The 55612-nt window shown below is 68.2% G+C and carries 58 protein-coding genes; 27 read left to right on the top strand and 31 right to left on the bottom strand.

All coding sequences use genetic code 11. From position 1 onward, the window contains the following. Positions 1-41: 41 nt before the first annotated feature. Positions 42-602: a type 1 glutamine amidotransferase domain-containing protein gene (locus ACODRV_RS16655; RefSeq protein WP_141627895.1), complete on the bottom strand. Its 561-nt coding sequence runs from the start codon at positions 600-602 to the stop codon at positions 42-44. A gap of 190 nt (positions 603-792) precedes the next feature. On the opposite strand from ACODRV_RS16655, the gene ACODRV_RS16650 reads away from it, so the two are divergent. Together ACODRV_RS16650 and ACODRV_RS16645 are read left to right on the top strand one after the other, a co-directional pair. Further along, a complete protein-coding gene (locus ACODRV_RS16650) occupies positions 793-1062 on the top strand; it encodes a hypothetical protein (RefSeq protein WP_205750790.1) in 270 nt (89 codons plus the stop codon). Positions 1063-1145: 83 nt separating this feature from the next. Further along, on the top strand, positions 1146-1931 hold the full coding sequence (locus ACODRV_RS16645; protein ID WP_488909079.1) for a MipA/OmpV family protein: 786 nt from the start codon (positions 1146-1148) through the stop codon (positions 1929-1931). Between the two features lie 32 nt (positions 1932-1963). Here ACODRV_RS16645 and ACODRV_RS16640 read toward each other — a convergent pair whose 3' ends face one another. Next, positions 1964-2632 (bottom strand): class I SAM-dependent methyltransferase, encoded by a 669-nt coding sequence (locus ACODRV_RS16640; protein WP_488909078.1) that lies wholly within the window; start codon positions 2630-2632, stop codon positions 1964-1966. Continuing rightward, positions 2629-3534 carry an NAD(P)/FAD-dependent oxidoreductase gene (locus ACODRV_RS16635; RefSeq protein ID WP_488909077.1) on the bottom strand — a complete coding sequence of 302 codons (906 nt, stop codon included), beginning with the start codon at positions 3532-3534 and terminating at the stop codon, positions 2629-2631. Before ACODRV_RS16635 ends, ACODRV_RS16640 begins: the two co-directional genes overlap by 4 nt. 99 nt (positions 3535-3633) lie before the next feature. On the opposite strand from ACODRV_RS16635, the gene ACODRV_RS16630 reads away from it, so the two are divergent. Together ACODRV_RS16630 and ACODRV_RS16625 are read left to right on the top strand one after the other, a co-directional pair. Continuing rightward, positions 3634-4068: an RrF2 family transcriptional regulator gene (locus ACODRV_RS16630; protein ID WP_141627900.1), complete on the top strand. Its 435-nt coding sequence runs from the start codon at positions 3634-3636 to the stop codon at positions 4066-4068. A gap of 138 nt (positions 4069-4206) precedes the next feature. After that, a complete protein-coding gene (locus ACODRV_RS16625) occupies positions 4207-4416 on the top strand; it encodes a hypothetical protein (protein WP_141627901.1) in 210 nt (69 codons plus the stop codon). Between the two features lie 192 nt (positions 4417-4608). Here ACODRV_RS16625 and ACODRV_RS16620 read toward each other — a convergent pair whose 3' ends face one another. Then, complete coding sequence (locus ACODRV_RS16620) at positions 4609-5505, bottom strand: LysR family transcriptional regulator (protein WP_488909076.1); 897 nt, start codon at positions 5503-5505, stop codon at positions 4609-4611. 118 nt (positions 5506-5623) lie between these two features. Here ACODRV_RS16620 and ACODRV_RS16615 point away from each other — a divergent pair, with 118 nt between their 5' ends. Next, positions 5624-6685 (top strand): NAD(P)-dependent alcohol dehydrogenase, encoded by a 1062-nt coding sequence (locus ACODRV_RS16615; protein ID WP_488909075.1) that lies wholly within the window; start codon positions 5624-5626, stop codon positions 6683-6685. Between the two features lie 96 nt (positions 6686-6781). Then, complete coding sequence (locus tag ACODRV_RS16610; protein ID WP_141627904.1) at positions 6782-7090, top strand: hypothetical protein; 309 nt, start codon at positions 6782-6784, stop codon at positions 7088-7090. Between the two features lie 7 nt (positions 7091-7097). On the opposite strand, the gene ACODRV_RS16605 is transcribed toward ACODRV_RS16610, so the two are convergent. Further along, positions 7098-7724 carry a TlpA family protein disulfide reductase gene (locus ACODRV_RS16605; protein ID WP_488909074.1) on the bottom strand — a complete coding sequence of 209 codons (627 nt, stop codon included), beginning with the start codon at positions 7722-7724 and terminating at the stop codon, positions 7098-7100. On the opposite strand from ACODRV_RS16605, the gene argH reads away from it, so the two are divergent. From argH to lysA, 3 genes are read left to right on the top strand one after another with little or no spacing between them, the layout of a single operon-like run. Continuing rightward, the gene (argH, locus tag ACODRV_RS16600) at positions 7723-9153 is read left to right on the top strand and encodes an argininosuccinate lyase (RefSeq protein WP_488909073.1); all 1431 of its coding nucleotides are present in this window, start codon (positions 7723-7725) and stop codon (positions 9151-9153) included. The two genes, ACODRV_RS16605 and argH, sit on opposite strands and share 2 nt — an antisense overlap. A gap of 10 nt (positions 9154-9163) precedes the next feature. Further along, positions 9164-9400, top strand: coding sequence for a hypothetical protein (locus ACODRV_RS16595; protein WP_141627906.1), 237 nt, complete (start codon positions 9164-9166; stop codon positions 9398-9400). Between the two features lie 21 nt (positions 9401-9421). Further along, the gene (lysA, locus tag ACODRV_RS16590; protein ID WP_488909072.1) at positions 9422-10723 is read left to right on the top strand and encodes a diaminopimelate decarboxylase; all 1302 of its coding nucleotides are present in this window, start codon (positions 9422-9424) and stop codon (positions 10721-10723) included. A 94-nt stretch (positions 10724-10817) separates the two neighbouring features. On the opposite strand, the gene ACODRV_RS16585 is transcribed toward lysA, so the two are convergent. Both ACODRV_RS16585 and ACODRV_RS16580 read right to left on the bottom strand, forming a co-directional pair. Further along, on the bottom strand, positions 10818-11351 hold the full coding sequence (locus ACODRV_RS16585) for a phosphoribosyltransferase (protein WP_141627908.1): 534 nt from the start codon (positions 11349-11351) through the stop codon (positions 10818-10820). Then, a complete protein-coding gene (locus ACODRV_RS16580; protein ID WP_488909071.1) occupies positions 11344-12360 on the bottom strand; it encodes an MJ0042-type zinc finger domain-containing protein in 1017 nt (338 codons plus the stop codon). The genes ACODRV_RS16585 and ACODRV_RS16580 overlap by 8 nt, the downstream gene beginning before the upstream one ends. 68 nt (positions 12361-12428) lie before the next feature. On the opposite strand from ACODRV_RS16580, the gene ACODRV_RS16575 reads away from it, so the two are divergent. The 6 genes from ACODRV_RS16575 (at position 12429) to ACODRV_RS16550 (ending at position 16749) form a co-directional block, all read left to right on the top strand. Further along, positions 12429-13139 carry a cell division ATP-binding protein FtsE gene (locus tag ACODRV_RS16575; RefSeq protein WP_488909070.1) on the top strand — a complete coding sequence of 237 codons (711 nt, stop codon included), beginning with the start codon at positions 12429-12431 and terminating at the stop codon, positions 13137-13139. After that, positions 13136-14017, top strand: a complete 882-nt coding sequence (locus ACODRV_RS16570) for a cell division protein FtsX (protein ID WP_488909069.1) — start codon at positions 13136-13138, stop codon at positions 14015-14017. Before ACODRV_RS16575 ends, ACODRV_RS16570 begins: the two co-directional genes overlap by 4 nt. A 9-nt stretch (positions 14018-14026) precedes the next feature. Beyond that, positions 14027-14656 (top strand): YdcF family protein, encoded by a 630-nt coding sequence (locus ACODRV_RS16565; protein WP_141627912.1) that lies wholly within the window; start codon positions 14027-14029, stop codon positions 14654-14656. A gap of 2 nt (positions 14657-14658) precedes the next feature. Then, entirely contained in the window at positions 14659-15372 is a 714-nt protein-coding gene (locus ACODRV_RS16560) for a lysophospholipid acyltransferase family protein (protein WP_141627913.1), read from the top strand. 173 nt (positions 15373-15545) lie between these two features. After that, entirely contained in the window at positions 15546-15842 is a 297-nt protein-coding gene (locus tag ACODRV_RS16555) for a hypothetical protein (RefSeq protein WP_488909068.1), read from the top strand. 118 nt (positions 15843-15960) lie between these two features. Continuing rightward, entirely contained in the window at positions 15961-16749 is a 789-nt protein-coding gene (locus ACODRV_RS16550; RefSeq protein WP_141627915.1) for a MipA/OmpV family protein, read from the top strand. Here ACODRV_RS16550 and pdeM read toward each other — a convergent pair. Continuing rightward, positions 16746-17477 (bottom strand): ligase-associated DNA damage response endonuclease PdeM, encoded by a 732-nt coding sequence (pdeM, locus tag ACODRV_RS16545; RefSeq protein WP_488909067.1) that lies wholly within the window; start codon positions 17475-17477, stop codon positions 16746-16748. The two genes, ACODRV_RS16550 and pdeM, sit on opposite strands and share 4 nt — an antisense overlap. Beyond that, on the bottom strand, positions 17474-20140 hold the full coding sequence (locus ACODRV_RS16540; RefSeq protein WP_488909066.1) for a ligase-associated DNA damage response DEXH box helicase: 2667 nt from the start codon (positions 20138-20140) through the stop codon (positions 17474-17476). Before ACODRV_RS16540 ends, pdeM begins: the two co-directional genes overlap by 4 nt. A gap of 58 nt (positions 20141-20198) precedes the next feature. On the opposite strand from ACODRV_RS16540, the gene ACODRV_RS16535 reads away from it, so the two are divergent. After that, positions 20199-23066, top strand: coding sequence for an ATP-dependent DNA helicase (locus tag ACODRV_RS16535; RefSeq protein ID WP_488909065.1), 2868 nt, complete (start codon positions 20199-20201; stop codon positions 23064-23066). A gap of 6 nt (positions 23067-23072) precedes the next feature. Here ACODRV_RS16535 and ACODRV_RS16530 read toward each other — a convergent pair whose 3' ends face one another. Continuing rightward, the gene (locus tag ACODRV_RS16530; RefSeq protein WP_488909064.1) at positions 23073-23507 is read right to left on the bottom strand and encodes a VOC family protein; all 435 of its coding nucleotides are present in this window, start codon (positions 23505-23507) and stop codon (positions 23073-23075) included. Positions 23508-23664: 157 nt separating this feature from the next. Between ACODRV_RS16530 and ACODRV_RS16525 the strand changes: the two genes are divergently transcribed. Genes ACODRV_RS16525 through hisC form a run of 3 tightly spaced genes read left to right on the top strand, consistent with a single transcriptional unit; the run spans position 23665 to position 26494 of the window. Beyond that, the gene (locus ACODRV_RS16525) at positions 23665-24714 is read left to right on the top strand and encodes a DUF2125 domain-containing protein (RefSeq protein ID WP_488909063.1); all 1050 of its coding nucleotides are present in this window, start codon (positions 23665-23667) and stop codon (positions 24712-24714) included. Continuing rightward, positions 24714-25397: a hypothetical protein gene (locus ACODRV_RS16520; protein WP_488909062.1), complete on the top strand. Its 684-nt coding sequence runs from the start codon at positions 24714-24716 to the stop codon at positions 25395-25397. Before ACODRV_RS16525 ends, ACODRV_RS16520 begins: the two co-directional genes overlap by 1 nt. Positions 25398-25405: 8 nt before the next feature. Next, positions 25406-26494 carry a histidinol-phosphate transaminase gene (gene hisC / locus ACODRV_RS16515; RefSeq protein ID WP_488909061.1) on the top strand — a complete coding sequence of 363 codons (1089 nt, stop codon included), beginning with the start codon at positions 25406-25408 and terminating at the stop codon, positions 26492-26494. 208 nt (positions 26495-26702) lie between these two features. On the opposite strand, the gene ACODRV_RS16510 is transcribed toward hisC, so the two are convergent. The 3 genes from ACODRV_RS16510 to ACODRV_RS16500 all read right to left on the bottom strand — a co-directional run bounded on the left by ACODRV_RS16510 (position 26703) and on the right by ACODRV_RS16500 (position 31392). After that, the gene (locus tag ACODRV_RS16510; RefSeq protein ID WP_488909060.1) at positions 26703-27509 is read right to left on the bottom strand and encodes a TIGR02186 family protein; all 807 of its coding nucleotides are present in this window, start codon (positions 27507-27509) and stop codon (positions 26703-26705) included. After that, on the bottom strand, positions 27506-28429 hold the full coding sequence (locus ACODRV_RS16505; protein ID WP_141627924.1) for a sulfite exporter TauE/SafE family protein: 924 nt from the start codon (positions 28427-28429) through the stop codon (positions 27506-27508). The genes ACODRV_RS16510 and ACODRV_RS16505 overlap by 4 nt, the downstream gene beginning before the upstream one ends. Before the next feature lie 116 nt (positions 28430-28545). Continuing rightward, a complete protein-coding gene (locus ACODRV_RS16500) occupies positions 28546-31392 on the bottom strand; it encodes an SEL1-like repeat protein (protein WP_240811669.1) in 2847 nt (948 codons plus the stop codon). Between the two features lie 227 nt (positions 31393-31619). Here ACODRV_RS16500 and ACODRV_RS16495 point away from each other — a divergent pair, with 227 nt between their 5' ends. Both ACODRV_RS16495 and ACODRV_RS16490 read left to right on the top strand, forming a co-directional pair. After that, positions 31620-31820: a hypothetical protein gene (locus ACODRV_RS16495; RefSeq protein ID WP_240811670.1), complete on the top strand. Its 201-nt coding sequence runs from the start codon at positions 31620-31622 to the stop codon at positions 31818-31820. A 30-nt stretch (positions 31821-31850) separates the two neighbouring features. After that, entirely contained in the window at positions 31851-32390 is a 540-nt protein-coding gene (locus tag ACODRV_RS16490; protein WP_488909059.1) for a pyridoxamine 5'-phosphate oxidase family protein, read from the top strand. Positions 32391-32461: 71 nt separating this feature from the next. On the opposite strand, the gene argF is transcribed toward ACODRV_RS16490, so the two are convergent. The 4 genes from argF to ACODRV_RS16470 all read right to left on the bottom strand — a co-directional run bounded on the left by argF (position 32462) and on the right by ACODRV_RS16470 (position 36522). Continuing rightward, entirely contained in the window at positions 32462-33376 is a 915-nt protein-coding gene (gene argF, locus ACODRV_RS16485) for an ornithine carbamoyltransferase (protein ID WP_488909058.1), read from the bottom strand. A 24-nt stretch (positions 33377-33400) separates the two neighbouring features. Further along, positions 33401-34573 carry an aspartate aminotransferase family protein gene (locus ACODRV_RS16480; protein WP_488909081.1) on the bottom strand — a complete coding sequence of 391 codons (1173 nt, stop codon included), beginning with the start codon at positions 34571-34573 and terminating at the stop codon, positions 33401-33403. 130 nt (positions 34574-34703) lie between these two features. Beyond that, a complete protein-coding gene (locus ACODRV_RS16475) occupies positions 34704-35609 on the bottom strand; it encodes a M28 family metallopeptidase (protein ID WP_488909057.1) in 906 nt (301 codons plus the stop codon). Positions 35610-35700: 91 nt separating this feature from the next. After that, positions 35701-36522: an ABC transporter permease gene (locus ACODRV_RS16470; RefSeq protein WP_141627928.1), complete on the bottom strand. Its 822-nt coding sequence runs from the start codon at positions 36520-36522 to the stop codon at positions 35701-35703. Between the two features lie 311 nt (positions 36523-36833). Between ACODRV_RS16470 and gcrA the strand changes: the two genes are divergently transcribed. After that, a complete protein-coding gene (gene gcrA / locus ACODRV_RS16465; protein ID WP_141627929.1) occupies positions 36834-37358 on the top strand; it encodes a cell cycle sigma 70 cofactor GcrA in 525 nt (174 codons plus the stop codon). Between the two features lie 374 nt (positions 37359-37732). Here gcrA and apaG read toward each other — a convergent pair whose 3' ends face one another. Beyond that, a complete protein-coding gene (gene apaG, locus ACODRV_RS16460; RefSeq protein ID WP_141627930.1) occupies positions 37733-38140 on the bottom strand; it encodes a Co2+/Mg2+ efflux protein ApaG in 408 nt (135 codons plus the stop codon). A 102-nt stretch (positions 38141-38242) separates the two neighbouring features. Between apaG and ACODRV_RS16455 the strand changes: the two genes are divergently transcribed. Beyond that, positions 38243-39265, top strand: a complete 1023-nt coding sequence (locus ACODRV_RS16455) for a 2'-deoxycytidine 5'-triphosphate deaminase (RefSeq protein WP_141627931.1) — start codon at positions 38243-38245, stop codon at positions 39263-39265. Positions 39266-39340: 75 nt separating this feature from the next. Here ACODRV_RS16455 and ACODRV_RS16450 read toward each other — a convergent pair whose 3' ends face one another. Both ACODRV_RS16450 and ACODRV_RS16445 read right to left on the bottom strand, forming a co-directional pair. Then, positions 39341-40633 (bottom strand): MFS transporter, encoded by a 1293-nt coding sequence (locus ACODRV_RS16450; protein ID WP_488909056.1) that lies wholly within the window; start codon positions 40631-40633, stop codon positions 39341-39343. Next, positions 40630-41106: a cupin domain-containing protein gene (locus tag ACODRV_RS16445; RefSeq protein ID WP_141627932.1), complete on the bottom strand. Its 477-nt coding sequence runs from the start codon at positions 41104-41106 to the stop codon at positions 40630-40632. Before ACODRV_RS16445 ends, ACODRV_RS16450 begins: the two co-directional genes overlap by 4 nt. 47 nt (positions 41107-41153) lie before the next feature. Between ACODRV_RS16445 and dapE the strand changes: the two genes are divergently transcribed. Continuing rightward, positions 41154-42344, top strand: a complete 1191-nt coding sequence (gene dapE, locus ACODRV_RS16440; protein ID WP_488909055.1) for a succinyl-diaminopimelate desuccinylase — start codon at positions 41154-41156, stop codon at positions 42342-42344. Here the strand turns inward: dapE and ACODRV_RS16435 are convergent. Continuing rightward, positions 42341-42478 carry a hypothetical protein gene (locus ACODRV_RS16435; protein ID WP_168196878.1) on the bottom strand — a complete coding sequence of 46 codons (138 nt, stop codon included), beginning with the start codon at positions 42476-42478 and terminating at the stop codon, positions 42341-42343. The two genes, dapE and ACODRV_RS16435, sit on opposite strands and share 4 nt — an antisense overlap. A gap of 64 nt (positions 42479-42542) precedes the next feature. After that, positions 42543-43862, bottom strand: a complete 1320-nt coding sequence (locus tag ACODRV_RS16430) for an amidohydrolase (protein ID WP_488909054.1) — start codon at positions 43860-43862, stop codon at positions 42543-42545. 79 nt (positions 43863-43941) lie between these two features. On the opposite strand from ACODRV_RS16430, the gene ACODRV_RS16425 reads away from it, so the two are divergent. Genes ACODRV_RS16425 through ACODRV_RS16415 form a run of 3 tightly spaced genes read left to right on the top strand, consistent with a single transcriptional unit; the run spans position 43942 to position 46104 of the window. Beyond that, positions 43942-44292, top strand: a complete 351-nt coding sequence (locus ACODRV_RS16425; RefSeq protein WP_488909053.1) for a hypothetical protein — start codon at positions 43942-43944, stop codon at positions 44290-44292. Positions 44293-44324: 32 nt separating this feature from the next. After that, a complete protein-coding gene (locus ACODRV_RS16420) occupies positions 44325-45623 on the top strand; it encodes an MFS transporter (protein WP_488909052.1) in 1299 nt (432 codons plus the stop codon). Between the two features lie 4 nt (positions 45624-45627). Then, entirely contained in the window at positions 45628-46104 is a 477-nt protein-coding gene (locus tag ACODRV_RS16415) for an SRPBCC domain-containing protein (protein ID WP_488909051.1), read from the top strand. A gap of 63 nt (positions 46105-46167) precedes the next feature. On the opposite strand, the gene ACODRV_RS16410 is transcribed toward ACODRV_RS16415, so the two are convergent. The 9 genes from ACODRV_RS16410 to ACODRV_RS16370 form a co-directional block, all read right to left on the bottom strand. Beyond that, on the bottom strand, positions 46168-47151 hold the full coding sequence (locus tag ACODRV_RS16410) for a type II secretion system F family protein (RefSeq protein WP_141627937.1): 984 nt from the start codon (positions 47149-47151) through the stop codon (positions 46168-46170). A gap of 9 nt (positions 47152-47160) precedes the next feature. After that, positions 47161-48135 carry a type II secretion system F family protein gene (locus tag ACODRV_RS16405; protein WP_488909050.1) on the bottom strand — a complete coding sequence of 325 codons (975 nt, stop codon included), beginning with the start codon at positions 48133-48135 and terminating at the stop codon, positions 47161-47163. A 5-nt stretch (positions 48136-48140) separates the two neighbouring features. Beyond that, positions 48141-49604 (bottom strand): TadA family conjugal transfer-associated ATPase, encoded by a 1464-nt coding sequence (locus ACODRV_RS16400; protein WP_488909080.1) that lies wholly within the window; start codon positions 49602-49604, stop codon positions 48141-48143. Between the two features lie 159 nt (positions 49605-49763). Continuing rightward, entirely contained in the window at positions 49764-51320 is a 1557-nt protein-coding gene (locus tag ACODRV_RS16395; RefSeq protein WP_141627940.1) for a CpaE/TadZ family protein, read from the bottom strand. A gap of 6 nt (positions 51321-51326) precedes the next feature. Next, positions 51327-51986, bottom strand: a complete 660-nt coding sequence (locus ACODRV_RS16390; RefSeq protein ID WP_488909049.1) for a CpaD family pilus assembly lipoprotein — start codon at positions 51984-51986, stop codon at positions 51327-51329. Between the two features lie 11 nt (positions 51987-51997). Next, positions 51998-53422, bottom strand: coding sequence for a type II and III secretion system protein family protein (locus ACODRV_RS16385; protein ID WP_488909048.1), 1425 nt, complete (start codon positions 53420-53422; stop codon positions 51998-52000). Continuing rightward, positions 53419-54339 carry a Flp pilus assembly protein CpaB gene (cpaB, locus tag ACODRV_RS16380; RefSeq protein WP_141627943.1) on the bottom strand — a complete coding sequence of 307 codons (921 nt, stop codon included), beginning with the start codon at positions 54337-54339 and terminating at the stop codon, positions 53419-53421. The genes ACODRV_RS16385 and cpaB overlap by 4 nt, the downstream gene beginning before the upstream one ends. Positions 54340-54463: 124 nt before the next feature. Next, entirely contained in the window at positions 54464-54976 is a 513-nt protein-coding gene (locus ACODRV_RS16375) for an A24 family peptidase (RefSeq protein ID WP_488909047.1), read from the bottom strand. Positions 54977-55077: 101 nt separating this feature from the next. Next, a complete protein-coding gene (locus ACODRV_RS16370) occupies positions 55078-55263 on the bottom strand; it encodes a Flp family type IVb pilin (RefSeq protein ID WP_141627944.1) in 186 nt (61 codons plus the stop codon). Positions 55264-55612 lie beyond the last annotated feature (349 nt).

The following is a 55612-nucleotide window of genomic DNA, read 5'->3' as shown; positions in this document are numbered from 1 at the left end:
CGGAGCCGCCGCCGACGTGTGCCTCGGGCCCCATTTCCCGGTCAGGCCGCGTCGTGTCGGCCTTCGGCGAATTCCTCGACCATTTTGGCGCAGAAGGCCGGAAGGTCGTCGGGATTGCGGGACGTGACGAGGCCGTTATCCACGACCACCTCCTGATCGACCCATTCGGCGCCGGCGTTTTCGAGATCGGCCTGAAGCGAGGGCCAGGACGTCATCTTGCGCCCGCTGACGGCCCCGGCGTTGATGAGCGTCCACGGGCCGTGACAGATGGCGGCGACCGGCTTGCCCGCATCGGTGAAGGCCTTGATGAAGCGGATCGCGCTGTCTTCCAGACGCAGCGCGTCGGGATTGATGACGCCGCCCGGCAGGACCAGACCGGCGTAGTCGCCCGCGCTGGCGTTTTCGAGGGTGCGATCCACCGAAACCGTGTCGCCCTTGTCATGATGCTCGAAGCCCTGGATTTCGCCGGCCTTGGGCGAAACGATCTCGACCGTGGCGCCGGCCGCCTTCAGGGCCTCCACCGGTTTGGTCAGTTCGACCTGTTCGAAGCCGTCGGTGGCGAGGACGGCGATGGTCTTTCCGGCGAGAGTGTTCGAAGCCATGAGGCGTCTCCTGTAATCGGGAACAGGTGCGCCAACCGCGCCCGCCGCAGCCGGTTCCGTATCCTGACCGGATTGGCGGCCATCGGGCTCGAGCGGACGTGAGATGCTACTCCCCCTTGACCCCCGCGGCGTCGCTCCCAAATCGCTCGCCCGAAGGACGAGGGGTCCTTCGAAACGCGAGAGGGAGATCATGCAGAAGGTCATCGTTGAACCCGTGGACGGGGGTTGGACGGTGAATGTCGAGGACATCGACAACCCCATGATGTTCGCCAGCGGGCGGGCGGCGGAGGACGCCGCGCGGGAACTGGCCCTGAAGCTGGCCAAGGGCGGGATTGATGTGGAGCTTGAGTTGCGGCTGCGCGGCGGCGAGCGGGCGGCCCGGTTCGTGGTTCTGGCGCCCGTGGAGCACGAGGATCGGCCGCTGATGCTGAATACCGGTCGGCAAGCGGCGATGGCGTGATGCCGCATCGGCAACCGGCGAGCATCCAGGCGTTGTTTCCGGACGTATTCCTGTGTCTCCGACATGATCGAAGGACCGCCGCGATGCTCCGCCCTCTCAGCCTGACGGTCGCCGCATTGGCGCTGACCGCCCTCGCGACCGAAGCCGCCGCGCAGTCCCAGCCCTTTGAACGGGCGGGGCCTCGCCAAGACTGGACCGTGGATGTCGGTGTCGGTGCGATCTACAGCCGGGACGCCGGGGGCGACACGGGCGGTCAGGGGAACGTCATCCCCTACATCGCCGCGAACTGGCGCGACCGGCTGTATTTCAGCCCGTTCGAGGGGCTGGGCTGGAACGTCGTCTATACGGAGACCTTCCGCGCCGGTGTTCAGCTGCGCCCTCGTTTCAGCCCGGAGGATATCGAGGGATTGACGCTGGACCGGCCGGACTTCGGCGCCGACGCCGCCGTCTACGCCTACCAGCGCCTGCCGGGGAATATTGTGGTGGGCGGGCGCATCAGCCGGGATGTGAGCAGGGTCAGCGACGGGACCGAGTATCAGGCCTCGATCGCGCATCAACGCCGGACGCCGGTGGGGGTCCTGAACGCCAGCGCCTATGTGCAGGGCGGCGATCAGAAGCTGGCGGACGCCTATTACGGCGTTTCGTCCGCCGAGGCCCTGACCAACGCCATTTCCGCCTACCGGCCTGACGGAGGCCTTCAGGCCGCCGGGACGACCCTGCTGCTGGTCTCGCCCGTGAGCCGGGACTGGGCCGTCGGGGGTCTGGTGAACTATGAGCGCCGACTGGGCGACATCGCCGACAGTCCGCTGTCGCGAAACGACGACTCCTGGCGGGTGGGGATGTTCGTGTCCCGAAGGTTCGGCGGATAGCAGGCCCGGGGAGACCGGAGCCCCGCCCCCTTTTATCCCCGCGCCACCCACCCCCTGAAGGTGAAGGCGGCGTAGAACAGCTGCACGTCCGTGAACCCCGCCGCCCTCAGATGGGCGACTTCCGTGTCAGGGGTCTGAAGCGGCAGGGCCTCGCCGATGGCGTGGGCGTTCGCATGAGCGCGGTCCGGGTCCAGGCCATTGTCGGTCGCGAAGGCGGCGAAGCGATTGAGCCAGACGGCGCGTGCGGGGCCGTCGGGCATGCTGTGGTGGGCGAGAATCAGGGCGGCGCCCGGTTTCAGGCGGCGGCGGATCTCCGACAGGGTGGCGATGCGCTCGGGCTCCGGCACGAAATGCAGGGTCAACAGGCAGGCTGCGCCGTCGAACGGGCCGTCCGGCGCGTCGGCGACATAGCCCTCGCGCAGGTCCGCGCGGTCGGCCATAGGGCCGAGAGTGCGGGCGGCGAGCTTCAACATCCCGGCCGACGGATCGACCCCGGTGAAGCGCCAGCCGGCGCGGGCCTCGGCGAAGGCGCGCAGTTCCATCCCGCCGCCCGCGCCGACAACCAGCACATGGCCGTCGGGCGGAACGGTCTCGTCCAGCAACAGGCGGGCCATGCGGTGCAGATCGTCCAGACCGGGGACCAGACGACGCGGCCCCTCGGCATAGCGGGCGACGGCCTCCGGATCGTCGAAGCCGCTCATGCGGCCGCGTCCTGAACCAGAGCGCGATGGGCGGCGACGCCCGCCATGACGCCCGCGGCCGAAGCCATGGTGGCGTTGAACATCTGTGTAGCGGCGTCACCGGCGGCGAAGACGCCGGACACGCTGGTCTGCTGCATGGGATCGACGCGGATGTAGGCGCCGGTCATGCCGTCCTCGAAGGCGCAGCCCAGCTGTTCGGCGAGAGGACTGGTCACATGGGTGCGCGGGGCGGTGAAGACGGCCTCCGCCGGGACATCGCGGCCGTCGGCGAGACGCAGAGCGGAGATCGCCGTTCCCTCCCCCAGCAGCTCGACCACCGGGGTGCGCTCGATGATGACGCCGCGCGCGGCCAGGTGGGCGCCTTCTTCCTCGGTCGGCTCGAACTGCCCCTGGGTGAAGAAGGTGGTCGGGCCCCAGTCGGGCAGCATCAGGGCCTGATGCACGGCGCCCGGTACCGTGGCGATCGCGGCCAGACGACGGTCGCGGACCTCGTAGCCGTGGCAATAGGGGCAGTGCAGGACGCTGACGCCCCAGCGCGGGATCATGGACTCCAGCGGCAGGGTGTCGGTGACGCCGGTGGCGAGGACCAGCTTGCGGGCGAAGACCTCGGTGCCGTCGGACAGGGTCAGGGTGAAGCCGTCGGCTTCGGCGCGGGCGGTCAGGGCCTCGGCATGGGCGAAGTCGACCGTGGGATAACGAGCCAGCTGGGTCAGGCCCTGGCGCATGATGTCGACGGGCGGGACGCCGTCCTGACCGAGGAAACCGTGGGAGGCGGCGGCGAAGCGGTTGCGGGGTCGGCCCGCGTCAATGACCAGCAGGGGGCGCCGCGCCCGCGCCAGCTGCATCGCCGCCGACAGGCCGGCGAAACTGCCTCCGACCACGATGACGTCGTACCGATCCATGGGAGCCTCTCGTAACTCATGATGTTGCGAGAGATATAAAGCGACCCGCCAGTCACGCAACTTCTTTTGTTACGTGTCGCGAGGCGATAGGGTGACTTCATGCCCGCCGACACCCGCCTGTCCCGCATGCTGCACGTGCTGATCCACATGGATCACATCGGCGCCCCCGTGACCTCCGAGGCGATCAGCAAGATGATCTCGACCAACCCGGTGGTCGTGCGCCGGACCATGGCCGGGCTGAAGGCAGCCGGGTACGTGACCTCGGACAAGGGGCACGGCGGGGGCTGGGCGCTGGCGCGATCGCTGGATGAGGTGACGCTGCGCGACATCCACGACGCCCTGGGCAGCCCCAAGCTGTTCGCCATCGGACTGGCGGACGACAATCCGCGCTGCTTGGTCGAAAAGGCGGTGAACGCGGCGATGGACGAAGCGATGTTCGAGGCCGAGCGACGGCTGCTGGACCGGTTCGGCGAGGTGACCATCGGCAGTCTGGCCCGCGAAGTGGCGGTCGCGCGAACTGCTGAAGGCATGTGATCCGATCCTTGGTATCGGCAGGCGGCTGTTCCGGCGGTCCGTTCCCAACTCCAGAGCTCCGGGTCGGGCCGTCGTCGCGGGCGGGCATGTCCGGTGTCCGACTTAGGAACGCCGCCCCCGGCATGGCGTTCGGCATGCATGACACAGTTCAGACTTCACCCCGTAGAGCAGGCCTTCGCCCTGGCGAAAACCGGCCAATACCGGAGCCGCAGCGAGATCGCGCGGGCCATGGAAAAGAGCGGCTACACCATGGCCGACGTCAACCAGCTGGAGGGCACGTCGTTGACACGGCAGCTGAATGGCCTGTGTCGCGCGGCGCAGGCGGACATGGCGAAGACGGCGGCGTGAGGCGTATCCCGGCATTGCTTGCGGTGACCTTCGGCCTGTCCGGCGGGCTGGTCGCCTGTGGGGAAAACAGTCCCTCGGCGCCCGCGGAGCATTCGCCGGCGGTGTCCGAGCCGGTGGACGGCGTGCCGCCACAGGCGGCGGATGAGACCGCGCCGATGGCGCCGACGGCCGAACCGACGACGCCTTCTCGCGTCAGCCCCCCCGATACCGCAACGCCTCCACCAGCAGAGTGAAGGCCGGCGTCGGCTGGCGGCGGCTGGGATAGTAGAGGTGATAGCCCGGGAAGGGCGGTCGCCAGTCCTCAAGCACCGGGACCAGACGCCCCTCGGCAATGGCCGGGGCGACGACATCGGCCATCAGGAAGCCCAGCCCCATCCCCGCCTCGGCCGCCTTCTGGATCAGGGCCATGTCGTTGAAAATCATTTGGCCCTCGACGCGGACATTGAGCTGGCGCCCGTCCTTCTCGAACTCCCAGACATAGAGGCCGCCGCGCGTCGGAAGGCGCAGGTTCACGCAGACGTGGTCATTCAGATCATGGGGTGTGACCGGCTTCGGATGCGCCGCGAACCACGAGGGCGAGCCGACCACCACCATGTTCACATCCGGGCCGATGGGGACGGCGATCATGTCCCGCTCGACCTGTTCGCCCAGACGGACGCCCGCGTCGAAGCGGCGCTCGACGATATCCGCGTAGCCCAGCTCGGTGGTGATCTCGACCTTCACGTCCGGATACATGGGCAGGAACCGCTCCAGCACAGGCCAGAGCAGGGTGTGGGCGGCGTGTTCGCCGGAGTTGATGCGGATGGTGCCGGACGGGCGGTCGCGCAGTTCGCCCAGCGCCTCGATGCGGGTCTCGATATCGGCGAAGGCCGGACGCAGGGTCTCCAGCAGACGCTCGCCCGCCTCGGTGACCGAGACCTTACGCGTGGTGCGCAGCAGCAGGCGCAAGCCCAGCCGGGCCTCCAGCCGACGGATCGTATGGCTGAGCGCCGACGGCGACAGGCCCAGCCGGAAGGCGGCCTTTGTAAACCCCCGCTCTTCGGCCACAACCATGAAGACCGCCAGGTCACCGAGCTCGTCACGCTTCATTGCTGAATCCAATTCATAGGTTCATGCGGACCATTACATCTAATCGCGCGACCCGGCGCGGCGTATCTTTCGCTCATCAGGGCCGTCCACACGCGCCCTTCGACTTGCTGGAGCCCCCATGAAAACCTTCGGATACGCCGCCCCCGCCGGCGACAAACCCCTCGCGCCGTTCAGCTTCGAGCGCCGTGATCCGCTGGCGACGGACGTGGCCATCGACATCCTGTACTGCGGCGTCTGCCATTCGGACCTGCACACCGTCCGCGCCGAATGGGGCGGCACCCTTTATCCCTGCTGCCCGGGCCACGAGATCGTGGGGCGCGTAAGCGCCGTCGGCGGTCAGGTGACCCGCTTCAAGGAAGGCGATCTGGTCGGTGTCGGCTGCATGGTCGACAGCTGCCGCACCTGTCCGTCGTGCGTCGCGGGCGAGGAGCAATACTGCACCGGCACGGGCGCGGTCATGACCTACAACGGGCCGGACAAGGTTCTGGGCGGCCACACCTTCGGCGGCTACTCCAGGCACATCGTGGTGGATCAGGACTTCGTGCTGAGCATCGGCCATGATGAGAGCCAGCTGGCCGCCGTCGCGCCCCTGTTGTGCGCCGGAATCACGACCTACTCGCCCCTGCGCCACTGGAAGGTCGGCCGGGGCCAGAAGGTCGGGGTGGTCGGTCTGGGCGGTCTGGGCCACATGGGCGTGAAGCTGGCGGCGGCCATGGGCGCGGAAGTCTGGGTCTTCACGACCTCGCCGGGCAAGGCGGAAGACGCGGCGCGTCTGGGCGCCAAGGGCGTGGTCCTGTCGAAAGACAAGGCCGACATGCAGGCGCACATGGGCACCTTCGACTTCATCCTGAACACGGTGGCGGCGTCCATCAATCTGGACCCCTATGTCAGCGCCCTGAAGCGCGACGGGACGATGGTGCTGGTGGGCGTGCCCGCCGAGCCGCACCCGTCGCCCTCGGTCGGCAACCTGATCTTCGGCCGCCGCTCGATCGCCGGCTCGCTGATCGGCGGCATCGCCGAGACGCAGGAAATGCTGGACTTCTGCCGCGACAACAACATCGTCTCGGACGTCGAGATTATCCCGATGGATCAGATCGAGACCGCCTATGAGCGGATGATCAAGGGCGATGTGAAGTATCGCTTCTCCATCGACATGGCCTCGCTGACCGAAGCGGCCTGATCACGGGACCCGCGGCGGCGTCGACACTGACGTCGCCGCAACCCGGCGGGGCGAAGCGGCGTTAACCGCCCAGGTTCAACCCCGAAGGATAACGCCATGCGTGTTCGTATCGCTGCCCTGACCGCCATCGCCGCCCTGTCGCTGGGCGCCGCCGCCTGCACCCAGTCCGAACAGGAGCAGGCCGAAGCTGACGCCGCCGTCGCCGCCGACAAGGCCGGGGACATCGCCGCCCAAACGGGCGAGGTGCTCGAGGCCGGCGCGATGAAGGCCGCGCAGGCGACGGAAGAGGTCGCGGGCAAGGCCGCCGACAAGCTGGAAGACAATCAGGCCGAAGCCGCCGCCGAAGGTCGCCCCGGCGCGGTCAATCCGGCGACGGACGAGCGCGTCCCGGCCCCCGCAAACTAAGGAAAACTCAGGCCGGCTCCGCGAGCAGGGCGTCGATCAGCGCCTTCGCCTCGGGGCTGGCCCAGTCCGCCTCGCCCGAGAAATACGCGCGGATACGCCCCTGACGGTCCAGCAGCACCGTCTGGGGCATCTTGCCCTTGCCCGGCAGTTCGAACGGCAGCTGGAATTTGGGATCGCTGTACATCGGCAGCGGCTCATGGACGTCGATGAAGCTGCGCGCGTCAGCGATGGCGTCGGGCGTGGCGTCGACATTGATCGGCAGGACCACGACATCCCGCCCGGCGTAGTGTTGCGACAGTGTCGCGAGCGTCGGCATCTCGGTGCGGCAAGGCGCGCACCACATGGCCCACAGGTTCACCACGACCACCTTGCCGCGGAAATCCGACAGGCGCGTATCGCCGCCCTCGCGGGTCTTGAAGACATAGGCCGGGGCCTGTTCGAGGGCCGCCGGGGTCTCCAGACGGGTGATCGTGCCCGTCGCGAAACGGGCCAGTTCGCTTTTCGCGGGCGGTTCCGGCGTTGCGGCTTTGTTGATCACCCCCGGATTGGCGTATAGCAGCGCCGCGCCGCCGCCGATCACACCGACCAGCAGCACGCCCACGACCGCGCCGATTATCGCTTTCGAGATAGCCATGTCCGACCAGACGCCCTCCGATCCCGCGACCAAAGCCCCCGGGGGCGCCAAAGGTCAAGACATGTGGGGCGGTCGGTTCTCGGCCAAACCGGCCGAAATCATGCAGGCGATCAACGTCTCCATCGGCGTGGATCAACGACTTTGGGCCCAGGACCTGGCCGGATCGCGGGCGCATTGTCGCATGCTGGCCGCGCAGGGGATCATCCAGCAGGCCGACGCCGACGCCATTCTGGGCGGGCTGGACGCCATCGAGGACGAGATCCGCAACGGCAGCTTCGCGTTCCGCGACCAGTTCGAGGACATCCACATGAATGTGGAGGCCCGCCTGAACGAGCTGATCGGCGCCCCCTCGGGCCGTCTGCACACCGCGCGCAGCCGCAACGATCAGGTGGCCACCGACTTCCGCCTGTGGGTGCGCGACGCCTGCGACCGGCAGGTGGTGCAGCTGAAGGGGCTGCAGAAGGCCCTGCTGGCGCGCGCCGAACAGCATGCGGGCGACCTGATGCCGGGCTTCACCCATCTGCAGACCGCGCAGCCGGTGACTTTGGGCCACCACCTGATGGCCTATGTTGAGATGTTCGGTCGCGACGCCTGGCGTTTCGCCGACGCCCGCACGCGGATGAATGAGAACCCGCTGGGCGCCGCGGCGCTGGCCGGTTCGCCCTTCCCCATCGACCGGCACATGACCGCCTCGACCCTGGGCTTCGACCGTCCGATGGCGAACAGCCTGGACGCCGTGTCGGACCGCGACTTCGCGCTGGAGAGTCTGGCCGCCGCCTCGATCTGCGCCGGGCACCTGTCGCGTCTGGCCGAAGAGATCGTGGTGTGGATGACGCCGATGTTCGGCTTCGTCACCCTGCCGGACGACCTGACCACCGGCTCGTCGATCATGCCGCAGAAGCGCAACCCCGACGCCGCCGAACTGGTGCGGGCCAAGACGGGCCGGATCATGGGCTCGCTGGTCGCCCTGTCTACGGTGATGAAAGGCCTGCCGCTGGCCTATTCAAAGGACATGCAGGAAGACAAGCCGCCGGTGTTCGAGGCGTTCGACGCCCTCGATCTGGCGCTGGGCGCCATGACCGCCATGGTCGCGGCCCTGATCCCGAACACCGAAAAGATGGCCGCCGCCGCCGGCGCGGGCTTCTCGACCGCGACCGATCTGGCCGACTGGCTGGTGCGTGAACTGAACCTGCCGTTCCGTCAGGCGCACCATGTGACGGGCGCGGCGGTGAAGCGGGCCGAGACGCTGGGCGTGGACCTGTCGCAACTGCCGCTGGAAGAATTGCAGAAGCTGCATCCCGGCGTGACCGAAGGGGTGTACAAGGTGCTGACGGCTGAGGCTTCCTGCGCCAGCCGCCAGAGCTTCGGCGGTACGGCTCCGGATCAGGTTCGGGCGCGTGTGGCCGAATGGAAGATGCGGCTCGCTTAGGGGATTTGAGATGAAAAAGCTTGTCATCGCGGGCGTCGCCGCCCTGATCGCGGTCTCGGCCGCCGCCTGTGGCCGCATGGCCGATCTGGACGCTCCGCCCGCCAAACGCACCGAGCGCGGCATGCGCGACGAGCGCGCGCCGGGCCTGCCCGAGCCCGCCACCGTCAATCGCCCGAACCGCGAGCAGCCCATCGACGGCGGCCCGAGCTCCAGTCCTTTCGGCGGATCGGGCAACAGCCCGCGCTGATCCTCTCCCCGGGATCCTGACTTGAACCATTTCGAACTGATCGACGGCGTTCTCCACGCTGAGGCCGTGCCCCTGCCCGTCATCGCCGAGGCCGTCGGCACACCGGTCTATGTCTATTCGACCGCGACCCTGACCCGGCACTACGGCCTGTTGCGCAGCGCGCTGGACGACCACAAGGGCGCGCTGGGCGACAGCCTGATCGCCTTCGCGGTCAAGGCCAACTCCAACCTGTCGGTGCTGGCGACGCTGGCGAATCTGGGCTGCGGCGCGGACACGGTGTCGGAAGGCGAAATCCGCCGGGCGCTGGCGGCGGGCGTGCCGGCCAACAGGATCATCTTCTCGGGCGTGGGCAAGACCGACGCCGAACTGGCCTTCGCCATCGACGCCGGGGTGCGCCAGATCAACGTCGAGAGCGGCGCCGAGCTGGATCGGCTGATCCAGGTCTCATCGTCGCTCAAGCAGCGAGCGACCGCGTCGCGAGCGGTAGCGACCCCTTCGATTGCCGTGCGGGTCAATCCGAACATCGGCGCGGGCGGTCACGCCAAGATCACCACGGGCGGGGCGACCGACAAGTTCGGCGTGCCGATCGAGGAAGCCATCGACCTGTATGTCCGCGCCACCGCCTCCGCGCATGTGACGCCCGTGGGACTGGCCTGTCACATCGGCAGCCAGATCGTCGATCTGGCCCCCATGGAAGCGGCCTTCCGCACCCTCCGGGGCGTGGTGGAGACCCTGCGTGCCAAGGGCTGCGAGATCACCCGGCTGGACCTCGGCGGCGGACTGGGCGTGCCCTATCACGGCCAGACGGACCTGCCCTCCATCGCCGATTACGCCGCAATGTGCGCACGGGTGCTGGACGGTCTGGGCGTCGAGGCGGCGTTCGAGCCGGGCCGCCTGCTGGCCGCCAATGCGGGCGTTCTGGTCAGCCGCGTCATTCAGGTGAACCAGCGCGCGGACGGACGACGGTTCCTCGTTCTCGACGCAGGCATGAACGACCTGATGCGTCCGGCCCTGTACGACGCCTTCCACGATCTGGTTCCGGTGCAGCCTCGCGAGGGCGAACGGGCCGCCTATGACCCGGTCGGGCCGATCTGCGAGTCGACGGACATCTTCGCCCGGGACCGCATGCTGGCGCCGCTGGAGGCCCGTGATCTGGTGGCCTTCCTGAGCGCGGGCGCCTACGGCGCCGTGCTGTCGAGCGAGTACAACTCGCGGCCGTTGGTGGCCGAGGTGCTGGTGGACGGCGACCGCTGGGCGGTGGTGCGGCCGAGGCCGAGCTACGAAGAGATGTGGGCGCGGGAGCCGAAGGCGGAGTGGCTTTGAAGAAGGCAGTAGGCAGATAGGCAATAGGCAGTAGGGGATCGCCCACACCTACGCCTTTGTGCCTACTGCCTAACTGCCTATTGCCTATCTGCCTTCAATCCAGAGCACAAACATCCGGCAGGCCGCGCAGGGCGCCCGCGTGGTCCAGTCCGTAGCCGACGAGGAACCGGTTGGGGGCGTCCCAGCCGACGAAGTCGGGTTCGGGCGCGCGGGGGAGCGGCCAGGGCTTTTTGGCGAAGACCACGGTCAGGACTTCCGACGCGCCCTTTTCCTTCGCGATACGCACGGCCTCGGCCAGCGACAGGCCCGTGTCGAAGACGTCGTCGATGATCAGGACCCGCCGGCCCTCGATGGAGCGCTGAAAGTCGGCGTAGACGTCGATCTTGCCCCGGCTGGATTGTTCATCGCCGTAGGAGGCGAGCCAGAGGGCGTCGAAGCGGACGTTGCGTCCGATGCGCGACAGGGCGCGGGTCAGGTCGGCGGCGAACCACAGGCCGCCGGTCAGAAGGACCGCGGCGACGGTCTCGTCGTCGATGACAGGGGCGATCTGCGCGGCGAGGTCGGCGACGATGCGTTGCACCTCCGCCTCGGGGAGCAGCACGGTGGGCGTCGGGGAGGTGTCAGCCATGATCCCGCGATACCGCCCGAGGGGCGTGCGAGTCGAGAGCCCTTTCAGCCGGAGCCGGCACGGCGTCGATCGGCTGCATCTCCGGGGGCACAGGCACGCCGGGGTTCAGGGCGCGCCGAAGGGCGCCGGGGCGCGACCCTGACGCGGGGCGAAGGCTTGAGGCGTGATCCACCGCCGGTGTCGGCGCATGGGCCGGATCAGCGGGCGCGGCATGGTCCGGCGCGGGCTCATGCGAGGGCGTCGGGGCATCGGTAGGGGTCGGGGCGTGTCCGCCTGCATGAGCCGGTGCATGGGCGGCAGGCGCCGGGCGGGATGCGGGAGCGTCGAGCACGAAGGCCAGATCGACCCCCTGACCGCGCGCGCCGGGATCGGGAATGATGACGGCGAAGCCCTGCACCTTGCCGGGCAGGACCGGGGCGGCGTCGATGTTGACCACGGCATGGCCGATCTCGGCGCCGTGCGCATCCAGCAAGGCCACGCGGACCGGCGGAGCGACCCGCTCGTTGTCCCGCACATTGCGCAGGGCGCCCGAGACGATGACCTTGCCCGGATCATTCGGAAGGGGACGGGCGCTGACAGCCTCGAAATCCAGACCGGTCGGGTTCACCGTCAGACCGACGGCGGCATAGGCGGCGGCGGTGCGCGGCGCCATCTCGACCACCTCGACCCGGAACAGCCATGCGGCGCCCAGCAGGGCCGCGAAGCCGGAGGCCACGCCCGCCCAGAGCACGCCATGGGTGGCGGCGCGACGCAGACGACGCTGCTGCTCGGCTCGGGCGCGGAAGGCGCGCGGCAGTTCGGGAGCCGGGGTCTCGGCCAGGGTTTCGGGCGCGGGCTCCTCGCGACGGAGGGTGACGACCTCGTCGGCGGTGGACAGGTCCAGCGGTTCATCGAGGGTCGCGCGCCAGGTGTGCTTGCACGTCTTGCAACGCACGGTCCGGCCGTTCGCCCCGATCGCTTCGTCCGGGGTGAAATAGCTGGTGGCGCAGGACGGGCAGGTCAGTATCATAGGCGCCGACTGCGAGGCTCTTCGCCCCTCCCCCGTTCGCGGCACGCCGCGTACTGATCCAAGAATTGATGTCCGTCCAACCCCGTCGCGCCGCCGATGCCGCCTCGTCGCCCGCCACCGCCCGCCTTCGCGGCGTGGGGTTCGGCTATGAGGAGACGCCCGACGTGCTGCGGGACGTTAACCTGATTTTGCCCGCGGGCTCTTTCCACTTCCTTACCGGGCCGTCGGGCGCCGGAAAGTCGACGCTGCTGAAACTGCTGACGCTGGACGTCCGCCCCCGGGAAGGGACGCTGGAGCTGTTCGGCGAGGAGGCCGGAGCGGCCCCGCGCTCGGCGCTGCCGGACTTCCGCCGCCGGATGGGGGTGGTGTTCCAGGACTTCCGCCTGCTGGACCACCTCAGCGCCTGGGAGAACGTCGCCCTGCCGCTGCGTCTGGCGGGAGTGAAGATCGCCGACTACGCCGACGACGTGCATGAGATGCTGGACTGGGTCGGACTGGGGGAGAAGATCGACTCCCGTCCCGCGGCCCTGTCGGGCGGCGAGAAGCAGCGGCTGGCCATCGCACGGGCCGTGGTGACCGGACCGGACCTGATCATCGCCGACGAGCCGACCGGCAATGTCGATGCGGCCATGGCCGGGCGGCTGCTAAAGCTGTTTCAGTCGATGAACCGGTTGGGGACGACGGTGCTAATCGCCAGCCATGATGCGGACCTGGCGGCGCGCTCGGGCGCGACGGTGCTGACGCTGGCGAACGGGCGACTGACGGGAGGACAGGCATGATCGGTCGCTTCTTCCCGCAACGGGCGCCCATCCTGCCGCGCGATACGGGCGGCGAGCCCTGGCTGGCGACGGTGATCGCCGTGCTGTGCTTCCTGGCCTGCGTGTCGGCGGTCGGGGCCCTGGCGGCGGACCGCGCGGCGCATGGCTGGGCCCGTGCGCTGGGCTCGGAAGCGACCGTGCAGGTGCGTCCCCGCGTTGGCGAAACCGGAGACGCCGCCGCCGCCCGCGCCGCCGAGACGCTGGCCAGCGTGACCGGCGTGGACGAGGCCGAGGCCATGGATCGCAAGGCCGCCGAGGATCTGCTGCGCCCTTGGGTCGGCGATGCGGTCCTGCCGGACCTGCCCCTGCCCCATCTGGTGACGGTGCGACTGAACAGGGAGGCGCCGGCCAGCGCGGTGACGCTGAGCCGGGCGCTGGCGCAGGCCGGTGTGGACGCCAGCGTGGACGACCACAGCCTGTGGCGCGGCGAGGCCGAGCGGTCGGCGGGGTTGATCACCCTTCTGGCGGCGCTGGCCTTCCTGCTGACGGCGGGCGCGGCGGGCGCGGCGGTGGCCTATGCGACCCGCGCCGGGATGGCGGCGCAGGCCTCCGTCATCCAGACCCTGAGCCTGAACGGCGCCTCGGACGGACGCATCGCCGGACTGTTCCAGCGGCGCTACGGCCTGCTGGCGGCGGGCGCCGGTGCGGCGGGCGCGTTGGCGGCCATGGGAGCGGCCGGCCTGATGCGGCTGGTCGGCGGCAGCGACGGCCTGTCGCCCGCCCTGCCGATCGCCTGGAGCGATGTTCTGATCCTCTCGCCATGTCCGCTGCTGGCGGCTACGGTAGCGGTTGTCGCCGCGCGCTTCACCGCGCTGGCGCGGCTGAGGGGGCACAGGTAATCTAACGGCATGAAGTTTCTGACTTTCATAGCCATTCTGGTGCTGATCTGGTTGATCGGCCTGTTCGTGTTCGCCGACCGGGTGCGCGGCTACACGCCCGCGCCCGAGCCGGAACGCGCCGACGCCATCGTCGCCCTGACCGGTCCGTCCGCTGAACGTGTGAACGCCGCGATCCGCCTGCTGGAGCAGGACAAGGGCGACCGGGTGCTGATCTCAGGGGTGAACCGCGAGGTCCGTCGTCAGGAACTGCGCGCCCTGACGCCGGGTTCGAACCGTCTGTTCAACTGCTGCGTCGATCTGGGCTTCGAGGCCGAGGACACCGTCGGCAACGCGCAGGAGATCGCCGCCTGGGCCGAGGCCAAGGGCTACAGGAGCCTGATCGTGGTCACCTCGGATTACCACATGCCGCGCGCCCTGACCGAAATCCGCGCCGCCGCACCGGGCGTAGAACTGACAGCCTATGCCGTAGAGACCCCGTCGCTGGATAACTCCGGCTGGTGGCGGGCTGCGGTGACCGCCCGGCGCATGACGCTGGAATATCTGAAATACCTCGCCGCCCTCGGCCGCTTCGCCGTGGGCAAGCTGACCGGCGAGGGCCGCACGGCGACGGATGCCGCGCCGGAAGAAAAGGCCGCCTGACCTTGCTGATCCTGCGTTCGCTGCTGTTTACGGCCTGGCTTTACCTGTCGATGCCGATCTTCGCGATCGGCCTGTCGCCCGCGCTGCTGGCCCCGCATCGGTACGCCATGGCTGTCATCAGGATCTGGGCGCATTTCGTGCTGTTCGGCCTGCGCTGGATCGCCGGGATCAAGGTCGAGGTGCGCGGGCTGGAGCATCGCCCGACCGGCCCGGCCCTGCTGGCGCCCAAGCATCAGGGGATGCTGGACGTGGTCGCGCCCTTCACCTTCATGAACGACCCCTGCTTCGTTCTGAAGAAGGAGTTGATGGTCCTGCCCTTCTTCGGCTGGTTCGCCTGGAAGACCGCGATGATCCCGGTCGACCGCTCGGCCGGTTCGACCGCGCTGAAAAACATGGTCAAACAGTCGCGCGCCCGGCTGGCGGATAACCGCCAGATCGTCATCTTCCCGGAAGGCACCCGCAGCGCGCCGGGCGCTCCGGCCGACTACAAGCCGGGCGTGGCCGCCATCTATCGCGATCTCGACGTCGCCTGCTGGCCCGTCGCCACCAACTCCGGCTGTCACTGGCCCGCCCACGGCTTCATCTATCGCCCCGGCACGGTGGTGTTCGAATTCCTCGAGCCGATCCCCGCGGGCCTGAAGCGCGCCGAGTTCATGAAGCGGCTGGAAGACAGCGTGGAAACGGCGTCGACGGCGTTGCTCGGCAAGAGCGAATAGTGATGCGGAAGGGGCGAGCCTCAGCGGCCTGCCTCGGGTTCGCGACCCTGCTCGTCGCCGCGGCGCAAGCGCAGGCCTGCGAGATTATCGTCTCTGCCCAACCGCGGCGCGGAAGCGCTCCGCCGTCGGCGCCCGCGCCCTTGCCGCCGCAGCCGCTTCCGGCAGGATCAACGATGGTTCTGGGACATGTTTCGGACGCCGTCCCCTACCGGATCGACGGTTCTCTCGATGATCAGGCCCGGGTGTGGGACGTTCGGATGACGCTTGCGGCGCTGGACATCGGAGCGCTGCCGCAGCCTGAGACCGTGTTCTGGCACACCGGCAGTTGCGGCGTATCGCTGCCTCAGCCGGTTGTGGGACGCACCTATCGGCTGGTCCTGACGCAAGGCAGGAACGGACGTTGGATCGTCCAGGATGTGGTGACGCCAGAGTTGCTAGATGCCTATCGCGCGGGTCTTCGGGCCCGCTAGGCCGCCCGACCGCAACGTTGCCGGAAAGCCGCAGCCCCGCGGTGATCTCGGGCATTGCGGGAGCTGCCGCGCTCGTGGTGCATTCGGATCATCTCCCCGATCGCTTCCAGAGCCCCTCATGTCCCTTCGGTTCGCCCTCCCGGCCCTCGCCGCCGGCCTGCTTTTCGCCGGCTCCGCCGCCGCCCAGTCGCAGCCCTACGAACAGGTCGAGGCGCCGAGCCGCTGGCGTGTGGAGGTCGGTGGCGGGGTCACCCACGGGTTCAGCGCGACCGGGAACACGGGCGACGATATCAACTACACGGCCTGGGGCTCGGCCTCCTACCGCGACATCGTCTACGCCAACGGGCTGGACGGTCTGGGCTGGAATGCGATCAAGACCGACGATTTCCACGCGGGCGTTCAACTGCGCCCCCGCTTCTCGGCCGGCGAGATCGAGGGCTCGACGCTGGATCGTCCGGGCTTCGGCGCGGATGCGGCCCTGTACGCTTTCAAGCGACTGCCCGGAAACATCGTCGTCGGCGGGCGTGTGCAGCACGACGCGACGGGCGACGACGCCGGGACGCAGTACTACGCCTCGGTCGGGCACCGGCGCGTGACGCCGGTCGGCCTGCTGTCGACCACCGCCTATGTCACCGGCGGGGATAGTGATCGGCTGCAACGTTACTACGGCGTGACGCCGGCCGAGGCTCCGGGCAGCGGTTACACCGCCTATGAGCCGTCGGGCGGTCTGTCGGGCGCGGGCGTGGCCGTCTTCCTGGCCGTGCCGATCGGCGACCGCTTCGGCGTCGGCGGCTTCGTCAACTATGAGCAGCGACTGGGCGATACGCGCGACAGCCCGCTGATCGAGGACGAGGGCGTCTGGCGCGCGGGTCTGATCGGCGTCATCCGCTTCCGCAGCAGCAACTAGCCCAGGCTATCCCAGGCGAAGGCGTGGACCTTGTCCCGTCCGAGCGCGGCGACCATCGGCGGCGCCGCGAAGAGCCCCGCCACCGCGACGTCCCGAACATCCAGCCCGCCGGTGAAGGCCCCGAAGGCGGGCATGATGAGACGCACGCCATCGGTCACGAAACAAGGGCGACGCACGCCCCGCCCATAGGCGGCGACGCGAGCGGCGGGGTGGAGGTGGCCGGAGATCTCGCCGACAGCCTCGCCCGGTTGCGGCTCGTGGATCAGGCTGAGGGCGCCGAGCATCAGGGTGGTCACCACCCGGCCCGGCAGAGCGTCGAGCGCGCTTTCCAGCGCCACCAGATCGTGGTTGCCCTCGAGCCAGACCCAGTCCCGGCCGGCGGCCAAACGCCCGAGGCGCTCGCGATCCTCCGTGGACAGACGGTTGACGGCTTTCGAGTCGTGGAAGCTGTCTCCCAGCAGGACGACGTGGGCGGGATTGAGAGCTTCGATCTCCGCCTCCAGCTTCGCCAGCGTGGACGGGCTGTCGTAGGGCGGCAGCATCTGGCCGCGAACGGCGAAGGCCGAGCCCTTCTCGAGGTGCAGGTCCGAAGCGATCAGTGTCCGATGATCGGGCAGCCACAGGGCGCCGGAGCAACGCAGCACGCAGGCTTCGCCCGCAACACGCACCTTCAGCCCGCCGCAGGGATGGCGGAAGGGAGACAGGGTCTGGCGCAGTGTGGTGTTCACGCCGCCCCCTCCAGTTCCGACGGCGCCTCGGCCATGATCTCGGCGATCAGGGTCTCCTCGGCGAAGTCCAGGGAGGTCTCGGACAGGATCATCTCGGCCGCGCCGCCGCCGACCCGCTCACGACCGATCTGGACCAGCACCGGCACGCAGAAGGGCGAGGGTCGATCCAGCGACTGATGCACGACCTGCCCCTGAATGCGCGTCAGAAGCTGACCGAGGCGGGCCACATCCAGCAGGCCGGACGCAGCATCGGCGCGGGCCGTGCGCAACAGCAGGTGATCGGGCTGGTGACGGCGCAGAACGTCGTAGATCAGGTCGGTCGAGAAGGTGACCTGCCGCCCGGTCTTTTCGGCGCCCGGCTGGCGTTGCTCGATCAGGCCGGAAATCAGGGCGCAGTTGCGGAAGGTGCGCTTCATCATGAAGCTCTCCTCCAGCCAGCTTTCAAGATCGTCGCCCAGCATGTCCGGCTCGAACAGGGCGTCGAGATCGACCCTGTCCATCGGCCGGATTGACCAGATGGCCAGCGAATAGTCGGTGACGACAAAGCCCAGCGGGCCGATCTCCAGCCGGTCCAGCCGTTTGGTCAGCAGCATGGCGAGCGTCGTGTGCGCCAGCCGTCCCTCGAACGGATAGCAGACCATGAAATGCCGGGTTCCGCGCGGGAAGGTCTCGACCAGCATCTCACCCGCGCGGGGGATGCGGGAAACGACCTCCTGCAACTCCAGCCACTCCTGCACGTCGGGTGGCAGAACGCGCCAGTGGTCGCGGTCCTGAACCATGGCCCGCACCCGTTCGGCCAGAGATGTGCCCAGCGGAAATTTGGAGCCGCCGTAGGACGGGATCTTGGGGTCCTTGCCTGTCGCGGCGCTGACCAGCGCATCCGTGCCGGAGATGCCCTGGAAGGCCCAGACCTGACCGGCGAAGATGAAGGTGTCGCCGGGCTCCATCTGCTCGAAATACCACTCCTCGGCCTCGCCGATCTTGCGGCCGCCGATGAGGTGCTTCCCGCCCGCCCGGCGCGAGGCGACCTTCACATTGAGGTTGGCGGCCGAGACGATGGCGCCGACATTCATCCGGTGGCTCTGGGCCAGTTGGGCGTTGCGGACCTTCCACCTGCCGTCAGGTGTTCGCACGATGCGGGCGAAGCGGTCGTAGGTGCGCAGGGCGTAGCCGCCGGTGGCGACCAGATCGACCACTTCCTCGAACTGCTCGTAGGTCAGCGCCCGATAGGGACCACATGCGGAAACCTCCGCATACAGATCATCCAGATCGAACGGCTCTGAACAGGCGCAGCCCATGACATGCTGGGCGAGGGTATCAAGCGTGCCGACGTGCACCGGCTCCCAGTCAAAGGCGTTCTCGGCCACCGCCTCGCGGGCGGCCTGACACTCCAGCATTTCGAACCGGCTGGCGGGGACCATCAAGGCGCGGGAGGGTTCGTCCAGCCGGTGATTGGCGCGACCGATGCGCTGGACCAGACGACTGGCTCCCTTGGGCGCGGCCAGCTGGATGACCAGATCGACGTCGCCCCAGTCGATGCCGAGATCCAGCGTCGAGGTGCAGACCACCGCGCGCAAATCGCCCCGCGCCATCGCCGCCTCGACCTTGCGCCTTTGCTCGGCGGCGAGGGAACCGTGGTGCAGGGCGATAGGCAGGCTGTCGTCATTGATCGCCCACAGCTGCTGGAAGACGAACTCGGCCTGCCAGCGGGTGTTGACGAAGATCAGGGTCATCCCCGCCTGACGGATGGCCTCATAGACCTCGGGCACCGCGTGGACGCCGGTGTGACCCGCCCAGGGGACGCGGCCTTCGGAGACCAGAACGTCGATGACCGGCGGGGCGCCGGGGTCGCCGCGCACAATCACTACTCCCTTGCCCCTCGAGGGGGGAAGGGGCAGGGATTGGGGTGGTGGCGGACTGCCGCCGGAGGTGGCGCTTGAGGCCTCGTCCGCGCCTTCCGCTCCAGCTTCCGCAATGACGGCGACCGCACCCCCACCCAACCCTCCCCCCTTGAGGGGGAGGGCTTCAGGTGACAGCCAATCCGCGATCATCTGAGGATCATCCACGGTCGCCGACAGGGCCACCCGCCGCATCTCCGGCGCGAACTTCTGCAACCGGCCCAGACCGAGACTGAGCAGGTCGCCGCGCTTGCCGCTCCAGATGGCGTGGACCTCGTCGAGGATGACGCATTTCACATCGGCGAAATACGCCCTCGCCCCCTCCCACGCACAGAAGAGGGCCAGCTGTTCCGGCGTGGTCAGAAGGATGTCCGGCGGGAAGTCGCGCTGGCGCTGGCGCTTGGACTGTTTGGTGTCGCCGGTGCGGCTCTCGACATGGATGTTCAGCCCGATCTCGCGGATAGGCGTCATCAGGTTGCGCTCGACATCCGTGGTCAGGGCCTTCAGCGGCGAGAGGTAGAGGGTGTGCACCCCGCTGCCGGGGCCATGCGCCGGACGCGGACCGCGCTCGGCCAGATCAATCAGGGAGGGCAGGAAGCCGGCCAGCGTCTTGCCGCCGCCAGTCGGGGCGACCAGCAGGGCATGCGACCCCGCCTGTCCGGCCTCGACCATTTCCAGCTGATGCCGACGCGGCGCCCAGCCGCGCGAGGCGAACCAGTCGGCGAAAAGCGGCGGAAGCGTTACGGGAGCGGCGGCGGACGTCACGGAGAGGATATAGCATGTTCCCGTTCCGTTTCACGGGCGGAATTGCTATCTGGAGACGGTGACGATCGACTCCTTCACCTCCTCCACCGCCCTGACCGGCGCCGAGCCGTGGCTGGCCCTTCCCGTCGCGCTGGCCGTGCCGCCGGGTGCGGGGGCGGTTTGCGATGAGGACGGGACGCGCAAGATCGGGCGGGGCGCCGCGGAGGGTCTGTTCACCGGGGCGCCGGTGCTGGTCGCCCACGCCAGCCTGACCGCCCGACGGCTGGGCATCGCGCCGCCGCCCCGCTCAAGCGATCTGCTGGATGTGCTGGAACTGTTCGCCTTCGTGCGCCCCGCGAGGTTCTGCGCGCCCTCTCCCACAGGACTGGCTCTGGCCATGGGACAGGCGGAGCCGAAGGTGCCGGAGGCGCAGGCCGAGGCCCTGCGCGCCGCCGCCGACGGCCTGCTGCGGGAACTGGCTGATCCGGCCTATCCCCAGCGCGAGGACGCCTTCACCCTGAACGAGACCCTGTCGCGGGCCGGCTGGGGGTGGTCCTGGCGGGTGGCGGGCGCCTTGCAACATCACCCCCTGCGCGCGCGCCAGCATCGCGGCAGCGGTCTGGATGTCTGGTCACGGCTGAGCGAATGGGAGGACGAGGCGCCACGAGGCGAGGCGGGATCGGCCCCGGTCGACAGCGAGAGCGCGCGCATCCGGCTGGAGAAGCTGTTGCAGGCCTCCGGACTGGATGAGACCCGCCCGGCCCAGTCCGACTATGCCGCCGAGGCCGCCTACGCCTTCTCGCCCCGCAATGAGGAGGGCCGCCCGCGGGTGCTGCTGGCCGAGGCCGGGACCGGAACAGGCAAGACCCTGGGCTATCTGGCGCCCGCCAGCGTCTGGGCCGAGCGCAACCAAGGGGCTGTCTGGGTCTCGACCTATACCCGCGCCCTGCAACGCCAGATCGACCGAGAGAGCGCCAGCCTCTGGCCTGATGCGGCCGAACGAAAGAAGAAGGCCGTCGTCCGCAAGGGGCGGGAGAACTACCTGTGCCTGCTGAACCTGCAGGAGATGGTGCAGGCGGCGCAGCTGGGAAGCGGCGATCCGATCGCCATGGCGCTGGCGGGCCGCTGGGCCCTGTATTCGCGCGACGGCGACATGACCGGCGGCGACTATCCCGGCTGGCTGCCCGGCCTGTTCGCGACGCCCACGGCGCAGCAGGCCAGCCCGGCCAATCTGGTCGACCGGCGCGGCGAGTGCGTGCACGCCGCCTGCCCCCACTACCGCCTGTGCTTTGTCGAAAAGACCATCCGGGCCAGCCGCCGGGCCGATCTGGTGGTGGCCAACCATGCGCTGGTCATGACCCAGGCCGCGTTCGACGGCGCGCGCTCGGCCCGCGGGTTGAAGCAGGATGGGGAGACGGCGGCGTTGAAGCGGATCGTCTTCGACGAAGGCCACCATCTGTTCGACGCCGCCGACAGCGCCTTCTCGGCCTGCCTGTCCGGACAGGAGGCCGCCGAACTGCGTCGGTGGATCCGGGGCCCGGAAGGACGCGGTCGGCGCGGGCGTGGGCTGGAACAGCGGCTGGGCGATCTGTGCGCTGACAACGAGGCGGCGACCAAGGCCCTGCAGGACGCCATCCATGCGGCGGCCCAACTGCCGGGCGAAGGGGCGTCCGGGCGGATCGCCCCGGCCTCGGGCGAGGTCAATCCGATCGGTCCGATCGAGCGCTTTCTGGTCGCCGCGCTGGAACAGCTCCGCGCCCGGACGAGGGAGGGCGGCGGCCCCGGCGGGGTCGAATTCGGACTGGAATGCTCCCTGCGTCCGGTGACCGATCCGGTGCTGGACGCGGCGCGGGAGGCCGCCCGCGCGCTGGCGGCGGTCGAAGCTCCCTTGCTGGCCCTGTCGCGGCATCTGGAAGACATTCTGGATGACGAGTCCGTCGAGCTGGACGGCGCGTCGCGGGCGCGGATCGAAGGGGCGCTGCGCGGGCTGGATCGGCGCGGCCGGATGACCCTGCCCGGTTGGCGCTCCATGCTGGCGGCGCTGGACAATGACACCGGCGAGCCGGACCCGGACTTCGTCGACTGGCTGAGCGCGGAGGCCGCCTTCGGGCGGATCGCCGACGTCGCCCTGCGTCGACACTGGATCGACCCGACCGTGCCGCTGGAGGCGGCGGTGATCATGCCCTCGCACGGAGTGTTGGTGACCAGCGCGACCTTGTCTGATCCGGGGGCGGACGATCCGTTCGATCTGGCGCGGATGCGAACCGGCTCCGCGCGACTGATCGAGCCCGCCCGGACGCTGAAAGTCGAAAGTCCGTTCAATTATGCGGAGAACAGCCGGGTCATCGTCGTCAACGACCTGATCAAGGACGACACGCGCCAGACGGCGGCGGCGATGCGCGAACTGTTCCTAGCTGCAGGAGGCGGCGGCGTGGGCCTGTTCACCGCCATCCGGCGACTGAAGGCGGTCTATGAGCGGCTGGGGCCGGACCTCGCCAAGGCGGGCCTGCCGCTCTACGCCCAGCACGTCGATCCGCTGGAAGTCGGCGCATTGGTGGATGTGTTCCGGGCCGAGCAGGACAGCTGCCTGCTGGGCACCGACGCTGTGCGGGACGGCGTGGACGTGCCGGGGCGCAGCCTCCGCATCCTCGCCTTCGACCGCGTGCCCTGGCCGCGACCTGACCTGCTGCACAAGGCCCGGCGCGAGAAGTTCGGCGGCTCCTCCGCGCAGGGCCGCGCCTATGACGACGCCCTGGCCCGCGCCCGGATGTCACAGGCCTTCGGGCGACTGATCCGCCGGGCGGACGACAAGGGCGTGTTCGTCATGCTGGACGCCGCCTGCCCGACCCGCCTGTTCGCCAGCCTGCCGCCGGGCACGGAGGTGCTGCGCATGGGGCTGGCCGAGGCGGTGGAACTGGTCGGCGGCTTCCTGAAGCCCTCGACCTGATCGGCGTCACGCCTCGAAGGTGATCTCGACGCTGTCGGCCGACCGCCGGGCCTCACCGTGGAAGACCGCCTCGATGTTGTTGCCGTCCGGGTCCAGCAGGAAGGCGGCGTAGTAGCCCGGATGATAGGGCCGCTCGCCCGGCGCGCCGTTGTCGGCGCCCCCAGCCGCGAGACCCGCCTTGTAGAAGGCCTCGACCATGGCCCGGTCCTTCGCCTGAAAGGCCAGATGGTGTCGCCCCGTCAGATGGCCGGTGGCCGCCGCGCTGTCGGCGGAGGAGACGAACAGCTCATCCGCCCAGAAATAGCTCTCGGCCTCCCCGCCCAGCGGAATGTCCAATGCCCCCAGAACCGCGTCATAGAAACGGCGGGACGCCGGAAGGTCGGCCACCACCAGCTGGATATGATCGATCAGACGGCCGCGGTGCAGGGACTGGGTTTCCATGGCGCTCATCTCCTTGATGACGACAGTCGAACGGACGGTCGTTTACGCCGTTCCGTAAGGCAGGCGCTTGTCAGGGTGTGGCAGCATCCGCATACAGCCCCTTCCTTCGCCCCAGACGTTCCCGACCTTCGGACCCCCGTTTTCCGCCGGACCCTGAATGAGCAACGCCCCCGACAAGCCCTATCGCCATCCCCGCCGCGGGATCGTCGGCCCCTTCCTGCTGGTCGGCGTCCTGCTGGCCGCATGGACCGGCTGGTGGTTCTACCTGACGCAACAGGTCGAGACGCGGCTGGCGGCGCAGGTCGCGAGCCTGAATGAGGACGGCTGGACGATCCGGCACGGCGAGGTCAGCACGACGGGATGGCCGTTCCGGGTGCGGGTGTCCCTGCCGCAGGCAGACGTGCTGGCCCCGTCCGGACATGGCGTGGCCGCGCCGGAACTGCTGGCGGAAGCCAATGCCTGGAACCCCGATCACTGGGTGCTCATCGCACCGAACGGCCTGACCCTGACCCGTGCGGAAAAGGGCAAGGTCAACGTCACCGGCGACGCCCTGCGGATGAGCGTCAGCCATCTGCGCAGCCGTTTCCCCGACCTGCGGCTGGAGTTCGTGCGCAGCACCTTCACGCCCCAGCCGGGCGCGGATCCCTTCCCCATCGCTTCGGCGGAGCACATCCAGATGGAGACCCGCCCGCACCTGACCGACGGACAGGCCACGACCGACGCCCTCGATGTGCTGTTCAATCTGGTCGATGCGCGGGGCCGTCAGGGCGGCCCGGTCGAAAGCGCCGCGCAGAACGGAAAGCTGTCGTTGGCGCTGGAGGGCACCATCCAGCAGGCCAGCCGCCTGAAGGGCCCGAACGCCGCCGGCATCTTCTCGAACTGGACGCGGGCGGGCGGCCGTTTCACCGGCGTGCGCGGTGAGCTGACTGCCGGCAAGAGCCGCGCGCTGCTGACCAGCGACGCCCTGTCGGCGGATGCCGCTGGACGACTGCGCGGACAGGTCGCCGTGACCGCCGAGCAGCCGGGACCGGTCGTTGAGGGCATGGCCCGCGCGCCGTCGGGCGAGGTCAATCGCGCCGGAGCCGTCGGCGCCGCCGCCGCGACCGCCGCCAGCGGTGACCGCCCGGTCGAGCTGACGCTGGAATTCCGGGAAGGCCGGACCTGGCTGGGCCTGTTCCCGCTGGCCCCCGCGCCCAAGCTGTTCTGATGCTGACCGAGCCCCCCGAGGACTCCACGCGGCTGGCGCTGGATCATGCGCTGGCGCAGGCCGTGCGGGCGCGGCTGGCCGCCGGACAACGGCCCACCGTGGACGCCGACGCCATTGCGCTGAGGGAAGCGCTGAAGGGGCTGAAGCCCGCCGAGGTCGCCGCCGCCCGGTCGGTTCTGGGCCGCCTGGACGCGGCCAGCGGACCGCGCCTGATTGTCTGGGGGCCCGCCTCGCAGGTGCTGGCGGCGGATCGCTATGGCCTGTCGGCAAGGATGGCGGCCAAGCCCGAGGCGGCGTTGAAAGCCGTGCGTGAAGGCGGGCGGGCCCTGATGGACCTGACGCCGTCGAACGCCTGGTTCGGCCGCCTGCTGGCCGAGCCGGACCTGCGCGTGGTCGCGGCCTTGCCGGATCACGGCGCGGGCCTGCCACGATCCCTGATGGTGCAGCAGACCCAGCCCGGCCCGACCGGCGATGACCGCACCTTCTGGGCCACCGACAGCGCCGCGCCGAACAGCCGGATCATCGAGGCCCTGTCCGACGCGGGACTGGCCGCGACGCCCCTGATCGAATCGGGCGGGTTGAAGCTGTTCGTGCTGGCGGGCTATGTGCAGGCCGAAGACGGTCGGCTCGCGAACGCGCCCGGCAAACTGTCCGGCGTCATCGGCGCCGCCCCCCTGTTCTGAGAGCTTTCATGACCGCAGCCCCCACGCCCAAGCCCGGCATCCTCGACATCGCGCCCTACGTCGGCGGCAAGTCGAAGATCGACGGCGTCGCCGAGCCGATGAAGCTGTCGTCCAACGAGAACGCCCTGGGTGCGGGCCAGAAGGCGCGTGACGCCTATGCGGCGGCGATCGGCAACATCCACATCTATCCGGACGGGCGCGCGGGCAAGCTGCGCGACGCCGTCGCCGCGCACCACGGCCTGGACGGTGAGCGCCTGATCTTCGGCAACGGCTCGGACGAGGTCTTCGCCCTGCTGAACCAGACCTATCTGGAAGCCGGCGACAACATCGTGACCGGCCAGTACGGTTTTCTCGCCTATCGCATCTCGGCGCTGGCCAATCAGGCGTCGGTGAAGCTGGCCCCGGAGCCGGGCTTCAAGGCCGAAGTTGACGCTATCCTCGAGCAGGTCGATGCGCGGACGAAGATCGTCTACATCTCCAGCCCGTCGAACCCGACCGGCAGCTACAACACCGCCGAGGAGACCCGCCGTCTCCATGCCGCGCTGCCGCCGCACATCCTGCTGGTCATCGACGAGGCCTACGCCGAGTTCGTGACCGCCCCGGACTGGGAGACCAGCTTCCCGCTGGCCAAGGACGCCGACAACGTCGTCGTCACCCGCACCTTCTCCAAGATTCACGGTCTGGGCGGCCTGCGCATCGGCTTCGGCTATGCGCCGCTGAAGGTCTGTGAGGCGGTGGACCGCATCCGCCTGCCGTTCAACGTCTCGGTCGCGGGTCTGGACGCCGCCGTCGCCGCCCTGTCGGACGAAGCGCATCAGAAGGCCTCGCTGGAGCTGGTCGAGAACTGGCGTCCGCGCCTGACGCAGGCGATCAAGGGCTTCGGCTTCGAGGTCTTCCCCAGCGCCGGCAACTTCGTGCTGGTCCGTTTCGCCGACGCAGCCAAGGCGACCGCCGCGAACGACTATCTGAACACCAAGGGCATCATCGTGCGCCCGGTCGGCGGCTATGGCCTGCCCGACTGCCTGCGCATCACCGTGGGCACCGAAGACCAGAACCGGGCTGTGCTGGACGCGCTGAGCGAATTCGCGGTGCGCTGATTGCCTCCCTCTCCCGATGGGAGAGGGCTTGAGCCTCCGGGAGCGAAGCGACCGGTAAGGCGAAAGGGTGAGGGTCGATCATCGGCACAGGCGATAAGCCGCGTTGCCGCTCTTCGCGGCCGGCTTGGGCCGGACTTACACAGCCGACCCTGATTCAACGGGGCTCCGCCCCGCCATCTTCTCCCATCGGGAGAAGGGAGGTCGCCCATCAGTTCCGCCGGAAGATCCGGCTGGCCGCCCAGCCGGTGAACATGGCCAGGATCACGCAGAGGACGCCGTAGGTCCACGGGCGACGGTGGGCGAATTCGAAGATGTCGCGCTCGATGCCGACCTTTTCGACGGTTAGCGTCAGATTGCTGACCGAGACCGGCTCACCCTCCTGGAACAGCCAGACCTCGGCGAAATACTGGCCCGTGGGGGCGACGGCGGGCAGTTCGACCTCGGCGCGGAACAGGCCGCGATCCACGAAGCGGACCCCCTGCGGGTCGCTGTTGTACAGGGCCGCCGCCTCGCGCAGGCGGATCACGGCGCGGCGGTAGTCCAGATAGTCCTCGCCGATCCGGCTGACGACCACGTCGCGGACGCCGTAGCGGGTGACGGTGCGGCTTTCCTCCGGGGCGGCGATGCGCAGGTGGTCAACCCCGACGCCCAGTCGGCGCAGCTGGCCGAAGTCGGCGATGTCGCTGAGCGGCCGGGTCGAGGCGGTCATGTAGAAGCCCGGCGCGCCCTCGAACAGGACGGGACGGCTGTTCAACCAGACGCCGGTGTTGCGGGTCTTCTTGACCAGACGCACCGGAGCGTCCGGACCGCGCACCACCACGACCACGTCGGCGGGCGTCTCGGTCGGGTTGAACACCGCGCCGTACAGGACGATGGAGGCGCCGCGGAAGCTGGAGTCGACCATGACCCGCGCATCGGTCATGGCGGCGGCGACGCGGACCTGTTCGGTCGTGGCCACCGAACGTTCGGGGGCCGGGGCCTCCACGGCCGGGGGCGGCGGCGGGAGTTGCATCATTGCGCGACCCCCGGAGCAAAGCTGAACAGGTCGGACGGCCGGACGAACAGCTCCAGCCCCATGTAGATACCGACCAGCAGGACGATCAGGGCCAGCAGGAGGCGCAGCTCCTCGGCGCGGAAGCGGCCCGAGAGCCGGGCGCCGTACTGGGCGCCGACGACCCCGCCCAGCAGCAGGATGGTCGACAGGACGATATCCACCGTCTGGTTCCGCCCCGATTGCAGGATGGTTGTGATGGCCGTGGTGATGATGATCTGGAACAGGCTGGTCCCGACGACCACGCTGGCCTTCATCCGCAGGACATAGAGCATGGCGGGCACCAGGATGAACCCGCCACCGACCCCCATGATGGCCGACAGAATCCCCACGAACGATCCAAGCGCGAACGGCGGGATGGCGCTGATGTAGAGGCCCGAGCGCGGGAACTTCATCCGCAGGGGCAGGCCATAAAGCCACAGCGGGCGACGGCGCTCCTTGTGGGGGGTCACCTCGCCCCTGACCCGGCGCAGAATCTGGCCGAGGCTCTCGTGCAGCATCAGGGCGCCGATGGATCCGAGGAACAGGAGGTAGGACAGGGCCACGACCAGATCGGCCTGCCCGAGCAGGCGCAGGTAGCGGAACAGCTCAACCCCGACGAAGGCGCCCAGCACGCCGCCGAGCGCCATCAGCCCGCCGATCTTGTAATCGACCTGCTTCTGCGACGTGTAGTGGATGACACCCGAGGTCGAGGAAGCGACGACGTGGCTGGCCTGACTGGCGACGGCCACCGACGGCGGGATGCCGAGGAAGATCAGGATGGGGGCCATCAGGAAGCCCCCGCCGATGCCGAACAAACCGGACACGAAGCCGACCGTCGCGCCCAGCAAAACCAGGAGCGGCCAGTTCACCGAAACCTCGGCGATCGGCAAATAGATATCCAAAGGACGCGCCTTCGGCTGGAACTGAGGTCAAACGCCCGAAAGGCGACGGTGGAACTGTCCTGAACGCCTCGGGCCGCCGGTGCAACCCGAAGCGCTCGAAAGTCGGGTCGATTGCGTCAGTTGACGGGTTCGACGGTGAAGCGATCCGCGTCCGCGCGCGCCTTGCCCCGATCCTCGACCGAAAGGCTGGTCCGCAGTCGCTCGACCGCGTCCTGTGCGGCGCTGTCTCCGGCGCGCGAGGCGATCAGATACCATTTGAAGGCCGCGACCGGATCGGTCTGAACCCCGCCCTCGCCGGTTTCATACAGTTGAGCCAGGTTGAACTGGCTGTCGACCACGCCCGCCTCGGCGGCGCGGGTCAACCAGTTCAGGCCTTCATCCGCATTCCGGGGGCCGCCGGTGCCCTGGAACAGGTGCATGCCGTAAGCGAACATCGCGCGCGGATTGCCGGAATCCGCCGCGCGACGGGTCCACGCCCGCGCCTTGGGCAGGTCCGCCGGCAGGCCCTTCAGGCCTTCCTCGTACAGGCTGGCGATATAGAGCTGGGCCGGCGCGTAGCCGAGTTCAGCCGCCTGCTTCAGCGCATCGAGGCCCGTGGCGTCGTCGGCATCGAGCTTGATGATGGCCTGTTGATACAGGTCAGCGGCACGTGCGCGATCTTCCGGCGACGCCACCACCGGCGTCGCGGCCAGGGCGGCGACCGGAGCCGGCGCTTCAGCGCCCGGCAGGCCCGGGATCTGGATGCCCGAGTCCGTGAGTTCGTTGAAGGCGATCGCGCCCGTTGCGGTCAAAGCCACGGCGACAGCCGAGGCGCCGAGGGCCTTGCGCACAGCACTGCCCTGTTTGGAGGCCTGCTTATCCAGACGCTCCTGCAGGCGCGACTTGCCGCCGCGCTTCAGGCCGAAGCCGCTACGGGCCGGCGCCTCCTCGGGCTCAGCCATGGCGGCGCGAGCGGCGTCGATGGCCTGACGGGTCGAATTGGCCGCGCGCCCTTGAGCGGCGGCGGCGCGCAAGGCGCGCGGATCCACGAACTCGGTCTCGGCGGCATAGTCGTCCGGCCCGCCGTCAAAGCCTTCCGGCGCAGTGGCGGCCAGGGCGTCCGACACATCAGCCCCGCCGAAATTCTGGCCGAACGGCCCCGCCGATTGGGCAGCGGCGTGCGGCGGCGCGAAGACCGGCGTATGCGGCGCGTCGATCTCTTCGGCCAGAGAACCGGCGAAAGGCTCCGCGACGGCCTCACGGCTGCCGAAGGGCGTCAGGCCCTGTTCCTGCGCGGTGCGCGGCCCCCGCATGACGGCGTCGAACACCGTGTCAGCGGTCAGAACCTCAGGGTCTTCATCCGGCACAAAGGCGGCGGGAGCCACCGGTTCCGGCTCGGGCGGAGCCAGATCCGCCGACCAGGCCTGCTGCTCGGTATAGAGCGGGTCCGGATCATCGAAGGTCTGCCCCTGGAAGGGAGCATCCGGGAAGGCCGCATCCGGGAAAGCGGCCGCGCGCCAGTCGGGCTGGGCGTCAGCGACCGGAGCAGGCGCGGCCTCCACCACCGGCTCCGGCTTCACCTCCGCGCGGCGTTCAATATTCTCGCGCGCCTCGGCGATGAGGGCGGCGGTGCGCTCTTCCGACAGCCGCATGCGCTCGGCCAGTTCGCCGGAGGCGCGGTCGTAGCGTTGCTCGATCCGGGTCGAGCTGTCAGCCAGACGGCGGCCGATGTCATCCAGCGCCTGCTGCGAACGGCGCTCGGACTGGGCGATGCGCTCGCTGAGGCGATCCGAGATGCGGGTGATCTCGCCGCCCAGCTTCTCGAGCGCCAAGGCGTGGCGGTCGTCCGAAGCCGTGAGACGCTGTTCCAGCCCCTGTTGCAGTCCCTGGGCCAGACGGCCCATGTCGCCCTCGACCTTGCGGGTCAGGGCTTCACCCAGCTTCTCGACGCGAGCGTCAACGCCAGCCTCGATCCGACCGACGCGACCGTTCAGGTTCTCGGCGATGCGCAGGACCTCGCGCCCCATGGCCTCGACAGCCCCGGCGGAGCGGGTCTCCGAGGTCTTGAGCTGTTCGCCCAGAGACAGGACGGCCCGCTCGATGCGGTCCATGCGGTTCTCGGACTCGGCGGTGTCGAGCCGCCGCATCATCTCGCTGCGATTGGCCTCGACCTGACGGCTCAGCGTCTCGGCCAGCTTCTCGAAACGGGCGGCCTCGCGCACGCCCTCGGGCTCGACGCGCCCTTCGGCGGCGCGCAAACGCTCGTCCAGATGGGCGAACGAACGCTCCAGCCCCTTGAGTGCTTCAGTGGTGCGGGCCTGCGCCTGATCCAGACGGGCGCCGACCTGGGCGAGCAGGTCCGAACCGGCGCCGGGACCGGCCAGCTTCTCGACCGTCTCCATGCGCTGGCGCAGTTCGTTGACACCGGTGCGCTGACGCTCCTCGATGTCGTAGAGGCGACCGGCCAGCGCGCCGAGGCCGGCCTCGACCTTGTTGAAGGTCTCGGCCGTCTTCGGCCCGACCTCGGTTTCGAACTTGCGCAGCCGACGATGCCCCTCGCGGAGCTCGTCGGCGAGGTCGTCGATGCGGCGACCGTACTGACGCCCGTCCTGGTCGGCGGCCTCCAGACGGCGGACCAGACCGGCGACAGCCTGATCGACGCCCTGAATGGCGACGGTCGAGCGACGCTCGGCAGCTTCGAGGCGGGCGGCGATAGCGTCGATCGAAGCGCCCAGCCGGTGCGCGTCCTCGTCCGCCCCGTAGGCATCGTCCAGACGACGGCTACGGCCGCGGCGCTCAAAGATGTCGGCGGCATGGGGCCGACGCGGCAAGGGCGTATACCCCTCGTCCTCGTCGCCATCTTCCATGATCATGGAGTTCAGCCACTCACCGAGCGTCATGCCGGAGCGACGCGCGAGGTCCTTGGCGATCTCGCGAGCCTTGGGGTCTATCCCCTTCACGCTCCACGGCGCAGCTGCGCTCACTGATTCGACTCCCGACCTTTGATTCGGACGCTAGTGCGCCAGATCAGGGGTGTAAACGCGTGGTTAACCCCAACATGTAGAACCGCCCACACCTTCCTGTGGAAAGGCCGAACACCGACCGTATCGATGCCGCAAGCATGGTTAACGTCCGGTGAAGATTAACTTCCCGTCAAGGATTTCACCCCCTTGCGTGCGCGTCGTCCGCGGTCCACGTGGCGCGGATGGACATGCGCCTGACTTTGATCCTCGCCGCCGTCGCCCTGGCGATCACCGTCTTCGCCGGTTGGCGCGGCGCGCGCCCATGGGACCCGAGCCAGAAGGTGCGCATGGCCCCCTGGCGTTTCATCATGGTCATGGGCGGCGCGGCGGTCGTGCTGCTGCTGGTCCACGTCGCCGCCCTGCTGGGTTTGCCGCAGCGACAACTCTGAACCGGAACCGGTCCGGAGCCCAACGCTTCCATGATCACCCCGATCACAGGAGAGACGTTCATGGGCGACAAGACCCTCACCGCCGCCGAAGCAGAAAAGCATTTCTGGGACAGCCTGAAGAAGTCAAACACCGGCCTGCTGGGCCTCGACCAGCCCGGCTATCACGCCCAGCCGATGACCGCCTTCCGCGAGGAAGAGACCGGGACGATCTGGTTCTTCACCCGCGACGATACCGATCTGGCGAAGGACGCGGCCCTGCCCGGCGGGCAGAGCGCCATGTTCCACTACGGCTCGAAGGACCAGAACGTCTGGGCCTGCATCCATGGCGATCTGTCGGTGCACGGCCGTGACCGCGAGATCATCGACCGTCACTGGAACCCCGTGCTGGCCGCCTGGTATCCCGAGGGCAAGGACGATCCGCACCTGACCCTGCTGCGCTTCGACGCCGACGACGGTCGCGTCTGGGTCAACGAGGGCGGCTTCTTCAAATTCGCCTATGAGGTCGCCAAGGCCAACATCACGAAAACCACCCCGGATGCGGGCGGCGTGGCGGACGTGAACCTGCAGTAGGCAGCAGGATCACCGGCCGGCGGCGGAGAGAGCCATTCTCCCGTTGCCGACCGCCTGATTGCCTGTCGCCCTCACCCCGCGAAACACCACGCCAGCACGGCCTTCTGGGCGTGGATGCGGTTTTCCGCCTCGTCCCAGACGAGCGATCTTGGACCGTCGATGACCGCGTCCGTGACCTCCTCCCCACGGTGGGCGGGCAGACAGTGCAGGAAGACAGCGTCGTCGTTGGCCAGCTCCATCAGGGCGTCGTCGACGCCATAGCCGTCGAAGGCCTCCAGACGGGCCTCATAGTCCTGATCGCCCATCGACACCCAGGTGTCGGTGACGACGACGTCGGCGCCGGCGACGGCCTCACGCGGATCGCTGGTCAGGACGACGTGATTGCCGCCCCGGGCGAGGTCGTGAAGGTCGGGATGGTACTCGGCCGGGCAGGCGACCTGAAGGCGGAAGCCGAACTTCGGCGCCGCGTGCATGAAGCTGTGGCAGACGTTGTTGCCGTCGCCGACCCAGGCGATCGTCTTGCCCGCGACCGACCCGAGATGCTCCTCGATGGTCAGCAGGTCGGCCAGAATCTGGCACGGATGCGAGCGGTCGGTCAGGCCGTTGATGACTGGCACGGTCGAGACTCGAGCGAAGCGTTCGACGTCCTCATGGCTGTTGGCGCGGATCATCACCGCGTCGACCATACGCGACAGCACCTTGGCGGTGTCCTCGACTGGCTCGCCGCGGCCCAGCTGCATGTCGCCGGCGTTGGCGATGATGCCCGAACCGCCGAGCTGGCGGATGGCGGCGTCGAAGCTGAAGCGCGTGCGGGTCGAATTCTTCTCGAACACCATGGCCAGCACACGATCCTTCGCCGGAGCGTCAGCGTCGGCGCGGCCCTGCGGCCAGCCCTTGCGAGCCTGTTTGCGGGCATGGGCGTCATCAAGAATGGCGCGCAGCTCTTCCGCTTCGAGCCGGTAGATATCGAGGAAGTGACGGACCATCGGGCCCTCCAGATCTGTCGGGCCTCAGGCCAGTTTGGTCCGCGCGAACTCGCAGGTCTTTTCGAAACGCTCGACGGCCTCCCGGGCCTCTTCAAGCGTCAGCACCAGCGGCGGCAGGATGCGGACGCAGTTGTCGCCGCCGCCGGCGACCAGCAGGTGCTGCTCATCCCGCGCCCAGCCCATGAATTCGCGGTTGTTCGGGACCAGCTTCACGCCGATCAGCAGGCCCTTGCCGCGCACATCGACGATGATGTCCGGGAAGCGCTGCTGCAGGCCGTGCAGCTGCTGCTTCAGATAGCCGGCGATCTCATTGACGTGGGCCAGGGTCTCCGGCTTCGACAGTTCCGAGAAGGCGGCCTGACCGACCGCCATGGCCAACGGGTTGCCGCCGAAGGTCGAGCCGTGAACGCCGACGGTCATGCCCTTGGCCGCGTTCGCCGTGGCCAGGCAGGCGCCGATGGGGAAGCCGCCGCCCAGGGCCTTGGCCACCGCCATGATGTCCGGGGTCATGCCGGCCCATTCGTGGGCCCACAGCTTTCCGGTCCGCCCCATGCCGCACTGGACTTCATCGAAGATGATCAGCACGCCGGTCTCGTCGGCCAGCTCACGCATCCAGCGCAGGTCCTCGTCCGGCGTGGCGCGGCAGCCGCCCTCGCCCTGCACGGGCTCGAGGATGATGGCCGCCGTGGTCGGGTTCCGGAAGGCGGCCTCAAGCGCAGCCTTGTCGCCCCACAGCAGCTGGTGGAAGCCCTCCATCTTCGGGCCGAAGCCTTCAGTGTACGACGGATTGGCGGCGGCGTTGATCGCGCCATAGGTGCGGCCGTGGAACGAGCCGTCGAAGCCGTAGATGTCGATCCGCTCCGGCTGGCCATTGGCCACGTGGTGCTTGCGCGCCGTCTTCAGCGCGCACTCGACCGCCTCGGCGCCCGAGTTGGTGAAGAAGACGACGTCGGCGAAAGACTTTTCGCACAGGGCGTCAGCCAGGGCTTCCTGACCCGGAATGCGGAAGATGTTGGAGACGTGCCACAGCTTCTGGGCCTGCTCGGTCACTGCCTGCACCAGCTTGGGGTGGGCGTGGCCGAGGCCATTGGTCGAGATGCCCGCGACGCAGTCCAGATATTCCGTGCCGTCCGTCGACCACAGACGCGCGCCCAGACCACGCTCCACTTCCAGCGGCGCACGGTTGTAGACACCCATCAGATGTTCCTGGGACACGGGTCGGACCTCCAAAAGCGAGACGGCCCCGTCGCGGGGCGCGACGGAGCCGATAAAAAGTGTCCGGTCTTGTCGGATGCGCGCCGGTGTTAGTCAACACCGGCCACAGGGATCACTCGTCCCGCGCCAGCCGCAGGGCCAGATCCGCAACGAAGGTCGCGGTGCGAAGGATGTCGTCGCCGTCGACCCACTCCATCCGGTCATCGGCCGAGTGAATGCGCTGGAAGACAGGCGGCACGAAGCCTTCAGCCAGACCGTTCGACTGGCCGCCGTTGAAGGCCAGCCACATCTGGTGCGCACCGACCGCGTCCTGCGAACCGATGGAGATCACCGGCAGGCCCGCCGCCGAGAAGACCCGGTCATCGCTGGGCGGATAGTTGGGGAAGGCGACGCAATCGAAGGCCCGCTCGGCGCACTGCGTCCGCATGGCGCGAAGGACGAAGGCCGAGGCCTCGCCGACGTTCTCGCCATACATCAGCGTCTCGCCATAGGCGTTCACGTCCATGTTGATGACGGCGTGAATCCGGCTCTTGTCCTGCGTCTCCAGCCATTTGCGGGCGCCGATCAGACCCAGCTCCTCCTGATCGGTGAAGACGAACACGTAACGATATGATCCCGGCGCCTGTTCGACCTGCGCCTTGATCAGTCCGGCGGCCTCCATCAGGGCTGCGACCGAACCGGCGTTGTCGACCACGCCCTGCGACATGGAGCCATCACGCAGCGGCACGGCGTCGAAGTGGGCGGTCAGCACGATATCCTTGTCACCCTCGCCTACGGTGACGACCACATTTGCGCCCGGACGCGGGCCGGTGCGTTCGTTGCCGCCCTGGAAGGACGCCAGCTGCGGCACGAAGCCCTGTTCACGCAGCTGGGCCACGACGATCTCGCGGCGCTGGTCATTGGTTTTGGCGGCATAGGCCTGGATCGCGGTCTCGATCGCCTGACCTTCGGCGGTCAGGGCGTCGTCCTGGACCGGCGCGGTCAGCAGCGAAAGCGCGAGTAGCGACTGGATCAGCATGGAACCCCCTCCTGTTGGCTGACGCCCTTGCTAGCCGCTGGATCGTCGCGCGACCATAGGCGCCGGGCAGGAGTGTAGCTCCGGGGAGACCTCAGCTCTTGAGGCGCCAGCCCGATTTGAACACGGCCCAGCAGGCGACCGACAGGATCAGGGTCAGGACGGCGCTCATGCCCAGACCGATCCAGAGATTGCCCTCCGCATGACCGATGAATCCCGAGCGGAAGCCGTCGATCAGATAGAAGATCGGGTTCCAGTGGCTGATCGTGGCGAAGGGCTCCGGCAGATTGTCGACCAGATAGAAGGTGCCGGACAGGAAGGTCATCGGCATGATGAGAAAGTTCTGGACCGCCGCCAGCTGGTCGAACTTTTCGGCCCACAGACCGGCGAAGACGCCGACCATGCCCATCAGCAGGGATGCGGTCAGGGCGAACCAGACGATGACCAGCACATTGCTGACCCCCAGCTTCGCGAACGGCATCACGCAGACGGCGGTGACCAGACCCACGGCGATGCCGCGCGTCGCGGCGCCGAGCGAGAAGCCGATGGTCAACTCCAGCGGGCTGAGCGGCGGGGTCAGGAAATCGGTCGCCGTGCCCATGATCTTGGCCTGGATCAGGCTGGACGAGGCATTGGCGAAGGCATTGTTCAGGATCGCCATCATGATCAGACCCGGCGCCACGAACTCGGCGAAGGGCGTACCGTCGATGGGCGGGCGCGAGTCCTTCAGGGCCACCACGAAGACCAGCATGTAGAGCAGGGTCGTCACCACCGGCGCGGCCACGGTCTGGGCGCCGACCTTCCAGAAGCGCCGCACCTCCTTGAGATACAGGGTCTTCACCCCCTCCCAGTTGACGCCGTCATAGCGGCGCGGCTGCGGGAGCCCGGACGGGCGCGTGGAGGCGAGATCGGTCATGTGCGGCCAGATGCGCCCACGAGACCCCATGCGCAAGGCGTCGCCGGGCGGGTGACAAGTGAAAATTGAGCAGGGAGGTGAGCGACAAAGCCGGGACGCGCTCACGCCGTCGCGCACTTTTCGCCAATCGCCCACCGAAACCTCGCCCCGGTCCCAGCTCCGAGACCATTTTAACCATACCAGATGTAGTTCCTGTGGACGGACCAATTCCCACATATTGCGCGTTTTAAGAGGTAGTTTACGATTAGAAGTAGGTCGGCCCCACTGGAGGGACATACCGACCCCATATGTTGAATCCCCGGAGGGCGACCATGACCGCAGGCTGGACCGAAGATCGCGTCGGCGCGCTGAAAAAGCTGTGGCTTGAAGGCCAATCGGCCAGCCAGATCGCCAAGCAACTGGGCGGCGGCGTGACCCGTAACGCCGTCATCGGCAAGGTGCACCGTCTGGGCCTGTCGGGCCGCGCCGCGCCGTCGCAACCGGCCCGCGCTACCTTCCGCCCGTCGCGCCCGCGCCCCACGCCGCAGCCGACCCAGGCGCCGTCGGCTCCGCGCCGCATCGAGGCCGCCCAGCCTCGCCCGGTCGCGCCGGTGGCACCGCCGCCCGCGCCGATCCCGGACCTGCCCGGCACCGCCACGGTCATGACCCTGGGCGCCCATATGTGCAAATGGCCTATCGGCGACCCGTCGTCGGCCGAGTTCAGCTTCTGCGGCCGCCGCGCCTCGGAAGGCGTCTACTGCATGGAACACGCTCGCGTCGCCTACCAGCCGCAGGTCCGCAAGGGCGGCAAGGACGGCGCCTCGGAACTGGCCCGCAGCCTGCGCCGCTACATCTAGGTCGTTCTGGCCTGCCGAAGGCGGCTCGCTCCACCCGGCGGGCCGCCTTTTCTTTATCCAGCCACACGGCTGTCACAGATGGCCCCTAGGGGGGCCGCCGTCCGCGTTGACGCCGCCCGCCGCGGCGATGACGCCGGGGGCGGGGGCTGCGGTTATCCGGGTTGACGCAGCCCCTCACCTCTTCTGCATGGCGCAGGCTCCGGCGTAAGGCCGTCGAGCACCCAGCACTGCAAGTGATTGGTGGTTAGTGACTAGTGGGTGACCTGGACCGCGATCCACGCCCGACTGGCTCACTGTCAGCGACCGCCATCCACCAATCACCAGCCACTAACCACTCGTCGCTCCGGCAGCCGCCCAAGGCCCCACCGACAGAGCTAGTTCAGCACCCGTCTCTCGCCCGGGACATCGAGGCTGAAGGCGGGGATGGCGACCTCGAACATGCGGCCCAGATCATCGACCATGGAATAGCCGCCTACCATCGAGCCCGACGGCGCGTTCAACGGACAGCCGGAAGCGTAGGAATAGCTGTCGCCCGGCTGGATCGTCGGCTGTTCGCCCACTACGCCGGGGCCACGCACCTCCTCGACATGCCCCCGCGCGTCGGTGATCACCCAGCGGCGCGCGACCAGTTGAACCGGCGAGGCAGACAGGTTCACGATCTCGACCTGATAGGCCCAGACCCAGCGCCCGGCGTCCGGATCGGACTGGCCGGCCAAATAGCTGGGCCGGACACGAACCACGATCCCGTCGGTCTCGGCTTCATAGGCGGGGGTGTCGTGCATGGGCGAATGGTCCCGGAACTCACCCCCGCGTCAAGCGAGACCTTGCCCGCGAGGCGGAATGGAGCGAGAGAGACAGGCCGCGAATTCGTGTAAGCGATAGGCATGACCCTGAGCATCCCCCGTCCCGGCATTCTTCCGGCCCAGTCGATCGAAGCCCTGATCGCCGGTGGCGCGATCTCCACAGAAACCCCGTTCGACGCCGATCAGGTGCAGCCGGCCAGTCTGGACCTGCGCCTGTCCGCGACGGCCTGGCGCGTGCGCGCCTCCTTCCTGCCCGGCAAGCGCAAGGTCGAGGACCGCATCGCCGACGTGGCCATGCACACCATCGACCTGTCCGCCGGCTACGTACTGGAGAAGGGCTGCGTGTACATCGCCAAGCTGCAGGAGCGACTGAGCCTGCCCAAGGGCCTGATCGCCCGCGCCAATCCCAAGAGCTCGACCGGCCGGGTGGATGTCTTCGTCCGCCTGCTGACGGATCGGGGCGGCAGCTTCGACGATGTCGAGGAAGGCTATGAAGGGCCGCTGTATCTCGAGATCGCGCCCCAGACCTTTTCCATTCTGGTCCGTCCGGGCACCCGCCTGAACCAGCTGCGCCTGAAGGCCGGCGAACCGCCGAAGCTGGAGACCCGCTCGGTCGGCGTCGATCTGCAGGCCAGCGAGATCGTCGGCTTCCGCGGCCGCCGCCACGCCGGGGTGGTCGATCTGGACAATATCGACGGCCACGACCCGCGCGACTTCTGGGAGCCGCTGACCCTGCGTCGTGGCGAACTGCTGCTGGACCCGGGCGAGTTCTACATCCTGGCCTCGTCGGACGACGTCGAAATCCCGGTCGATCAGGCGGCCGAAATGACTCCGATCGACCCGTCCGTCGGCGAGTTCCGCGTGCACTACGCAGGCTTCTTCGATCCGGGCTTCGGCACGGACGAGGCGCACGGCGCGGGCTCCAAGGGCGTGCTGGAAGTGCGCACGCACGACACGCCGTTCCTGCTGGAGCACGGCCAGATCGTCGCAAGGCTGGTCTATGAGCCGCTGACTGAACGCCCCAGCCGCCTCTACGGCGAGGGCGGCAGCCACTATCAGAAGCAGGGCCTGAAGCTGTCGAAACACTTCAGGCCGTGGGGATAATGGGCGTGGGTATGGGGTGTCGGGTTTGGCGGTTCGCACTCCTGCCGCCACACCCCACACCCGGAACCCCACACCCTAGGATAGCTTGTCCGCTTTCCTGAGGCCCGGGAACATCGCGGCCCAGGCGCCGGTGGCGACCAGCGCGCCGACGCCGCCGAAACAGGCCGCGCCGACCGCGCCGAGAACGCGAACCATCAGGCCGGAGTAGGCCTCACCGAGCTCATTCGACGCGCCGATGAACAGCATGGAGACCGAGCTGACCCGGCCGCGCATGTGATCGGGCGTGGCCAGCTGGATCAGGGTCTGGCGGATGTTGACGCTGATCATGTCGGCGGCGCCGCCGAGGAACAGGGCCAACCCCGACAGCCAGACGATCTTCGACAGGCCGAACGTCAGGGTGCACAGGCCGAACACGGCCACCGCCGCGAACATCCAGCGCCCCCCGTGCTGCACGATGGGGAACCGGCTCAGATAAATGGCCACCGTCATGGCGCCGACGCCGAACGACGCCCGCAGCAGGCCGAAACCGATCGCGCCGACGTGCAGGATGTCGCGCGCGAAGATCGGCGTCAGGAGGGCGACCCCCGCCAGCAGGACCACGACCAGATCCAGCGAGATCGCGCCCAGAACGATCTTGGTCTTCCAGACATAGGCCAGACCTTCCTTCACGGACTCCAGCGGCGACAGCTTGGTCTCAACCTGTGCGGGCTTGCCGCTGGTGCGGATCAGGATGAAGGCGGCGACCGCGAGCAGGAACAGCCCCAGCGACACGGCATAGGCCAGCGGCACGTTCACCGCCACGATGACCCCGCCGAGCGCCGGGCCGGCGATGGCTCCGGTCTGGAAGGCGATGGACTGGGCCGCGATGGCGGGCGGCAAGGCCTTGCGCCCGACCACCATCGGCAGGAAGGCCTGACTGGCCGGGGCCAGGAAGGCGCGGGCGGCGCCGAAGACGGCGGCGACGGCGAGCAGACCCCACAGCGGAGGCGCACCATGGATGGCCATGGCGAGGAAGGAGGCCGCACAGGCGGACTCGACCAGAATGGATATCCAGACGGTCTGCTTCCGGTCCCGACGGTCGGCCATGGCGCCCGCGGGCAGGGTGAAGGCCAGCAGCGGCAGGAACTGACACAGGCCGACGAGGCCCAGATACAGGCTGGCCTCGGCCACCGGATGATCTCGCCGGGCGATCTCATAGACCTGCCACAACAGGGCCGACGACTGGATCTGGATGCCCAGCACTGCGACCACGCGGCCGAACCAGAGCAGGCGGAAGTCGCGAATGCCCCACGGACTGGACGGACCTTCAGGCGGCGGAGGCGGGACGGGCGGCGTGGGCGTGCCGGCGTCAAGGCTTTCAACAGTCACGTGCGTCGATCGTATTTCGGGTAGGGGGAGCCGTCCCGGTGGAAGTAGCGGTCCGCCCCTTCAGGCAGGACCATGTCGATATCAGGGTAGTCGCAGGCGTCGGTTTTCGGGGAGCGCGTCCCGACCTCGAGCAGCACGGCCTCGCCGCCGGAACGGTTCTCGATCTTGTGGCCGTTCGGTACGCCCGCGGGGAAGCCGGCGCAATCGCCGGCGCGCAGGACGGTCTCTCCATCCTCCTCGACCAGCACCACCTCGCCGGACAGGACGGTGACGAACTCATCCTCGTTCGCGTGCCAGTGCCGCTGGCTGGACCAGGCGCCCGCGGGCAGGCGCAGCAGGTTGACGCCGAACTGGGTCAGCCCGGCCGCATCGCCCAGCTTCCAGCGGCGGCGCGGCTTGCACGGTCCGGCGTGCTCTTCCGGGTAGGCTGTCCCGTGTCCGGTCGGCGCGTTCTCGATGTCGATCTTAGGCATGGCTCCAGCCTTCTCCCAATCGCCCGGACCACGTAAAGCAAGGAACCATGAGCCATACATCAACTCCGGTTATCGATCCTGTCGAACTGACCCGCGACCTGATCCGGATTCCGTCCGTCACTCCCGCTGATGAAGGCGCCATGGACGTGCTGGAACGGACCCTGACGGCGCTGGGCTTCAGCTGCCGTCGGCTGGCCTTCGGCGACCCGGACGGCGTGGGCGCCGATGCGCGGATCGAGAACCTGTACGCCCGGCGCGGGACGGCTTCGCCCAACCTGTGCTTCGCCGGTCATACGGACGTGGTGCCGACCGGCTCGACCGAGGCGTGGTCCTCCGCTCCCTTCGGCGCCGAGGTGAAGGACGGCGTGCTGTACGGACGCGGCGCCGTGGACATGAAGGGCGGGATCGCCGCCTGGGTCGCGGCGGTATCGAAGGTGCTGGCTGATGGCGATGTGCCCGGCTCGCTGTCCTTCCTGATCACCGGCGACGAGGAAGGCCCCGCGCTGCACGGCACCAAGAAGGTCGTCGAGGCCCTGATGGCCGAGGGCGAGGTGATCGACGCCTGCGTGGTGGGCGAGCCGTCTTCGCAGCAGCGGCTGGGCGACATGATCAAGATCGGCCGTCGCGGCTCACTGAACACCTGGTTCACGGTGCACGGCAAGCAGGGGCACGTCGCCTACCCCGACCGCGCGGCCAATCCGGTTCCGGTGCTGGCCAAGCTGGCGGCGACGCTGGCGGCACACAGGCTGGACGACGGCTACGAAGCCTTCCAGCCGTCGAACCTTGAACTGACCACGCTGGATGTCGGCAACACGGCGACCAACCTGATCCCGGCCGAGGCGCGGGGACGGCTGAACATCCGCTTCAATCCCTCCCATACGGGTGAAAGCCTGATGGCCTGGCTGAACGCCGAGGCCGGCAAGGCCCAGACCGAGAGCGGACTGCGCATCGAGGTCGAGCACATGCACTCGGGCGACGCCTTCCTGACCCAGGCGGGCGTGTTCGTGCAGGCGGTGCAGGACGCGGTGGAGACCGAACTGGGCATTCGCCCGGAAGCCTCGACCACCGGCGGCACCTCGGACGCCCGCTTCATCCGCGCCATGTGCCCGGTGCTTGAACTGGGACTGGTCGGCCAGACCATGCATCAGATCGACGAACGGGTGCCGACCGCCGAGCTTGAGGCGCTGGCCAAGACCTATGAGCGGGTGATCCGGACCTTCTTCGTCCGTAGCGCCTAAAGGATCAGATCGAGAGCCAACAAGGCGCCGCCGAACATCGCGCCGAAGGCGACGAGGAAGAAGAAGACCTCCCTCACCGGCCCGCCCCGTCGTTCCAGACGCACGGGCGGCAGCTTGACAGGCAACTGACGCATCCGATTCCTCTCCCAACCGGATGAGGCTGCGCCCGGTTCATTGAACGCGCGTTGAGAAACGTGGTTAGGGCGCCGGCCGCTCAAGGAAGCGCAGCGCGCTCAGCACATGGGTCTTCACACCCAGCGGCAGGACACGCTCGTTCACATGGAAGGCGGGAGAATGGTTCGGCGGACCGCTCGCCGGGTCGATGCCGTCCGGGGTGCCGCCCAGATGGTAGAAGACGCCCGGCACTTCTTGCGAGAGGTAGGAGAAGTCCTCGGCCACGGTGGTCGGCGGAGAGACCGAATTGACATTCCCCTCGCCCGCCGCCTCGATCAGGACCGGGGCGAGCCAAGCGGAGAGTTCCGCGTTATTGAAGACCAGGGCGGCGTTCTGGCGGACTGAAAACTCGGCGGTCGCGCCATAGTTTTCGGCCACGTTGTTGATCGCCACTCCGGCGCGTCGGACCAGATCGTCGCGCTGGGCGACGTCGAAGGTGCGCAGGGTGCCCGACAGGGTCGCGGTGTCCGGGATGATATTGTAGCGCACCCCCGCATCAAGGGTCGCGATGGTGAAGACCGTCGGCGTGGTGGTCGGATCGATGGTGCGGGCGGTCAGGCTGTTGATCGTCTGAACGATGTCAGCGGAGGCCGCGATGACGTCCACGCCCTTCCACGGCCATGCGCCGTGGGTCTGGCGACCGTGCAGGACGATGTCCACCCGATCGGACGCCGCCATGAAGCCCTGCGGGCGATAGAAGATCGTGCCCGGACGCCCCGGCACCACATGCAGGCCGAAGATGGCGTCTGGACGCGGATCGCGCAGCGCCCCCTCCTCGATCATCAGGGCCGCGCCGCCCTTGGGCTCTCCCGGAGGCGCGCCCTCCTCGGCGGGCTGGAAAATGAAGACGACGGTTCCTGCGATGTCGTCCTTCATCCCCGCCAGCACCTCGGCGGCGCCCATCAGCATGGCGACGTGGGCGTCATGACCGCAGGCATGGGCCACCGGCACCGTCTGCCCCATGTAGGTTCCTGTCGCGGTCGAGGCGAAGGGCAGTCCCGTGGCCTCGAGGACGGGCAGGGCGTCCATGTCGGCGCGCAGGGCGACCGTGCGACCGGGCTTGCCCCCGCGCAGGATGCCGACCACGCCGGTCCGCCCGACGCCGGTTCGAACCTCCAGACCCAAGGCGCGCAGATGCTCGGCCACCACCCCGGCGGTGCGGGTCTCGGCGAAGCCCAGTTCCGGATTGGCGTGCAAATCCCGCCGCCATTCCACGACGCGCGAATTAACCTGCTCCACCGCAGCTTCGACCCGCGAAAGCGGAACCTGCGCGGCGGCTCCTTCGGCCATGAAGACCAGCCCGAGAGCGAGCGACGAAGCGGCGATCAGACGGCGGATGGTCATGGCGGTCTCCGGCAAGACCGTCACCGTGACAGTCCCCCAGCCCCTTGCGCAAGACCGACACTCTCTCGATCTGTCCCGGATGACTTTGAAGCAGGCGAAGACCAACTGGCGAGACGTGGTTCTGGTCTGCCGAAAATGCCAGAAGAAGCTCGATGGCGAGGGCTTTGGGCCCGAGGGCGACCGCTCGCTGAGGAAGGCCCTGCGCAAGACTTTGAAGGCGGGCAAGGGACGCAAGGCCGAGGTCGTCGTCATGGAGACCGACTGCTTCGATGTCTGTCCGAAGAACGCCGTGGTCGCGGTGCGGGCGGGGCGCCAGTCCTCGCCCATGCTGATCGTGCCGAAAGGCGCTGATCTTGCGCAGGTGCGGACAGCGCTGGAGCTGGAGATCGACAGCCCCGCCGCTTCGTCGACGGCTATTCAGCGGGGGTGACCTGAACCGGCCGAGAGCTTAGGCTTGCGTTCGTGAACCTTCGCTCGCCCGCCTTCGCCCTGTTGTTCGCGGTCAGCCTGATCGCCGCGGCCGGCAATTTCGCCCTGCAAACCGTGCTTCCGAGCATCGGCCGCACCTTTCAGCTGCGGGACATTCTGGTGTCGGCGGCCTTCGCCCTGTCCGCCCTGATGTGGACCCTGACCTCCCCTTTCTGGGCGCGGTTGTCGGACCGGATGGGCCGCAAGAAGGTGATGATGATCGGTCTGGGCGGCTTCATCCTGTCGATGACCGGATTTGGACTGGCGACGACCGCGGGGCTGGAGGGCTGGCTCGGCTTCGGCGTCGCCTTCGCCCTGATGGCCATGGCGCGGACCATCTACGGCGTCTTCGGATCAGCGGCTCCCATCGCTTCACAGGCCTATATCGCGGACCGGACCAGCGCGGAGCAGCGGACGCAGGCCATGTCCATGCTGGCGTCGGCGCAAGGGCTCGGCACCGTGATCGGGCCGATGCTGGCGCCGCTGTTCATCCTGCCGCTCGTCGGACTGGCGGGCCCGATGTACGCCTTCGCCGCCATCGGCGTGGCGGCCCTGCTGGTGGTCTGGCGCAAGCTGCCGAGCGGCGAGGTTCTGCGCGTTCCCTCGCCCAGCGGTCGTGACCGGAGCGGCAAGGGCCTGTGGCGCGACCCGCGTGTCCGCGATTATCTGCTGTATGGCCTGCTGGTCACCGGGGCGCAGGCGATCAACATCTCCGTGCTTGGCTTCCATGTCATTGATGAGATGGCGGCCACCGGCACGGCGCTGGAGAACGCCCATCCCTTCATATCGCTGGCGATGTTCGCGGGCGCCGCCGCCACCTTGCTGGCGCAGTGGGGCCTGATCCCGATGCTGAAGCTGCAACCCCGCGATCTCGTGCGTTGGGGCGCCGCCCTGGCTCTGATCGGCAATGTCCTCAGCATCACCGCTCCCGGCTACTACGGGGTGGTGATGGGGTACGCGGTGGTATCGATGGGTCTGGGTTTCGCCCGGCCCGGCTTCACCGCAGGATCATCCCTCTCGGTCGGAGCGGCCGAGCAGGGCGCGATCGCCGGGCTGATGATGGCGCTGGCAGGCCTCAGCTTCCTGCTGCCGCCCGTGATCGGCGTGGCCCTGTACGAACTGGCGGAGCCCGCGCCCTTCATCGCCAACGCCGCGCTGCTGGCCCTCGCCACTGTCCTGTGCTTCGTCAGCCCCAGCCTGCGCACGGGGCCGCCAGATCTCCCGGACAGGGACGAGACCCCCTCGCCGACAACGCCGCCCGCATCCCAGCCCGGACCGGAAGGCAACCGCTGAGACCATGCGCGCCCTTTTCTGGCCTCGCAAGCCGTGCCAGATCAGCGGCATGGACACCGCCAAGATTGAAACGCGCATCGGCATCAGGGCCTCGACGGACGCCATCTGGGAGGTCATCTCGAACCTGCCCGGCTGGGACGGCTGGAACCCGATCGAAACCGGTGTCTCCGGAACCATCGCCTTCGGCGGCGACCTCAAGCTGATCGAAGCCATCGAGGGCCTTCCGGAGCGCCAGTGCGTCGCCCGCGTCGGCGAGTGGCAGCCCTATGCCCAGCTGGTCTGGGTGGAGAACCGGGGCCTGTGGTTCCGGTCCGTGCGCTATTTCGAGATCGAGGAGCTGGAGCCCGGCAGCTGCATCGCCGCCAACGGCTTCATCTTCCAGGGCCTGCGTGGCGAGATGTTCTTCGACAAGAACCGCAAGCACCTGCGTCATGCGGTCGACGGCGTGGCCGAGGCGTGGAAGGCGGCGGCGGAAGCCTGACCTTCATCGTTCCTCGCGGGTGACCTTGTTAAACCGCCCTTGGCCCCTCGCGGCGGACGTTCGTCAACCGCCCTTGGCCATCGTGTCCTGAATGCTGATGATCGCCGGCGTCAGGATGACGATGAACAGGACCGGCAGGAAGAACAGGATCATCGGGACGGTCAGCTTGGCCGGCAGGGCCGCAGCCTTCTTCTCGGCCGCCGACAGGCGCAGTTCGCGGTTTTCCTTGGCCATGGTCCTGAGCGCGGCGCCCAAGGGCGTGCCGTAGGTTTCGGCCTGGGTCATGGCGGTGGCGACCGACTTCACCCCCGGATGGTTTGTCCGCTTGGCCAGTCCTTCGTAAGCCAGACGGCGATCCGGCAGATAGCTGAGCTCGGCCGACAGCAGGGTCAGTTCCTCCGCCAGATCGATGGAGGAACCGCCGATCTCCTGACTGACCTTCTGGATGGCGGACTCGATCGACATCCCCGCCTCGACACAGATCAGCAACAGGTCCAGCGCATCGGGAAAGGCCTGCATGATCGAGGTCTTACGCTTGGCGATGCGGTTGGCCAGAAAAATGTTGGGCGCATAGAAGCCGATCACCGCCGCGACCATGCAGATGGTCAGACGCATCATCAGCGCCAGGCCGAAATCGTTGAAGACGAACAGGTAGAAGACGGCCACCGCGAACAGGATGAACGGCATCGAGAAGCGGAAGAAATAGAAGGTCGTCAGCGGTTTGGGTCCGCGATAGCCCGCCTGGGCCATCTTGTCGGCGACCCTGGGGTCCTCCAGCAGCTTGGTCAGGTTCAGTTGCTCGACGACCCGCTTCTTGAAGCCTTCATCGGTGTGGCGCAGTCCGCCCTGCCCGCTCTGCGCGATGGCCTGACGCGACCGGCGCTTCAGCTCTTCCCGGCGGACCGATACGGCCTTCATCCGGTTGTCCAGACCGGCGCCCTGACCGAGCGAGCTGAGCAGGGTCACGAGGGTGGCGAACACCAGCACGCCGACGCCGAGGCTCAGCAGGTTCTGGACGTTGGTGAAGAAGGCGATGAACTGTCCCATGACCTGTCCTCAGAACTTGAACGAGATCATCTTCTTCATGACGAAGATGCCGAGGCTCATCATGAAGACCGCGACCAGCAGCATGAACTGGCCGCGCGGATCGGTGAACAGCTTGGCCATGTAGGCCGGGGTCGTCATGCTGACGAGGATCATGACCGCGGGCGGCAGCGAACCGATGATGCCCGCCGAGGCGGTGGCTTCGGACGACAGCGCCTTGATCTTCTCGCCCATCATCTTGCGAGCGCGCAGCACGGTGGTCAGGTTCGACAGGGCCTCGGCCAGATTGCCCCCCGTCTTCTGCTGAATGCCGATCACGATGGCGAAGAACTTCAGCTCCGGCGTCGGCATGCGCTCGTACATCTTGTCCAGCGCCTGCGGCAGGGTCAGGCCCACGCCCATGCCCTCGACCAGCTTCTGGAACTCAGGGCCCAGCGGCGCCGGGCTCTCGCGAGCGATGATCTTGAAGCAGTCGTGGACCGGCAGGCCCGATTTGATGCCCCGGACGATCACGTCGACCGCATCAGCGAAGAAGCTGGAAAATTTCTTCATCCGACGCTTGCCCAGGAAGCCAACGAACCAGCGCGGAAGACCCAGCCCGACGATCACCGCCGCGCCGAGACAAATCAGAATGTTCAGCCCGAACACCAGCGGCAGCAGGAAGGCGAAGACGCCCATAACCGCGCTGATGATCCAGAAGGTGCGAACCGTCGTGGACAGCCCCGCCTGCTTCAGCTTGGCGGACAGGCTGACTCGCGCCCTGCGCTCCGCCTTCTCCGATTCCTGCAACTGCAGCATGATCTGCTTGCGGCGGGCTTCGGGCGTGTTGGCGGCGGCGCGCTTGGCGGCGCTCGCGGCCTGTTTGGGACCGTTGAAGCTCTGGGCGCGCTTGATCGCGGCGTCGCTGGAATCACCGCCGCCGACGAAGGCCCAGCCCAGTCCGCCGATGGTGATGAACGCCAGAACGGCGGCGAGAATGGGAAGCACCGCGCCTACTCCGCCGCGTCGAGGGCTTCGGCCAGCTCGCGCTCCAGCCCGTAGTAGCGGGCGCGATCCCAGAAGCGGGGCCGGGCGATGCCGGTCGAACGGTGACGGCCGACGATCTTGCCGTTCTCATCCTCGCCGGTGATCTCGTAGACGAAGAGGTCCTGTGTGACGATCACATCGCCTTCCAGCCCGACCACCTCGGTGATGTGGGTGATCCGGCGCGAACCGTCACGCAGACGGGCGGCCTGCACGATCACATCGACCGAGCCGACGATCATCTCGCGGATGGTTTTGGACGGCAGGCCGTAGCCGCCCATGGTGATCATCGACTCCATCCGGCTGATGGCTTCACGCGGGCTGTTGGCGTGCAGGGTGCCCATCGAGCCGTCATGGCCGGTGTTCATCGCCTGCAGCAGGTCGAAGGCTTCCGGGCCGCGGACTTCGCCGACGATGATCCGCTCGGGACGCATCCGCAGACAGTTCTTCACCAGATCCCGCATGGTGATCTGGCCCTGACCTTCGAGGTTCGGCGGTCGGGTCTCCAGACGGACCACGTGCGGCTGTTGCAGCTGCAGTTCGGCGGCGTCCTCGCAGGTGATGACGCGCTCGGTCGGGTCGATGAAGGCTGTCAGGGTGTTCAGAAGGGTGGTCTTTCCCGAACCCGTACCGCCCGAAATGACCAGATTGCATCGCGATGCGCCGATGACGCCGAGCACGCGGGCGCCCTCGGGACTGATGGAGGCGTACTCCACCAGATTCTTCATCGTCAGCTTGTCTTTCTTGAACTTCCGGATGGTCAGCGTCGGGCCATCGATCGCCAGCGGCGGGGCGATGACGTTCACGCGCGAGCCGTCCGGCAGACGGGCGTCGCAGATCGGGGAGCTTTCATCCACGCGGCGGCCGACCTGCGACACGATCCGTTGGCAGATATTCATCAGCTGGCCGTTGTCGCGGAACCGCACATTGGTCAGCTGGACCTTGCCGCCGACTTCGATGAACACCCGGCCGGCGCCGTTGACCATGATGTCGGCGATGTCGTCGCGAGCCAGCAACGGCTCGAGCGGGCCGTAGCCGAGGACGTCGTTGACGATGTCCTGGACCAGATGCTCCTGCTCGGCGACCGACATGGAGACGTTCTTGATCGCCACCAGCTCGGCGACGATGTCGCGAATTTCCTCAGCCGCCGTCTTGGGATCCAGCTGCGCCAGCTGGGCCAGGTCGATGGTGTTCATCAGCGCGTTGAAGATCGTCGTCTTCGTGGCGTGATAGTAGTCCGACTGCTCGCGGACGATCTCGGCGACCTGCTGGGCCTTCTTCAACTGCTCGAAGCCGGGGGTGGCCTTGGGTCCGGGACCGGCGGTCTTGGGCTGTGGCGCGGCGGGCCTAGGACGCGACGCGAGCGCATCCAGACGATCCACGCCCATGGCTGAAGTCGGGGCTGAAGCGGCGGCGGGACGCGGGGCCTCGATTACATCAGCGTCTCCACCGAAGGCGAAGGCTTGCGTCTGAACCCCCTGCTGGGGCTGGAAGACCGGCTCGGCCGCAGGCGCGGCTTCAGGCGCCGCGGGTGCGGCGCGCGGGGCGACCGCGGGACTGCCGGGCTGACCTGTGCGCTTGCCGAACACGCCTTAAGACTTCTTCCTGAACAGGCCCGAGAACATCGAGGACTTGCCGCCGGAGGCCTTCGGGCCGGACAGCAGGGGAACCTCGCGACGCGAGACGATCTGGGCCAGGGTCTGGAAGGCCTCGGCCGCCTTGGACTTGCCGCCCGCATCCAGGATCATCTGGCCGTTGTTTGCGGCGGCCCCGAAGGTCTTGGCGTCGAACGGAATGATCAGACTGGGGTGGACGCCCAGCGCATTGCCGAACTCCTTGGCCGGGATTTCCGGACGACCGGGCACGCCGACCTGATTGAGCACCAGCCGGGGCGGCGCGTCGTTGGGGCGGCCCTGCCTGATCAGGTCGATCATGTTCTTGGCGTTGCGCAGCGAGGCCAGGTCCGGGGTGGCCACGACCACCACTTCGTCGGCGCTGATCAGGGTACGGCGCATCCAGGACGACCAGACGTGTGGCAGGTCCAGCACCACGAAGGGCGCCGTGGCGCGAATCCGGGTGGTCACTTCCTCGAAGGCGTCCGAGCTGATCTCCCAGTCGGCGTCGAGCGTGGCGGGCGCGGCGAACAGGCTGAGCTTGTCGGTGCAGCGAACCATCATCCGGTCCAGCAGAACAGGGTCCAGACGATCCGGCTGGGACAAGGCGTCGGCCACGCCGTTCAGCGGGTCCTGATTGAAGTCCAGACCGGCGGTGCCGAACGGCAGGTCATAGTCCACGATGACCGTGTTGGCGCCGATCCGCTCGGACATCGCATAGGCGGTGTTGTGCGCGACGGAGCTGGAGCCCGCACCGCCCCGGGCGCCGACAAAGGCGATGGATCGGCCGACGAAGGGCTGGGCCGGATCGGCGAACAGGCCGCCGATGGCCGAGATCAGTTGCAGCGGCTGGAGCGGGGCGACGAGGTACTCGCTGACCCCACGGCGCATCAGCTCGCGGAACAGCAGGATGTCGTTGGTCGCGCCGACAACGATGACCTTGGTGCCTGCGTCGCAGACTTCAGCCAGTTGATCGACTTCCCACAGCAGGGTCTGCGGGTCCTTGAGGCATTCGACCACGATCAGCGGCGGGGTCGGCTCGTGCTGGTAGGCCTCGACCGCCGCAGCGACGCCGCCGACGCGAATCTGTGTCGTGGCGCGCGACAGGCGGCGATCCTGACCGGCGCGTTCCGCGGCGGCCAACGTATCCTGACGCTCGGCGAAGACGTGGATGGCGATGCGCGGGACCGATACCTCGGCGGTGTGGCCGGCGCTGATCGGCGGCGAGAAGGCCGCACTGGCCCCGGCGACCAGATCCCCCACCGGATTGAAGTCACCGCCGTGCGAGGCCGGTTCCGGCAGGGCCGGGCGCTCCGGGTGGGGCGCGGGGGGCTGGGTCTGGGCAGCGGGAGCCGTGAACTGAAGCGGCGGGCGGCGACCGGCCTCGGGGTCGGTCATCCCGGGCTCGGCGGGGAAGACTTCCGGCGCAGGAAAGGCCGAAGCAGCAGGAGCCCCCTGGGCGACATAGCCCATGTCGAGGTCGAACTCGTCGTCCTCGAAGTCGTCGAATGCGCGGGGGGCGAAGGCGTTGCTCATTGTGACCTAGTCCACAGCCCGGGAGATGCCGCCCTGGATCAGGGTCTCCTGCGGCGCGGAGGTGGCCTGTCCCTTGCGGTAGTTGTCGAAGACGACCGCGGCGCGTCCGGAGTCGGCAGGGCTGACAGCCTTGGCCGCAAGGATGTCGCGCGGGTCGGCGATCTGGGCGGCCATGTTGGCGGTGATGGCGCAGCCGAGGCCGGGGGAAGATTCGTTGGAGAAGCGGGATCCCATGTCGCGACGCTCGGCGGCGCAGTTCGGGATCGCCGCACGGACGGTTTCGAACCCGGCCAGAACCGGCGCCCGGGGATCTGGCGCATCGTAGCCGGTCACCTCGATGTTGCGGGCGGGCACGCCGACCGCTTCGAGCGCCGAGCGCACGGCCCAGGTCTGGCGGGAGGCGGCAGGGTCATCGCCGGACGGCCCCTGCACCTGGATACGGCCGACGCCGGCTCCGGCGTATCGGGCCGCCAGCTCGCGCAGGGCGGCGATCTGGGTTTGCGACAAGCCGTCCTCGTGCACCGCCAGGGCGATGCGATCCAGACCGGGCTCGGTCTGGAGCGAATATCGGCTCAGCGGGTTCAGGGGCGGCGGCTCGGACGCGCCGGACGAGGCGCAGCCGGCCAGCAGGGCCGCGGCGGACAGGGTGAGGAGCAGGGAACGCATCACGGGAGCCCTCATTCGATCACATAGCCGACGGGGCCGTTCCAGCCGGAACGACCGGCCATCGCGGCGCCCTCGCGCGGCGCATAGTGCTGGTCCAGTTGACCGAAAAGCAGGATCTGGGCATCGTTGGCCATCTGCAGGCCGTCAGCGGGCGTCTGCATCGTTCCGGCCGCCGTCGGCGAGACGATGTAGGCCTCGACGATGATGACCAGCTCGGTCTCGCCGGAGATGTAGTCACGCGATCGGAACAGGGCGCCCAGCACCGGCAGTTCGCCCAGCGCCGGAAGCGAGTCGATATTCTGGCGGGTATCCTCACGCAGCAGGCCGGCGATCATCAGCGAGCCGCCCGAAGGCAGTTCGACCGTATTCGAGGCTCTGCGAACATTCAGTCCCGGAATGACCAAGGCGCGATCAGCGCCGCCGCCGAGGGTGAAGGCGCCGACCTGGGTCAGTTCAGATACTTCGGTCGACAGCTGCAGGGAGATACGGCCCGGCGACAGAACGATCGGACGAACCGCGAGACGCACGCCGTAGGGCTTGAACTCGACCGTCACCTTGGAGGCGCCGCTGTCCGAGCTTTCCTGTCCGACCGGAACGGGGAACTCTCCACCCGCGAGGAATTCGGCGGCCTCGCCGTTGGCGGTGGTGATGTTCGGCTCGGCCAGAATGCGGACCAGACCGGCGCGTTCGAAGGCGCGCAGGGCCGCGTTGGTGCTCGATCCGTCACCCGCGCTGTCGGTATAGCGGATGATGCCGCCGCCCAGTTGGTTGCCGTTGACCGCAAAGGTGGCGCCCTGCGTCAGCGACAGACCGGTTCCCACGCTGGCCAGGACGGCCGTGGCGTCAAAGCCCAGTTGTTTGATCGCGGTGCGCTGCACCTCGACGACGCGAGCGCGGACCATGACCTGATCGGAGCCGGCTATGGTCATCATGTTGATGACCTTGTCCGGCGACGCCACGAAGGCGCGGGCGACCTGGCTGGCGCGATCCGCCTCACCGGGGCTGAAGACCGTGCCGGTCAGGATGATGCTGTCATTCACCGCCTCGGCGTGAACGTTGGCGTTCGGCATGACCCGGTTGAGCGTATCCTGCAGGGCCGAAACACCGGCATCGACGCGGACACGCAGCGACAGGATGGTGCGGCCGGCGCTGTCCAGCACCACGGCGTCCGTCTCACCCGGCTGCAGGCCGATGATGGTGATGCGGCGCGGCGAATGCAGCATGGCCTCGGCCACCTGCGGGTTGGGCACGATCACATCGCGGGCGTCCGCCGGCAGATCAACGGCCATGGACGATCCGCGCGGCAGGCTGATCAGCTGGGACTGTGACCCCATCGAGACGGCGGCCCGGCTCTGGGCGAAGGCCGGAGCCGGGGTGACCGGGCTGGTCGCGACGACGGTCAGACCCGCCAGGGTGACGGCGAGGAAACGCTTCATTGGACCACCACCACGTCAGGGGCGCCGCCACGATAGATGCGCACCGCCGAGCTCTGACGCGGCGAGGCGGCCACCCGGCCCGAAGGACCGCCGGTGTCGGCGTAGGAGCGCAGGACGAGGCTCAGTTCACCCTCGGACTTGGCCAGAGCCAGCGCCTCGGCGTCGAGCGGCCCGACCTCGAGGGTCGCCGTCGCGCCGATCACGGCCTGGGCGTCGTCGCCCGCACGGGTGGACTGGTCTATCGCCAGCACCTTGATGTTCTGCATGACCGTCGCCGAGGTGAATTTGGCGCGGTCACTGTCGGAGTTGCCGACATTGGACAGATTGGTTTCGCGGGTCAGGACCACATCGACCCGGTCGCCCGGCAGGATGAAACCGCCGGCGGCCGTCTCCACGGTCACGCGGATCGCCATGGCGCGCATGCCCGGCTCGAGATAGGCTGCCATGTAGCCGCTGTCGCCGGCGCGCACGATCTTGCGCATGACGATGGGCTCACCGGCCAGAATGGGTTCGCGAACCACCGATCCGATGTAGTCGGCCTTGGCGCCGCCCGTGGCGAGGTCGGTGGCGGCGCGGGTCACGGAAGCGACAGCGCCTTCAGGCTTGTCATCCGCCTTTTCCGCATCGGCGGGGGTCGGCGACGACGGGACCGGCACCGATCCGTCGGTGATGAAGACCGGATTGACCTCATCTACGGGCCAGTCCTTCCAGGTCATGTCGGCGTCCGTCAGACGCTGACCGGGCTGGAGATCCTTGGCGGCGACGAGAACCTTGGCCATCGGGCGGGTTTCGGCCGGAGCCGCCGTTGCGACGGCGGTCGGCTGGCCGGAGGACGACCCCATGGCGCGAACCACAAACGCCAGACCGATAGCGGCCACGGCGGCGATGCAGATCACGATGATACGGGCAGGCTTCATCGACGGTCTCCGGCGGGCGATCCCGGACACGTGAATCGGTCCTTCGGCCCCCTACCGTTAACGACCATGCCGGGCGCGGGTTAACGCGGACCTAAATCGTGGGTCGGCGGAGCGGCCGGCGCTCTCAGCGGCTGATGAAAAGCGCCACCAGAGGAGACGCGGGATAGGCCAGCAGGGCTCCGGCTGCGATGGCGACGCCGTAGGGAATATCACCCTTGGGCTCCATCAACTGGACGACCCAGCCCGGAGCGCCGGCCAGATAGGGGCGCGAGTGACCCCGCGCCAGCATGAGGAACAGACAGAACAGCCCGCCCATCAGACCAGTATAGACCAGGAACATGCCCGAGCCCTGAAGGCCCAGCCAGAGGCAGGCCGCGGCCATCAACTTGGCGTCCCCGCCGCCGATCCAGCGCAGGGCGAACATCCCGGCGCCGACCACCAGCGCGGCGAACCCCACGCCCAGATGGACAGCAAATCCGACCGGTCCCAGGCCCGAGATGAAGGCGACCGGCAGGAAGGACAGGACCAGCAGCCCCGAAATCCAGTTCGGAATCTTCATCGTCGTCAGGTCGTTCAGCCCGCCGACGATGACAAGAGCGGGCATGATGCCGAGAAGGGCCAAGATCACGGTGTCCATGGGCTCAGTGTGCACGGACGCGGTTAAGACCCGGTTTCCCTCAAGCAAAAAGGGCCGGAGCGTGATGCTCCGGCCCTTCCGATGCTCATGGTGCGGCCGGCTTAGGTGCTGGCCGGAGCGGAGCCCGCCATGCCGTCGGTCACGGCCTGGAACTTGTCGCGGATCGTAGTGCCCAGCGCGGTGACGGCCGAGATGATCACGACGGCGATGAGGGCGGCGATCAGGCCGTACTCGATAGCGGTGGCGCCCGACTCGTCGGACATGAATTTCGAAACGAACTTGGTCATCTGGTCGTCCTTTCCCCTTGGGAGCAGCTGATCGGCAAACGAGGAAGCCGGTCACCCGTCCACCCCTACAGCTTCAACATGAGACAGCTCAGGTTAAACCCACGCGTACTTTTATGTTTACCGTCGCGTTTACTTTGATCGCCGGATTATCGGCATTCCAGCAAAACAAAAGGGCCGGGGCACGATGGCCCCGGCCCTTCGCCGGTTTCAAGACCTTGCGGCAGCGTTTAGGTGCTGGCCGGGGCGGAGCCCGCCATGCCGTCGGTCACGGCCTGGAACTTGTCGCGGATCGTGGTGCCCAGCGCGGTGACGGCCGAGATGATCACGACGGCGATGAGGGCGGCGATCA

The organism is Brevundimonas sp. FG8 (genome assembly GCF_057808845.1).
The sequence above is the reverse complement of the archived record's forward strand: the minus strand, read 5'-3'. Positions and strand labels throughout refer to the sequence as shown.

Coding starts and splice junctions, on each gene's coding strand:
- ACODRV_RS16570 (WP_488909069.1), top strand. CDS start 13,136: ATGATCGGTCGCTTCTTCCCGCAACGGGCGCCCATCCTGCCGCGCGAT.
- ACODRV_RS16650 (WP_205750790.1), top strand. CDS start 793: ATGCAGAAGGTCATCGTTGAACCCGTGGACGGGGGTTGGACGGTGAAT.
- ACODRV_RS16475 (WP_488909057.1), bottom strand. CDS start 35,609: ATGCTGATCCAGTCGCTACTCGCGCTTTCGCTGCTGACCGCGCCGGTC.
- ACODRV_RS16620 (WP_488909076.1), bottom strand. CDS start 5,505: ATGAAGCGTGACGAGCTCGGTGACCTGGCGGTCTTCATGGTTGTGGCC.
- gcrA (WP_141627929.1), top strand. CDS start 36,834: ATGACCGCAGGCTGGACCGAAGATCGCGTCGGCGCGCTGAAAAAGCTG.
- dapE (WP_488909055.1), top strand. CDS start 41,154: ATGAGCCATACATCAACTCCGGTTATCGATCCTGTCGAACTGACCCGC.
- hisC (WP_488909061.1), top strand. CDS start 25,406: ATGACCGCAGCCCCCACGCCCAAGCCCGGCATCCTCGACATCGCGCCC.
- ACODRV_RS16595 (WP_141627906.1), top strand. CDS start 9,164: ATGAAAAAGCTTGTCATCGCGGGCGTCGCCGCCCTGATCGCGGTCTCG.
- ACODRV_RS16655 (WP_141627895.1), bottom strand. CDS start 602: ATGGCTTCGAACACTCTCGCCGGAAAGACCATCGCCGTCCTCGCCACC.
- ACODRV_RS16390 (WP_488909049.1), bottom strand. CDS start 51,986: ATGCGTTCCCTGCTCCTCACCCTGTCCGCCGCGGCCCTGCTGGCCGGC.
- ACODRV_RS16645 (WP_488909079.1), top strand. CDS start 1,146: ATGCTCCGCCCTCTCAGCCTGACGGTCGCCGCATTGGCGCTGACCGCC.
- ACODRV_RS16395 (WP_141627940.1), bottom strand. CDS start 51,320: ATGAGCAACGCCTTCGCCCCCCGCGCATTCGACGACTTCGAGGACGAC.
- ACODRV_RS16470 (WP_141627928.1), bottom strand. CDS start 36,522: ATGACCGATCTCGCCTCCACGCGCCCGTCCGGGCTCCCGCAGCCGCGC.
- ACODRV_RS16640 (WP_488909078.1), bottom strand. CDS start 2,632: ATGAGCGGCTTCGACGATCCGGAGGCCGTCGCCCGCTATGCCGAGGGG.
- ACODRV_RS16630 (WP_141627900.1), top strand. CDS start 3,634: ATGCCCGCCGACACCCGCCTGTCCCGCATGCTGCACGTGCTGATCCAC.
- ACODRV_RS16445 (WP_141627932.1), bottom strand. CDS start 41,106: ATGCCTAAGATCGACATCGAGAACGCGCCGACCGGACACGGGACAGCC.
- ACODRV_RS16510 (WP_488909060.1), bottom strand. CDS start 27,509: ATGATGCAACTCCCGCCGCCGCCCCCGGCCGTGGAGGCCCCGGCCCCC.
- ACODRV_RS16605 (WP_488909074.1), bottom strand. CDS start 7,724: ATGGCTATCTCGAAAGCGATAATCGGCGCGGTCGTGGGCGTGCTGCTG.
- ACODRV_RS16565 (WP_141627912.1), top strand. CDS start 14,027: ATGAAGTTTCTGACTTTCATAGCCATTCTGGTGCTGATCTGGTTGATC.
- ACODRV_RS16490 (WP_488909059.1), top strand. CDS start 31,851: ATGATCACCCCGATCACAGGAGAGACGTTCATGGGCGACAAGACCCTC.
- ACODRV_RS16430 (WP_488909054.1), bottom strand. CDS start 43,862: ATGACCATCCGCCGTCTGATCGCCGCTTCGTCGCTCGCTCTCGGGCTG.
- argF (WP_488909058.1), bottom strand. CDS start 33,376: ATGGTCCGTCACTTCCTCGATATCTACCGGCTCGAAGCGGAAGAGCTG.
- ACODRV_RS16410 (WP_141627937.1), bottom strand. CDS start 47,151: ATGGGACAGTTCATCGCCTTCTTCACCAACGTCCAGAACCTGCTGAGC.
- argH (WP_488909073.1), top strand. CDS start 7,723: ATGTCCGACCAGACGCCCTCCGATCCCGCGACCAAAGCCCCCGGGGGC.
- ACODRV_RS16530 (WP_488909064.1), bottom strand. CDS start 23,507: ATGGAAACCCAGTCCCTGCACCGCGGCCGTCTGATCGATCATATCCAG.
- ACODRV_RS16385 (WP_488909048.1), bottom strand. CDS start 53,422: ATGAAGCGTTTCCTCGCCGTCACCCTGGCGGGTCTGACCGTCGTCGCG.
- ACODRV_RS16415 (WP_488909051.1), top strand. CDS start 45,628: ATGCGCGCCCTTTTCTGGCCTCGCAAGCCGTGCCAGATCAGCGGCATG.
- ACODRV_RS16625 (WP_141627901.1), top strand. CDS start 4,207: ATGACACAGTTCAGACTTCACCCCGTAGAGCAGGCCTTCGCCCTGGCG.
- ACODRV_RS16480 (WP_488909081.1), bottom strand. CDS start 34,573: ATGGGTGTCTACAACCGTGCGCCGCTGGAAGTGGAGCGTGGTCTGGGC.
- ACODRV_RS16555 (WP_488909068.1), top strand. CDS start 15,546: ATGGTTCTGGGACATGTTTCGGACGCCGTCCCCTACCGGATCGACGGT.
- ACODRV_RS16425 (WP_488909053.1), top strand. CDS start 43,942: ATGACTTTGAAGCAGGCGAAGACCAACTGGCGAGACGTGGTTCTGGTC.
- cpaB (WP_141627943.1), bottom strand. CDS start 54,339: ATGAAGCCTGCCCGTATCATCGTGATCTGCATCGCCGCCGTGGCCGCT.
- ACODRV_RS16495 (WP_240811670.1), top strand. CDS start 31,620: ATGCGCCTGACTTTGATCCTCGCCGCCGTCGCCCTGGCGATCACCGTC.
- ACODRV_RS16375 (WP_488909047.1), bottom strand. CDS start 54,976: ATGGACACCGTGATCTTGGCCCTTCTCGGCATCATGCCCGCTCTTGTC.
- apaG (WP_141627930.1), bottom strand. CDS start 38,140: ATGCACGACACCCCCGCCTATGAAGCCGAGACCGACGGGATCGTGGTT.
- ACODRV_RS16610 (WP_141627904.1), top strand. CDS start 6,782: ATGCGTGTTCGTATCGCTGCCCTGACCGCCATCGCCGCCCTGTCGCTG.
- ACODRV_RS16585 (WP_141627908.1), bottom strand. CDS start 11,351: ATGGCTGACACCTCCCCGACGCCCACCGTGCTGCTCCCCGAGGCGGAG.
- ACODRV_RS16615 (WP_488909075.1), top strand. CDS start 5,624: ATGAAAACCTTCGGATACGCCGCCCCCGCCGGCGACAAACCCCTCGCG.
- ACODRV_RS16550 (WP_141627915.1), top strand. CDS start 15,961: ATGTCCCTTCGGTTCGCCCTCCCGGCCCTCGCCGCCGGCCTGCTTTTC.
- ACODRV_RS16580 (WP_488909071.1), bottom strand. CDS start 12,360: ATGATACTGACCTGCCCGTCCTGCGCCACCAGCTATTTCACCCCGGAC.
- ACODRV_RS16435 (WP_168196878.1), bottom strand. CDS start 42,478: ATGCGTCAGTTGCCTGTCAAGCTGCCGCCCGTGCGTCTGGAACGACGG.
- ACODRV_RS16575 (WP_488909070.1), top strand. CDS start 12,429: ATGTCCGTCCAACCCCGTCGCGCCGCCGATGCCGCCTCGTCGCCCGCC.
- ACODRV_RS16455 (WP_141627931.1), top strand. CDS start 38,243: ATGACCCTGAGCATCCCCCGTCCCGGCATTCTTCCGGCCCAGTCGATC.
- ACODRV_RS16520 (WP_488909062.1), top strand. CDS start 24,714: ATGCTGACCGAGCCCCCCGAGGACTCCACGCGGCTGGCGCTGGATCAT.
- ACODRV_RS16370 (WP_141627944.1), bottom strand. CDS start 55,263: ATGACCAAGTTCGTTTCGAAATTCATGTCCGACGAGTCGGGCGCCACC.
- ACODRV_RS16525 (WP_488909063.1), top strand. CDS start 23,665: ATGAGCAACGCCCCCGACAAGCCCTATCGCCATCCCCGCCGCGGGATC.
- ACODRV_RS16635 (WP_488909077.1), bottom strand. CDS start 3,534: ATGGATCGGTACGACGTCATCGTGGTCGGAGGCAGTTTCGCCGGCCTG.